The organism is Jiangella aurantiaca (assembly GCF_004349105.1).
Lineage (GTDB): Bacteria > Actinomycetota > Actinomycetes > Jiangellales > Jiangellaceae > Jiangella > Jiangella aurantiaca.
This window is the reverse complement of the sequence record NZ_SMLB01000013.1, coordinates 57,672-114,074: the sequence shown is the minus strand read 5'-3', so window position 1 is coordinate 114,074 and position 56,403 is coordinate 57,672. Positions and strand designations below refer to the sequence as shown.

At 72.0% G+C, this 56,403-nt stretch carries 53 protein-coding genes and 2 pseudogenes (1 of these 55 cut by a window edge); 16 read left to right on the top strand and 39 right to left on the bottom strand.

Annotated features, from left to right (window positions below; translation table 11 throughout):
- The 4 genes from E1262_RS12210 to E1262_RS12195 form a co-directional block, all read left to right on the top strand.
- Positions 1–331, top strand: the 3' portion of a protein-coding gene (locus E1262_RS12210; RefSeq protein ID WP_132103413.1) for a site-2 protease family protein. 125 nt of this gene lie to the left of the window's left edge; the window shows 331 of its 456 coding nt (coding positions 126–456); the start codon falls outside the window, past its left edge; its stop codon occupies positions 329–331.
- Between the two features lie 231 nt (positions 332–562).
- A complete protein-coding gene (locus tag E1262_RS12205; protein ID WP_132103412.1) occupies positions 563–751 on the top strand; it encodes a hypothetical protein in 189 nt (62 codons plus the stop codon).
- A gap of 723 nt (positions 752–1,474) precedes the next feature.
- On the top strand, positions 1,475–1,687 hold the full coding sequence (locus E1262_RS12200; protein ID WP_132103411.1) for a hypothetical protein: 213 nt from the start codon (positions 1,475–1,477) through the stop codon (positions 1,685–1,687).
- Between the two features lie 245 nt (positions 1,688–1,932).
- Entirely contained in the window at positions 1,933–2,523 is a 591-nt protein-coding gene (locus E1262_RS12195; protein ID WP_132103410.1) for a hypothetical protein, read from the top strand.
- A gap of 406 nt (positions 2,524–2,929) precedes the next feature.
- Here E1262_RS12195 and E1262_RS12190 read toward each other — a convergent pair whose 3' ends face one another.
- Both E1262_RS12190 and E1262_RS12185 read right to left on the bottom strand, forming a co-directional pair.
- The gene (locus tag E1262_RS12190; RefSeq protein ID WP_132103409.1) at positions 2,930–3,379 is read right to left on the bottom strand and encodes a PDZ domain-containing protein; all 450 of its coding nucleotides are present in this window, start codon (positions 3,377–3,379) and stop codon (positions 2,930–2,932) included.
- Positions 3,380–3,424: 45 nt separating this feature from the next.
- Positions 3,425–3,925 (bottom strand): GNAT family N-acetyltransferase, encoded by a 501-nt coding sequence (locus E1262_RS12185; protein WP_132103408.1) that lies wholly within the window; start codon positions 3,923–3,925, stop codon positions 3,425–3,427.
- 460 nt (positions 3,926–4,385) lie between these two features.
- Here E1262_RS12185 and E1262_RS12180 point away from each other — a divergent pair, with 460 nt between their 5' ends.
- The 3 genes from E1262_RS12180 (at position 4,386) to E1262_RS12170 (ending at position 8,277) form a co-directional block, all read left to right on the top strand.
- On the top strand, positions 4,386–5,786 hold the full coding sequence (locus E1262_RS12180) for a tetratricopeptide repeat protein (protein ID WP_132103407.1): 1,401 nt from the start codon (positions 4,386–4,388) through the stop codon (positions 5,784–5,786).
- 425 nt (positions 5,787–6,211) lie between these two features.
- Positions 6,212–7,654 carry an MFS transporter gene (locus E1262_RS12175; RefSeq protein WP_132103406.1) on the top strand — a complete coding sequence of 481 codons (1,443 nt, stop codon included), beginning with the start codon at positions 6,212–6,214 and terminating at the stop codon, positions 7,652–7,654.
- Between the two features lie 149 nt (positions 7,655–7,803).
- Complete coding sequence (locus tag E1262_RS12170; protein WP_132103405.1) at positions 7,804–8,277, top strand: GNAT family N-acetyltransferase; 474 nt, start codon at positions 7,804–7,806, stop codon at positions 8,275–8,277.
- A 25-nt stretch (positions 8,278–8,302) separates the two neighbouring features.
- Here the strand turns inward: E1262_RS12170 and E1262_RS12165 are convergent, their stop codons facing one another.
- The 6 genes from E1262_RS12165 to E1262_RS12140 all read right to left on the bottom strand — a co-directional run bounded on the left by E1262_RS12165 (position 8,303) and on the right by E1262_RS12140 (position 11,660).
- Positions 8,303–8,911 carry a DUF1707 SHOCT-like domain-containing protein gene (locus E1262_RS12165; protein WP_132103404.1) on the bottom strand — a complete coding sequence of 203 codons (609 nt, stop codon included), beginning with the start codon at positions 8,909–8,911 and terminating at the stop codon, positions 8,303–8,305.
- A 38-nt stretch (positions 8,912–8,949) separates the two neighbouring features.
- Complete coding sequence (rpmG, locus tag E1262_RS12160; protein ID WP_132103403.1) at positions 8,950–9,114, bottom strand: 50S ribosomal protein L33; 165 nt, start codon at positions 9,112–9,114, stop codon at positions 8,950–8,952.
- A 33-nt stretch (positions 9,115–9,147) separates the two neighbouring features.
- A complete protein-coding gene (gene ykgO / locus E1262_RS12155; RefSeq protein WP_132103402.1) occupies positions 9,148–9,270 on the bottom strand; it encodes a type B 50S ribosomal protein L36 in 123 nt (40 codons plus the stop codon).
- A 127-nt stretch (positions 9,271–9,397) separates the two neighbouring features.
- A complete protein-coding gene (locus E1262_RS12150; protein WP_132103401.1) occupies positions 9,398–10,000 on the bottom strand; it encodes a TetR/AcrR family transcriptional regulator in 603 nt (200 codons plus the stop codon).
- 78 nt (positions 10,001–10,078) lie between these two features.
- Positions 10,079–10,885, bottom strand: coding sequence for a strictosidine synthase (locus tag E1262_RS12145; RefSeq protein WP_132103400.1), 807 nt, complete (start codon positions 10,883–10,885; stop codon positions 10,079–10,081).
- A 25-nt stretch (positions 10,886–10,910) separates the two neighbouring features.
- Positions 10,911–11,660, bottom strand: a complete 750-nt coding sequence (locus tag E1262_RS12140) for an alpha/beta fold hydrolase (protein ID WP_203453793.1) — start codon at positions 11,658–11,660, stop codon at positions 10,911–10,913.
- Between the two features lie 243 nt (positions 11,661–11,903).
- On the opposite strand from E1262_RS12140, the gene E1262_RS12135 reads away from it, so the two are divergent.
- Positions 11,904–13,148, top strand: coding sequence for an MFS transporter (locus E1262_RS12135; protein WP_203453792.1), 1,245 nt, complete (start codon positions 11,904–11,906; stop codon positions 13,146–13,148).
- Positions 13,149–13,640: 492 nt separating this feature from the next.
- Complete coding sequence (gene thrS / locus E1262_RS12130) at positions 13,641–14,888, top strand: threonine--tRNA ligase (protein ID WP_275261706.1); 1,248 nt, start codon at positions 13,641–13,643, stop codon at positions 14,886–14,888.
- 7 nt (positions 14,889–14,895) lie between these two features.
- On the opposite strand, the gene E1262_RS12125 is transcribed toward thrS, so the two are convergent.
- The gene (locus E1262_RS12125) at positions 14,896–15,501 is read right to left on the bottom strand and encodes a TetR/AcrR family transcriptional regulator (RefSeq protein ID WP_132103397.1); all 606 of its coding nucleotides are present in this window, start codon (positions 15,499–15,501) and stop codon (positions 14,896–14,898) included.
- Between the two features lie 87 nt (positions 15,502–15,588).
- Between E1262_RS12125 and E1262_RS12120 the strand changes: the two genes are divergently transcribed.
- The 3 genes from E1262_RS12120 to E1262_RS12110 all read left to right on the top strand — a co-directional run bounded on the left by E1262_RS12120 (position 15,589) and on the right by E1262_RS12110 (position 18,964).
- On the top strand, positions 15,589–17,019 hold the full coding sequence (locus tag E1262_RS12120; RefSeq protein ID WP_132103396.1) for an MFS transporter: 1,431 nt from the start codon (positions 15,589–15,591) through the stop codon (positions 17,017–17,019).
- A gap of 83 nt (positions 17,020–17,102) precedes the next feature.
- Positions 17,103–18,038 (top strand): NAD-dependent epimerase/dehydratase family protein, encoded by a 936-nt coding sequence (locus E1262_RS12115; protein ID WP_132103395.1) that lies wholly within the window; start codon positions 17,103–17,105, stop codon positions 18,036–18,038.
- Positions 18,035–18,964 carry an RNA polymerase sigma-70 factor gene (locus E1262_RS12110; RefSeq protein WP_132103394.1) on the top strand — a complete coding sequence of 310 codons (930 nt, stop codon included), beginning with the start codon at positions 18,035–18,037 and terminating at the stop codon, positions 18,962–18,964. The genes E1262_RS12115 and E1262_RS12110 overlap by 4 nt, the downstream gene beginning before the upstream one ends.
- A 231-nt stretch (positions 18,965–19,195) precedes the next feature.
- On the opposite strand, the pseudogene E1262_RS32065 reads toward E1262_RS12110, so the two are convergent.
- The 4 genes and pseudogenes from E1262_RS32065 to E1262_RS12095 all read right to left on the bottom strand — a co-directional run.
- Positions 19,196–19,381: pseudogene (locus E1262_RS32065) on the bottom strand (DUF6398 domain-containing protein); the annotation flags it as partial.
- Between the two features lie 139 nt (positions 19,382–19,520).
- A complete protein-coding gene (locus tag E1262_RS12105; protein ID WP_132103393.1) occupies positions 19,521–21,437 on the bottom strand; it encodes an HNH endonuclease signature motif containing protein in 1,917 nt (638 codons plus the stop codon).
- Between the two features lie 143 nt (positions 21,438–21,580).
- Positions 21,581–22,447, bottom strand: a complete 867-nt coding sequence (locus E1262_RS12100) for an exodeoxyribonuclease III (RefSeq protein ID WP_132103392.1) — start codon at positions 22,445–22,447, stop codon at positions 21,581–21,583.
- A 47-nt stretch (positions 22,448–22,494) separates the two neighbouring features.
- The gene (locus E1262_RS12095) at positions 22,495–23,136 is read right to left on the bottom strand and encodes a LysE family translocator (protein ID WP_132103391.1); all 642 of its coding nucleotides are present in this window, start codon (positions 23,134–23,136) and stop codon (positions 22,495–22,497) included.
- 161 nt (positions 23,137–23,297) lie between these two features.
- Between E1262_RS12095 and E1262_RS12090 the strand changes: the two genes are divergently transcribed.
- Positions 23,298–23,513, top strand: coding sequence for a hypothetical protein (locus E1262_RS12090; protein WP_132103390.1), 216 nt, complete (start codon positions 23,298–23,300; stop codon positions 23,511–23,513).
- Positions 23,514–23,541: 28 nt separating this feature from the next.
- Here the strand turns inward: E1262_RS12090 and pyk are convergent, their stop codons facing one another.
- The 14 genes and pseudogenes from pyk to hisI form a co-directional block, all read right to left on the bottom strand.
- The gene (gene pyk / locus E1262_RS12085) at positions 23,542–24,981 is read right to left on the bottom strand and encodes a pyruvate kinase (protein WP_132103389.1); all 1,440 of its coding nucleotides are present in this window, start codon (positions 24,979–24,981) and stop codon (positions 23,542–23,544) included.
- 27 nt (positions 24,982–25,008) lie between these two features.
- Positions 25,009–26,478: a glutamate synthase subunit beta gene (locus tag E1262_RS12080; protein ID WP_132103388.1), complete on the bottom strand. Its 1,470-nt coding sequence runs from the start codon at positions 26,476–26,478 to the stop codon at positions 25,009–25,011.
- Positions 26,471–31,030, bottom strand: coding sequence for a glutamate synthase large subunit (gene gltB / locus E1262_RS12075; RefSeq protein WP_132103387.1), 4,560 nt, complete (start codon positions 31,028–31,030; stop codon positions 26,471–26,473). The genes E1262_RS12080 and gltB overlap by 8 nt, the downstream gene beginning before the upstream one ends.
- A gap of 784 nt (positions 31,031–31,814) precedes the next feature.
- A pseudogene (lgt, locus tag E1262_RS12070) lies at positions 31,815–32,918 on the bottom strand (prolipoprotein diacylglyceryl transferase); the annotation flags it as partial.
- Positions 32,919–32,990: 72 nt separating this feature from the next.
- The gene (locus tag E1262_RS12065; protein WP_132103386.1) at positions 32,991–33,815 is read right to left on the bottom strand and encodes a DsbA family protein; all 825 of its coding nucleotides are present in this window, start codon (positions 33,813–33,815) and stop codon (positions 32,991–32,993) included.
- Positions 33,816–33,903: 88 nt separating this feature from the next.
- The gene (locus E1262_RS12060; RefSeq protein ID WP_162605879.1) at positions 33,904–34,605 is read right to left on the bottom strand and encodes a DsbA family protein; all 702 of its coding nucleotides are present in this window, start codon (positions 34,603–34,605) and stop codon (positions 33,904–33,906) included.
- 80 nt (positions 34,606–34,685) lie between these two features.
- Positions 34,686–35,480 (bottom strand): tryptophan synthase subunit alpha, encoded by a 795-nt coding sequence (trpA, locus tag E1262_RS12055; protein WP_132103384.1) that lies wholly within the window; start codon positions 35,478–35,480, stop codon positions 34,686–34,688.
- Positions 35,477–36,718 (bottom strand): tryptophan synthase subunit beta, encoded by a 1,242-nt coding sequence (gene trpB, locus E1262_RS12050; RefSeq protein WP_132103428.1) that lies wholly within the window; start codon positions 36,716–36,718, stop codon positions 35,477–35,479. Before trpB ends, trpA begins: the two co-directional genes overlap by 4 nt.
- 137 nt (positions 36,719–36,855) lie before the next feature.
- Positions 36,856–37,671, bottom strand: a complete 816-nt coding sequence (gene trpC / locus E1262_RS12045) for an indole-3-glycerol phosphate synthase TrpC (RefSeq protein ID WP_132103383.1) — start codon at positions 37,669–37,671, stop codon at positions 36,856–36,858.
- Positions 37,672–37,788: 117 nt separating this feature from the next.
- Complete coding sequence (locus tag E1262_RS12040) at positions 37,789–38,139, bottom strand: winged helix-turn-helix domain-containing protein (protein ID WP_132103382.1); 351 nt, start codon at positions 38,137–38,139, stop codon at positions 37,789–37,791.
- Positions 38,140–38,142: 3 nt separating this feature from the next.
- Positions 38,143–38,391 carry an HGxxPAAW family protein gene (locus E1262_RS12035; protein ID WP_132103381.1) on the bottom strand — a complete coding sequence of 83 codons (249 nt, stop codon included), beginning with the start codon at positions 38,389–38,391 and terminating at the stop codon, positions 38,143–38,145.
- A gap of 120 nt (positions 38,392–38,511) precedes the next feature.
- Positions 38,512–39,102, bottom strand: coding sequence for a Trp biosynthesis-associated membrane protein (locus tag E1262_RS12030; RefSeq protein ID WP_132103380.1), 591 nt, complete (start codon positions 39,100–39,102; stop codon positions 38,512–38,514).
- A complete protein-coding gene (locus E1262_RS12025; RefSeq protein ID WP_132103379.1) occupies positions 39,099–40,634 on the bottom strand; it encodes an anthranilate synthase component I in 1,536 nt (511 codons plus the stop codon). Before E1262_RS12025 ends, E1262_RS12030 begins: the two co-directional genes overlap by 4 nt.
- On the bottom strand, positions 40,631–40,990 hold the full coding sequence (hisI, locus tag E1262_RS12020) for a phosphoribosyl-AMP cyclohydrolase (protein WP_132103378.1): 360 nt from the start codon (positions 40,988–40,990) through the stop codon (positions 40,631–40,633). Before hisI ends, E1262_RS12025 begins: the two co-directional genes overlap by 4 nt.
- Before the next feature lie 142 nt (positions 40,991–41,132).
- On the opposite strand from hisI, the gene E1262_RS12015 reads away from it, so the two are divergent.
- Both E1262_RS12015 and E1262_RS12010 read left to right on the top strand, forming a co-directional pair.
- Entirely contained in the window at positions 41,133–41,621 is a 489-nt protein-coding gene (locus E1262_RS12015; protein ID WP_162605878.1) for a septum formation family protein, read from the top strand.
- Positions 41,622–41,721: 100 nt separating this feature from the next.
- A complete protein-coding gene (locus E1262_RS12010; protein ID WP_132103376.1) occupies positions 41,722–42,306 on the top strand; it encodes a septum formation family protein in 585 nt (194 codons plus the stop codon).
- 17 nt (positions 42,307–42,323) lie between these two features.
- On the opposite strand, the gene E1262_RS12005 is transcribed toward E1262_RS12010, so the two are convergent.
- From E1262_RS12005 to hisH, 7 genes are all read right to left on the bottom strand, one after another.
- Entirely contained in the window at positions 42,324–44,120 is a 1,797-nt protein-coding gene (locus E1262_RS12005) for an ABC transporter ATP-binding protein (protein WP_132103375.1), read from the bottom strand.
- On the bottom strand, positions 44,117–45,868 hold the full coding sequence (locus E1262_RS12000) for an ABC transporter ATP-binding protein (protein WP_132103374.1): 1,752 nt from the start codon (positions 45,866–45,868) through the stop codon (positions 44,117–44,119). Before E1262_RS12000 ends, E1262_RS12005 begins: the two co-directional genes overlap by 4 nt.
- A gap of 549 nt (positions 45,869–46,417) precedes the next feature.
- Complete coding sequence (locus E1262_RS11995) at positions 46,418–47,737, bottom strand: choice-of-anchor L domain-containing protein (RefSeq protein WP_132103373.1); 1,320 nt, start codon at positions 47,735–47,737, stop codon at positions 46,418–46,420.
- 151 nt (positions 47,738–47,888) lie between these two features.
- Positions 47,889–48,650: an imidazole glycerol phosphate synthase subunit HisF gene (gene hisF, locus E1262_RS11990; protein WP_132103372.1), complete on the bottom strand. Its 762-nt coding sequence runs from the start codon at positions 48,648–48,650 to the stop codon at positions 47,889–47,891.
- Positions 48,647–49,411: a bifunctional 1-(5-phosphoribosyl)-5-((5-phosphoribosylamino)methylideneamino)imidazole-4-carboxamide isomerase/phosphoribosylanthranilate isomerase PriA gene (gene priA, locus E1262_RS11985; RefSeq protein WP_132103371.1), complete on the bottom strand. Its 765-nt coding sequence runs from the start codon at positions 49,409–49,411 to the stop codon at positions 48,647–48,649. The genes hisF and priA overlap by 4 nt, the downstream gene beginning before the upstream one ends.
- Complete coding sequence (locus E1262_RS11980) at positions 49,411–50,151, bottom strand: class I SAM-dependent methyltransferase (protein WP_132103370.1); 741 nt, start codon at positions 50,149–50,151, stop codon at positions 49,411–49,413. The genes priA and E1262_RS11980 overlap by 1 nt, the downstream gene beginning before the upstream one ends.
- Before the next feature lie 2 nt (positions 50,152–50,153).
- Positions 50,154–50,861 (bottom strand): imidazole glycerol phosphate synthase subunit HisH, encoded by a 708-nt coding sequence (hisH, locus tag E1262_RS11975; RefSeq protein ID WP_132103369.1) that lies wholly within the window; start codon positions 50,859–50,861, stop codon positions 50,154–50,156.
- Between the two features lie 29 nt (positions 50,862–50,890).
- Here hisH and E1262_RS11970 point away from each other — a divergent pair, with 29 nt between their 5' ends.
- Positions 50,891–52,075 (top strand): alpha/beta hydrolase, encoded by a 1,185-nt coding sequence (locus E1262_RS11970; protein WP_132103368.1) that lies wholly within the window; start codon positions 50,891–50,893, stop codon positions 52,073–52,075.
- Between the two features lie 65 nt (positions 52,076–52,140).
- Here the strand turns inward: E1262_RS11970 and hisB are convergent, their stop codons facing one another.
- The 5 genes from hisB to E1262_RS11945 form a co-directional block, all read right to left on the bottom strand.
- Positions 52,141–52,740, bottom strand: coding sequence for an imidazoleglycerol-phosphate dehydratase HisB (hisB, locus tag E1262_RS11965; protein ID WP_132103367.1), 600 nt, complete (start codon positions 52,738–52,740; stop codon positions 52,141–52,143).
- A complete protein-coding gene (locus E1262_RS11960; RefSeq protein WP_132103366.1) occupies positions 52,737–53,828 on the bottom strand; it encodes a histidinol-phosphate transaminase in 1,092 nt (363 codons plus the stop codon). Before E1262_RS11960 ends, hisB begins: the two co-directional genes overlap by 4 nt.
- Positions 53,825–55,147, bottom strand: a complete 1,323-nt coding sequence (gene hisD, locus E1262_RS11955) for a histidinol dehydrogenase (RefSeq protein WP_132103365.1) — start codon at positions 55,145–55,147, stop codon at positions 53,825–53,827. Before hisD ends, E1262_RS11960 begins: the two co-directional genes overlap by 4 nt.
- 83 nt (positions 55,148–55,230) lie before the next feature.
- A complete protein-coding gene (locus tag E1262_RS11950; RefSeq protein ID WP_132103364.1) occupies positions 55,231–55,824 on the bottom strand; it encodes a SanA/YdcF family protein in 594 nt (197 codons plus the stop codon).
- A complete protein-coding gene (locus E1262_RS11945; protein WP_132103363.1) occupies positions 55,821–56,384 on the bottom strand; it encodes a TetR/AcrR family transcriptional regulator in 564 nt (187 codons plus the stop codon). Before E1262_RS11945 ends, E1262_RS11950 begins: the two co-directional genes overlap by 4 nt.
- Positions 56,385–56,403: the final 19 nt, after the last annotated feature.

Here is a 56,403-nt window from a genome sequence, read left to right as displayed (position 1 = left end):
CGCCTCGCTGCCGGCGCACGAGGTCTCCCACGCCGTGGTCGCACGGCGCAACGGCATCGAAGTCGAGGGCATCACGCTGTGGCTGTTCGGCGGGGTCGCCGAGCTCGAGGGTGAGCCGCGGACGCCCGGTGCGGACTTCCGGATCTCCGTCGTCGGGCCCTTGGCCAGTGTGGCGACGGCTGTCGTCGCCGCCATCGTCGCGGTCGGACTCGATGCTGTGCGCGCGGCACGCGCGTTTCTCGGCGGTGATCGTCGTGGTGATTGCGGTCGTTGCCGTCTGCTGGGGCGGTACGGTTGCGGACAGCTGGTCGGACTACTGGTGCGCCCTTGATCGCGACAGCCGTCACCGGCGGCAATGTTTTCGACTGGCAGCGTCCAGCCTCCATGATCGGGCACCCGGGCAGCGCCGCGAGGCACGGATCGGATCAACCGTGGCACAGTCGATCGACCCGTGCCGCCGTGGACGGTCGGCGGACGTCGGGGGATGGAAACAGAACTCCGGGATAGTGTGGAGGTGTCACAGCTCCACACGAATGCTCTCTGCAGGCTGGGTGGAGGAGCCATGTCCGCCCACAAACCTCTCGGGCCGTTGCGACGCTGGCTGGTCGACGAAGCGACGCCCCAACGGCTCATCTTGGCATTCATCCTGGCTGTACTCGCCCTCTCGTCGGCATTGGCCATGCTCGCCGACACGCAGGACACCGGCAGGTCGGAGATGATCGAGATCGAAGGCCCGGCAAGAACCGGGTGACCAACCTGCGCCGCGACGAGCGCGCAGATCAGAACCGAGTCGTTTCTCATCACCAGGTCGAAATGCCGCGTCGGGGAACGCGTGCGTCTGCCCTTCGGCGACCGCGAACGTGACGTTGCGCAGGCCCTCCACACTGCTGAGCTCCGCGCGCCTCGTCGATCCACAGCGACCAGACTCCGACGCTCGGCGCGTGACCCTGGGCCGCGATCTTGGCGCCGCTCGATCCCCGGTGTCGATATCGAGTGCGGCGCGCGGAAGGGGGGTCCGATGCCGCGGCTCGGCGTCGTGGTCCAACGCTGCCTCGCCGAGGCTGCCGGCGCCGACCCGCAGCCCCAACTGCCTCCCTCCCGTCACGTGCGCGGAGCACCTCGGGTGCATGGCCGACGATCGGAGCTGATCCACGAGATCGGACGACCGAGCACGGACGACTCAGCCGCCCCGACTCAGCTCCATACCGGCGGGTTGGATGTTGGAGTGCGTCCCTTCGGTTCTGACCGTCGTGGCCACGAATCCGCATGTATCGGCGCATCAGGCGAGCCGGGTCGACGAGATCGGGCAAATCACCGGGCGTAGACGAGCGGCTCGCACCCGGTGGCGGCCGGGGACTCTTCACAATCGGCGAACGCCGGCCCATGCGGGCCGAACATCCCGTTTCCTACGGGCGGGACGGGGCACGGGTCTGAAGTACGCAGGTAGGTAAGCCTCCGCACCACGGGAACCACCATGATCGAACCACATGCATCCGACATCCGCCGGATCGACCAAACGCTGCGTGAGCTCGCCAAGGACCTCCGTCGTCACGACGATCCCGTCGATGCGCTGCAGATCAGCGAGTCGATGGACGCGTTGCTCGACGAACGCCTTGAGCTGATGCACGAAGCTCGAAGCCCGGGACTGTTCTCTTTCGAGCGATCGTGGAATCCGAGCGGTCGCTGACGCGGGCTCCCGGAGCCGTTTCCGAAACACACCAGAACCAGCGACGCCAGCCCGAGCTCGGCCAGCGCCGGCAGGGTCCCGATGAGCATCAGCTCGACGACGCGGTGCTTCATGAGCGCGACGTAGGAGCCCGGCGCATCGCGGCGAGGCTCGCCGACGGCGAACGGAGACGGACACCGTTAGGGCACCGGGCGACCGGGTAGGGGCCACCAAATCCACGCTCCGCGATCAAGGGGGACCGCGCCATGGCCGACGAGCTTCGCGTACCCGACCACCTCCCCGTGCTCGGTGCGGCACGACACTTCGACCCTCAGGACGGCGTGTGCCTGATGGAATACGCGTCCGTGCTCGCCGGTGAGCCGTTCAGCGATCATCCACAGTGCACTCATCCGCACCTCGCCCACGTGGCGCGCCTGGTCAATGACCTGATCTCTGACGCGGCCCGGCCGCAGCTGGCGATCCTTGCTCCTGACCTGATCGGCACCGCCACGACCTCCCCGCTCGTGCTTCCGCGACTCGTCGTCACTTGCACACGAATCGCGCTCGAGGTGGACCCGCTGTCACGCCGCCTCTGGCGGCAACTCAGGCGGGCGGAACGACATCTCGACCGCCTGAACGGAGGACGATCCACGCACCTGTGGGCTGGCACGACGGCGTTGTGGCTCGCGGTCCACACGGTGGCATCGTCGAAGCTGACCGAACGGAATCAGCTTCTCGCCCGCTTGCTCGTGGAGTCCGTTCGCGTCTGCCGCAGTGAGATGCTCACCGACACGCAACCGCGTGCCGGGGTCGTGGCGCGTCTGTCGCTCCACAGGATGCGCCATCCCGGCATGTGAAGTTCGCGGGTCTGGACGATCTCAGAATCGTAGGCTGAGCACCGGCCACCTCGGCGGGATCGCGGTCGAGGTGGATCGTGTTGTCGCCGCGCCACAGCGTTGCCCAGGATGAGCTGCGTCTTTCACCCAGGCCGGCGAATCCTCCGCCGCCGACCTCGGGAACCGGACGCGACACTCGTTCGATCAGGGGAAGGCGCCGCGACTCACCGGCACGTGTCGGTCTGGCCCACGACTATGGGCGCGCCACTATCTCTGGTGCTAAATAGAGCGCTGCCCCAGCATCGTTGAGTCCAGTCGGTGGACGCTGAGCCACGCTTCGCCTTTGTGCCGCACCGCGACCGGCCTTCTTGCGAGCATCCGGGATCGTCAACGCGCATGAGCTTCTCGTCGGGTGCCCTCGCCGCTCTTACGCCCAGCCGTCGTCGTTGTCGCGCTCGTGTCTCGAGCCAGGACCGGTGGCCACCACGCGATGCGCCTCGTAGAACCCCGGCTCATGCCGAGCATGCCCGAGGAAGTCCTCGATCGTCGGAACCGGCTCGCCGGCGATGGCGGTGATGATGTCGCCGCGTTCGAGTCCGGCTCGCGCGGCCGGTCCGTCGTCCACGACATCGGTAACGAGCACACCCTGATCGATGTCGAGACCGAGCGCCGCCGCGATCTGCGGAGTGATGCGCCCCGGGACGATCCCGACGAATGCGTGGGTCGCGGTGCCGTCGTCGAGCGTTCTTTCACCCGCAGTCGTGCGGCCCCGCCCTTTCGTTGATCTTGGAGTTGTTCGGCCATCTATCGGACATATCGCCCGCATTGCCCGAACAACTCCAAGATCAACGGGGGGAAGACTGTCGGTGGTCGGCACTGGCGGCAACCTGCGCCGGCCCGTCCCCACCAGCAAGATCGCGGCCTAGGGCTGGAGCACCAGATCGCACTGATACCAGGTGCCTGGCTTACCGCCGAGGTGGGCCGGGTCGGCTGGGCCGACCGGGACGAACCCGGCTTTGGCCAGCACCTTCTGCGACGCGACGTTCTGGTGGGCGGCCGCCGCCCGCAGGGTGCGCAGACCGTGCCGCGACGCCGCCAGCAAGCACAGCTCCCGAACAGTCGCGGTCGCCACGCCACGGCCAGCAACGTGCTGCGCGACCCGGTAGCCGAGTTCCGCAATACGGTCCTCGATGTCGACCAGATTGAACCTGCCTAGCACCGATCCGTCCTCGGCGACGAGCACGTAGAAGGCGCAGATGCCGGCCTCCTGCTCAGCCAGCAAGGCGTTGTACCGGTCGGTGAACTGGTCGAAGTAGTCGTCACCGCGGTCGGAGACCGAGGCAGCGAAGTAGGCGCGGTTCGCCAGCTCGAAGGCCAGCACCGCCGAGGCATGACCAGCATGCAGCTGCTTCAGCTCGGGCATTTGCCCGACCCTACCCAGACGGCACAGCCGGGCACTGGACCACCCGCACTCGTTGATCACCACCGTATCGATCTTGCTTTCCGCATGAGCCGTAGATCGACATGCGCTGCTACCAGGAAGGAGCCCACGACGCCGATCGAGTTGACGCGAGCCGTAACTGGTAGAAATTGATCAAAAAGGGGCACAATAGATCACGGGATGCAGGGAGTGAGTCGTGACACGCGACCGCGGGGTCCGCTGGCGGTCCTCGCAGCAGCAATCGGCACGACTGTTGGTGTTGACAGTCGCGGTGATGCTGAGCGCCGTCGCGGCGCAGTTCTGGACCGATGCTCCATGGTGGCTCGTCCTCACGCTCACCAGTCTTGTCGCGGTGGGCTTGCCCTCTGTGTCATGGCTGAGGCAGCGCGCCGCCCATGCCGACTGGCGGGACCAGGCCGTCGAATCCACGGTTCGCACATCCGTGCAGGCCAGCGACCTGCAACGAGTCGCCGATGTCACGCTCAGTGAGTTCGGCGTCCACCGCTCGCACATCTACATTCCCTACATCGAACGTGACGCGCAGGCCGCGGTGGTGGAGCTGCTCCGGCTGCGCGAGCCGGTGCTGGTGCTGGGGCATTCCATGGTCGGCAAGTCCAGGCTCGGCGCCGAGCTGCTCCGCCGCCATTTCGGCGACCGTCCGCTCGTCATCCCCACACCACCGCGTGGCCTCTCTCAGCTGTTCGGCGTCGGCGCCACCCCTGTCGACGCGGCCATCTGGCTCGACGACCTCGAACGCTACCTTGGTCCGGACCACTTCCGGATCGAGTGGCTCGACCGCGCAGTGCGCGCCGGGAACGTCGTCGTCGCCACCATGCGCGCCTCGGCGTACGAGCAGTTCTTGCCGACGCGCGACCTCCACCCGCCGCAGTGGGAGCTGCTCGAGAGGTTCCGCACGGTCTGGATCCACCAGGACGAGAACGAGCGCAGGCGGTTGGCGTCACGGGTCAGCGACCCGAAGATGCGAGCCGGGATCGCCCGGTACGGTCTTGCCGAGTACATCGGCGGAGGGGTCCTCGCCGTCGAACGGTTCAACACCGGTGAGTCACAGCATCCACTGGCGACGGCCATGGTCCGGGCGGCTGCCGACTGGCGGCGCGCCGGCCTCGAGATCGTGCCCGAGCCGGTGCTCCGTGGGCTCGCGCCCGCCTACCTGCCACCGTCGGTCCAGCGCGATCCGGACGGCGACGCGGGAGGCGCGCTGGCATGGGCGGGCGAGATGATCGACCAGACAGTAGCGCTCCTCGAGCCGACGCCCACGGGCTGGCGCGCCTTCGACTTCATCGTCGACCACCTGGCCGACGCGGGCCGGCCGGTCCCGGATGCCACGTGGGCGGCTGTGGTCGCAGGCGCCGGCGACCAGCTCGTCACGGTCGGGTACGCCGCCGCGGTCGTGCACAGCCGGTTCGACGTGGCCGAGCTGGCCTGGCAGCGCGCCGCCGAACGCCGAGGCGACGTCGTCGCCATGATCAACCTCGGCCTGCTCCTCGAGCAACAGGGCCGCCACGACGAGGCCGAACGGTGGTACGACCAGGCGGCCGACGACCGGGGCGTGGCAGCCGTGATGCCCGATCTCCGCCTGCTCCTCGAGCAAGGCGACCACGAGCGGGCCCGGCGGGGGTGGCAGCGGGTCACCCGGCCATCGGATCTTGCGGGCGTCCTGGCCGTGCTGCGGCATCTGCTTGCTGACGTCTTTGCCGGCAGGGCGCAGGTCCAGCGGACCCGACCCGACGCGCGAACGTCGACCGCAGCCGCATCTGCCCGACGACGAGCCATCCGCCGGTTGCACTCGCGGCATCCTGACCAGCACCGCGCTGCCCGCTGACACGCCGCCGCGGTCAAGGAGCCGCGGTCGCGACGACGGCGCCTGGCGTGATCCGCACGGCCGCGACGTCACGCAGATCGCACAGCGGCAGAACCGGCTGTCGCCGGCGGCCGGGGTCGCCCTCCCGCCAGGCATCCGCGGCCGCGGCGAGGTCGACGTACCACCGCAGGTGCCGATCAGGAACGACGGTGTCCTGCTGCGCTTCGCTGGGCGGGCAGCGGCGAACGCCCGGATCGTCTCGAGCAGCCGGTTGCTCCCGCACAGGTCGGTCACCGCACGCACCTCATCGGCCCGGCCGACGAACGACGTCGCCGGCTGCGATGGCCGGGCGCCGCACCTCACCCACGCCTCTTGCATCCGGTGCCATACCCCCCTAGGGTACGTCTTGTTCCGAGATATACCCCCTACGGGTAGGGAGTACTACGATGTCTTCCGCACCATCGCCGGCGGCGTCGCGCCGCTGGCTCGCCCTGGCGTTGATCGCCACCGCCCAGTTCATGGTGATCATGGACACGTCGATCATCGGCGTCGCACTGCCTGAGATCCAGGCGGATCTGGGCTTCGCCCAGGGCGACCTCTCCTGGGTGTTCAACGCCTACGTCGTCGCCTTCGGGGGCCTGCTCCTGCTCGGCGGCAGGCTGTCGGACCTGTTCGGCGCCCGCCGGCTGTTCGGCATCGGCTGGTTCGTGCTGCTGGCCGGCTCGGTCGCGGCCGGCGCGGCGAACAGCGTCGCCGTCGAGCTGACCGGACGCGCCGTGCAGGGCGTGGGCGCCGCGCTGATCGCGCCGGCGGCGCTCACCCTGCTGATGATGCTGTTCGGCGCCGAACCACGGGAGCTGACCAAGGCCCTGGCCGTCTACGGCGCGGCCGCGCCGGCCGGCGGCACCGCCGGGGTGTTCCTCGGCGGCGTCATCACCGAGTACGTCAGCTGGCCGTGGGTCTTCTACATCAACGTGCCGATCGCGCTGATCGCACTCGTGGCCACGCCCGCCCTCATGCCCTCGGGCGGTGCCGGCGCCCGCGGCGGCGTCGACGTGCTGGGAGCACTGACCGTGACGGCCGGTCTCGGCACGGCCGTCTACGCGATCGTCCGCGCGCCGGAGGCCGGCTGGGGCTCCGCCTCCACCTGGCTGGTCCTCGCCGGGGCCGTCGTCCTGCTGGGCGTGTTCGTGGCGCTCCAGGCCGCACGGCGTGCGCCACTGATGCGGCTGTCGATCTTCCGGACGCCGGACCTCGGCGCCGCGAACCTCGCGCAGCTGCTGCTCGGCGGCGCGTGGATCCCGATGTGGTTCTTCCTGAACCTCTACCTGCAGCAGGTGCTGGGGTACAGTGCGTTCCCCAGCGGTGCCGCGCTGGTGCCGATGACCGCGCTGATCATGATCGGGATGATCGCGCTCGCGCCTCGGGCGATCGGCCGGTACGGACCCAAGGCGATGATCGTGACCGGCCTGGCGATGCTCGCCGCGGGCCTGGCCTGGCTGTCACTGATCCGGCCCGGCGGCTCGTTCTGGGTGGACGTGCTGCCCGCGTCGCTGGTCGCGGCACTCGGCATGTCACTGGCCTTCATCCCTTCCCTGGGCACGGCCATCTCGTCGGCCCGGCCCGAGGAGGGCGGGCTGGCATCGGGCATCGTCAACACCAGCTACCAGATCGGCTCCGCCCTCGGCCTGGCCGCGATGACCGCCGTCGCGTCGGCCTACGGCGCAGACCGGCTCGGCGACCTGCCCGCGCTGTCGGACGGGTTCTCGGCCGCGTTCCTCGGCGCCGCCGGCATCGCCGTCGTCGGCGCGCTGCTGGCCGCCGTCACGCTGCGCTCCCCGCAGCCGGCGGACGCGGCACCGGTGGACGTGTCCGCCGGCCGCGGCTGAGCCGCCCCGCCGCACGGCGTCGCCACGGCGCCGTGCGGGGGCCTTGCTCGGCGTGCCCAGGCACGTTCCCATCGCCCATCTCTTGCGCATACCCCTCCCGGGTATCTAGTGTTACCCCCACGGGGTATTTGTCGCAGGAGGAGACGACGATGACGAACACGCTGCAGGTGGAGATCGCGCCGGCGACGATCGCGGAGACCCAGGCGCTGACCGCCATGGTGCGCACGTCGAGCGCGTACTCCGGCGACTACCGGGTGATGGTCGCGAACCAGACCATCGACGCCGCGTACATCGGGCGGCACCTGACCCGCGTCGCGCACGGGTCCTACGGTGAGCTGCTCGGGTTCGCCACCCTCCAGGTCCCCGGGCGCGGCGGGCCGGGCGAGGGTGAGGTCGACTTCATGTTCGTCGCCGACGACGCACAGGGACGCGGCATCGGGCGGCTCATGATGGACGACCTCCGGGCCGAGGCCGCGAAGCTGGGCCTGCACCGGCTGCACGTCGTCTCACACCCGCCGTCGGCCGGGTTCTACCGCAGCTGCGGCTTCCGCGACGCCGGCATCATCGAGCCGTACGGGCGGATCGGCTGGAGCCGGCCGCACCTGATCCTGGACCTCGGCTGACCCCTCGACGGCGCCGGCGCCGGCGTCAGGCCTCGAGACGCTTCCGCTGCGCCTTGCGCAGCTGCCGGCGGCGGCGCCAGCGAGGGCGTCGCACACTGACGCTGCCCATGTTCACCGAGCCCGTCACGAAGACGACGGCGCGCGGGTCGGCCGGCCGCTCCCGGAGCTTGACGTCGACGCTGGAGAACCGCGTCTCGACGTCGACCTCGGCGGCGATGTCCTCGGGCACCACGAGCTGCAGCGAGGACGTCGACAGCTCCACCTCGACGCGGCACCCGGCCGCGGCGAACGTCGCCTCGGTGAAGTCGAGCACCACCGAGGACATCGACGCCCTGACGGTGAGCCGCGGCGGGACCACCCAGCGGCCGGTCCGCTGCACGGCAGAGCCGTCGGCCCGGATCACCACCGGCTCGGCGGCCGGACGCGCGGCGACGCCGTCGTCACCGAGGTCGGCGACGACGGCGTCGAGATCGCCGCGCGTGCGCGCGGCCAACGCCGAGCCCAGCCGGTCGTCCAGTTCGTCGAGGCCGAGCCGGCCGTCGGCGGCGGCCGCGCGGATGCGCTCGGCCACTTTCTCACGCTCGGCGTCGGAGACGCGCTGCAGCGCGGCGCGCTCGGCGTGGTCGTCGGCCATGACGGCGATCTTACGACCGCCGCTTGGCCGGTGGACCGTCAGCGATCCTCGCGGAACTCCACGTGCCGCCGGGCGAGCGGGTCGTACTTGCGCAGCACCAGCCGGTCGGGGTCGTTGCGGCGGTTCTTCCGGGTCACGTAGGTGTACCCGGTGCCGGCCGTCGAGCGGAGCTTGACGACGGGGCGCAGTTCGGTGCGTGCCATGGGGTCCTTTCCGGAAGCGGGAGTGGGACGGCGTCAGCCCTGGCGGGCATTCAGCCGCGGGTTCTGCTTGTTGACGACGAACAGCCGGCCGCGGCGGCGTACGACCTGCGAGCCCGGCTGGTTCTTCAGCGACCTGAGCGAGTTGCGGACCTTCATCGTGACACCTTCTTTTCCGAGAACGCTTCTCATAACGTTCCCCACGGCGCCGATGTTCCCGCGTCGCCGTTCGCCGCGGCGGCGGCAGCTCGGCGACCGGAAGGACGCGCGGCTACTGCCGTTGGCGTCAGCGCGGCAGCAGGACGCCGACCTGCCTCCGGATGTCCTGCATGATCTCCTCGACGCTCGAGGCGATGTTCACGCTCGCCGCCATTCCGAGGAACATCACAGCGGACACGATGCGTGCCAGCGTGGCGGCATCACCCTCTCCGACCCGCTCGTCTCGGCGCAGCACGGCGGCGACGGCCTCCTCGGTCTGCGCGACGATCGCCAGCGCTTCGCGGTGACGGGGCTCCTCGGGGTCGCCGAACACCATCTCTCGCAGGTAGGTGCGCCCGTTGTCGATCTGGACGCGGTTGCATTCCACGATCGGCCGGACGATCGCCAGCACGGCATCGAGCACACCGGGGATGCTCGCGGCGTCCGCACGGCCCTGCTCGAGCGCTTCGGCGTAATGGGCGTTCTGCACAAGCAGAAGGAGCTCGCCCTTGGTCTTGGCGTAGAGGAACAGTGTTCCGGTGCCGATGTCGGCCTTCTCGGCTATCTGCTGGGTCGTGACCTCGTCGACACCGAGTCGGGCGAACAGCTCGCCAGCGGCAGCGGTGATGCGGTCGAGCTTGTCCTGCTTGTTCCGCTCGCGCCGTCCGACCGGCTGGGAAGCGAGAGACATGACGGTGCCCTCCAGGGCGATAGACTCTGACTGCGCTCAGTAATGATTTTAGTCACGTCCTGCCCTCGCCCTCGCCGCTCACTCCTCGCACCGCGGCAGGATGTCGCCGTTCCTGACGTAGGTGAGGGCGGCAGCGACGTCGTACGCGTGGATCGAGGAGGCGAGCGGTGCCAGCTGGTTGGACAGTTCCTCGATCACGCTGCTGGCGAAGAAGGCGTCCCGTGACGCGGTGCCGGTGAACCCGAGGATGAGGGAGGCGTGGAAGTGCTGGTCGCCGGGATTGTCGTGTGCGACGTTCGGGGTGTTCCACAGCTGTTCGATCCAGGGCAGGAACGTCTGCGTGCGCAGCTCCCGGAGCATTCCGGTGCTGGCGAGCGCGGGACCGAGCTGCTTCTTGACGAACTTCCGGAACTCGCCGGCGCCGACCCCGTCTCTGCGGCGGAGGTAGACGAGGGCGCGGGCACCGACCTCTTCTCCCGGGGCAGCGACGTCGTACCAGCGGGACGATTTCGGCGGGCCGGCATAGAGCAGGGTGCGGCGGAACACGTTGATCTCGTCCTGGTAGGCCAGCTGCGTCTGCTTGCGCCCTTGCAGGGGCGAGAGCGCGGATCGGAAGGCGACCTCCGCGACGCCGTCGATCTTCCGGTCGACGGGGATCGAGGTCTCCACGCCGTCGGTCACCGGCCACCGGCCCGGGTTGTGCTTGCGGAGGTAGATCTGCCGGTACTCCTCCAAGCCCGGAGTGGCGGAGATGATCCCTGAGTGCGGGCCCTTCCAGTGGTCCATGCCGGTCTGGCGGGGCTGGTCGGTGCGCATCCACAGCAGGATCGAGGAGGTGAAGTGCCTCTTCACGTCCAGTTGCGCGGCGGGCGGTGAGGTGCTCATGGCGTTGCCCTTCTCTTCCGGGCGGTCATCGGGCGAGGAACTCGACGGCGACGGGGGCGAACTTCTCGTGGAACTGGAAGATGCCGCCGTGACCGGAGTCGGGGTAGATGATCAGCTCGGACCCCTTGATGCGGCGGTGGAGGTCTTCGGAGAGGACCGAGGGCACCATGCGGTCGTTGTCGCCGTTGGCGATCAGGGTGGGCTGGGTGATCGTCGACAGGTCGTCGGGGGTGGAGCGCCCCCACTTCTTGATCGCCTTCAGCTGCGTTTGGAGCGCCGGGAGCTTGAACGGTGCGTCGCGGTCGACCGTGCGCTCCTTGAGCCGGTTGACGAACGCGCGCGCGGCGGGCTTGCCAGTGGCGTTGCGGTTGAAGAACAGGAACTCCTTGGGGTCTGACCGGGTCAGGGCGGCACGCAGTATGTCCCGATACTTAGTGCCGGCGACCTTGTCGATGTCCTTGCCGCCCTTCGGCCCGGTGCCGGTGAGGACGAGCTTGCGGACGAGCTCCGGGTGCTTCACCACGAGGGCCTGGGCGACGAAGCCGCCGAGCGAGAAGGTGAAGAGGTCGATCTTGTCGAAGCCGAGGGCCTTGATGAACGTGTAGGCGTCGTCGGCCATCGCCTCGACACTGTCCGGCACCCGGCCCGTGGACGCCCCGACACCTCGATTGTCGAAGGCGATGACGTGACGACCCTTGGCGATGGGGTCGATGATCCGGGGGTCCCAGTTGTCGAGGGTGGCAGCGAGGTGGACGAAGAAGACGACGGTTGTCAACGAACGTCTCCGTGGATGGAGTCGCTCCTGTTCCACCTGCGCCCACCGGCGTCAGCCCGGGTGCGGTGCACGAACGCCCACCGTGCAGCCAGCGGGCCTCGAAAGCGCTACGAGCCGCTAAGCGGTACAACGCGCCGACGCCGGATTGGCCCTCCGCCGAGCGACGGGTAACGTACCCCACCCCTAGCGACGCCTCCGTCGCCGGCGGGTGGGGCACTACCCGCCCGATCGATGGAGGCCTTGGTGTCCACCCCTTCCCCACTGCGGCAGCGCGACTTCCGCCTGCTCCTGCTCGGCCAGACGACCAGTCAGTTCGGCGCTCAGGTCAGCGGCATCGCGATCCCGCTGCTCGCCGTCGTCACGCTCGGCGCGTCCGCGCTCGAGGCCGGGCTGCTGGCGGCGGCGTCGACGGTCGCGTTCGCCGTCATCGGACTGCCCGCCGGCGCCTGGATCGACCGCCTCCGCCGCCGGCCGGTGCTGATCGCCGCCGACGTTGCTCGTGCCCTCCTGCTGGCCACCATCCCGCTCGCGGCGGTCGCCGGCGTGGTGACGGTGACCCAGCTGATCGTGGTCGCTCTGTTGACCGGCGTCGCCCGGGTGTTCTTCGACATCGGGTACCAGAGCTACCTGCCGGTCGTCATCGGCCGCGACCGGGTGCTGGCCGGCAACTCCGCCATGGAGACGGTGCGCGCGTCGGGCCAGTTCGCCGGCCCGGGCCTGGGCGGCTGGCTGACCGGGCTCCTCGGTGGGGCGATCGTCGTACTGATTCAAGTCGTGACGTTCGCGGTGTCGGCGGCCGCGCTGGCCGCGATCCGCACCCCCGAGCCCGCGCCGTCACGGGCCGAGCGCACGCACCTGCGTGCCGAGATCCGCGCCGGCCTCGCCTTCGTCCGGCACACCCCCGCACTCCGTGCCACCGCTCTGACCAGTGCCGTCGCCAACTTCTGCTTCGCCGTCGCCGCCGCGGTCTCGATGATCTTCATGGCCCGGACGCTCGAGCTGCCGCCGTCGGCGATCGGCCTGATCGTCGCGGCCGGGTCGGCGACGGTGCTGGCCGCCGCCGCGGTGACGCCCTGGCTGTCGCGGCGAGTGGGGTCGGCCCGGCTCGCCTGGCTGTGCCTCACCGTCACCGGCCCGGCCGGCCTGCTGATCCCGCTGGCCGAACCCGGCTGGACGGCGATCGCATTCCTGATCGTGGGCATCGGCGCCGGCGAGGTCGGCCAGATCATCTATGCGATCGCGAGCGTGAGCCTGCGCCAGCGGATCACCCCGGACGAGCTGCTCGGCCGGGTCAACGCGACCATGCGGGTGCTGATCATGGGCGCGTTCCCGCTCGGCGGTCTGGCCGGCGGCGTGCTCGGCGAGTTGGCTGGGCCGCGGGCGACGCTCTGGGTGGTCGGCGTCCTGACGCTGCTGACGCCGCTGCCGGTCTGGTGGGCGCTGCGCGGCGTCCGCGATGTCGACGACCTCGGCCCGGCCGGCCGTTGATCATCACGGGCAGTGGCGGCACGCAGCGGCGCCAGCGTGTCCGCCCAGGCGACGAGCTCGTCGAGCATCGTCCCAGCGGCCGCCACCTGGCGCTCGCACGGCGCCGGCCGTCGAGGTCGAAGTCGGCGAGGTCGACGACTTCGTAGTCGGCGTCGCCGCGCCGTCCGGCGAGGTCGAGGACCCACTGGGCGACGGCGGGGCCGACGCGGTCCGGGCGGGAGTTCGCCTTCGCCGCCGCGTTCGAGCACGAGTACGCCCGGCCGCCGGGCCGGTATCGCAGCGAGCGGACGGCCGCCTGAGCCGGCGCGGCCCGGCGACAGCCGTCGCACTAGGCGTCTTCCCGCGCTCAACGTAATCCGCGGGCGTTCACCGTCGGCCGGATGCTACGGTCGGCGCCATGCAGCGCGCCCAGCTGACGACGACGCCGGAGACGGTCCCGGCGCGCTGATTCCTACCCACCGACGCCCGGGGCGAGTGCCCCGGAGCGCCGCCGTGTGGTCACTCGCCCTCTGTTTCGAGGAGACCACGATGTTCGACCACCGCCGGCTCGGCCGCGAGCTGGACCTGTTCGGCTCCGATCCGCTCATCGGCGCCGGCCTGCCGTACTGGCTGCCGGCCGGCGCCGCCGTCCGCCACGCGCTCGAGGAGTACGTCCACACCGCCGAACGGCGGGCCGGCTACCAACACGTCCACTCCCCCGTGCTGGCCAAACGCGAGCTGTACGAGCTGTCGGGCCACTGGGCGCATTACCGCGACGACATGTTCCCGCCGATGGACGTCGGCGGCGAGGAGCTCGTGCTGCGGCCGAGCCTGTGCCCGCACCACGCGCTGATCTACCGCTCGCGCGGCCGCTCGTATCGCGAGCTGCCGCTGCGGCTGGCCGAGCTCGGCGGCATGTACCGCTCCGAGGCGTCCGGCGTGCTCGGCGGGCTGACCCGGGTGCGGTCGATCCAGCTCAACGACGCGCACGTCTTCTGCGCCGCGTCGGACGCGGCCGAGGAGGCCGCCGCCGCGCTGGAGCTGATCCGCGCCGCACACGCCGCGATGGGCATCGCACCCGCGCGGCTTCGGCTGTCGCTGCCGGGTCCCGGCGGCAAGTATGCCGGAGCGCCGGCCGCGTGGGAGCGGTCGACCGCGTTGCTGGTCGAGGCGCTGGAGGCATCCGGATCGGACTACGAGTCCCAGGAGGGTGAGGCCGCGTTCTACGGCCCCAAGATCGACGTGCAGATCGCCGACGCCGCCGGCCGCGAGTCGACCCTGTCCACCGTCCAGATCGACTTCCACCAGCCGGAGCGGTTCGGCCTGGAGTACGTCGGCGCCGACGGCGAGCGGCACCGGCCGGTGATGGTGCATCGCAGCGTCATCGGCAGCCTGGAGCGGGCGGTCGCGCAGCTCATCGAGGTGCACGGTGGCGCGTTCCCGCCGTGGCTGGCGCCGGTGCAGGTGGTGCTGGTGCCGGTGGGACCGGAGCAGGACGAGGCCGCGCGGGCGGTGGCCGGGCGGTGCATGGACGCCGGACTGCGGGTCGAGGTCGCAGGCGCAGAGCAGGGCAGCGTCGGCGCCCGCGTCCACGCCGCCCGGCTGGTCCCGTACGTCGCGGTCGTGGGTGCCCGTGAGGCCGGCGCGGACGAGGTCGCGGTGCGGCTGCGCGACGGCCGCCGGCTGGACGCGCTGCCCGCCGCCGATGCGGTCGCCCGCATCGCCGCCCTGGTCGCCGCTCACACCGTCGACATCTGGTGACCGCCGGTCATCCCGTGGCCGTCACCTGGGGAACGGGGTCGCCGGGCGGCGTGAAGGCGGCCAGCAGCGTGGCTGTGATCGCGTCGGCCGCGGCCTCGGCGGCCAGCCGCCCGGCGCCGATCTCGTCTGCCGCGCCGTGCACGACGGTGTAGAAGACGGCGACCAGCCAGTCAGCGGGCAGGTCGAACCGGAACACGCCGGCCGCGCGGCCGCGCTCGAGCAGTGAGCGGACCCGCCGCATCGGGTTCTCGTGCAGCTTGCGGATCCGCTCCGGTGGGAGCGTGTGCTGCGCGGCGACCAGCAACATCCGCGACTCGTCGATCACCTGCCAGCTGGACGCGACCAGCCGCGCCAGCGCCTGCCGGGCGTCGCCGGTGAGGTCGACGGCGTCCAGCGCCTCGTGCGCCCGGGTCACGGCGCGGACGAACACCGCGTCGACCAGCTCGGTGCGCGACGCGAAGTGGCCGTAGAGCGTCACCCGGCCCACACCGGCCGCCGCGGCGATGTCGGAGACGCTGGCGTCCGGGTCGCGGACGAGGCAGGCCGCGGCGGCGTCCAGGATCGCCGCGACGTTGCGCTGGGCGTCGGCGCGCTTGCCTGTCGTGACCGGCATCTCGGTCTCCCACCTTGTCGAACAGCATTGTTCGAGTTACTGTACCGTGCATAAGTCGAACATAGTTGTTCAGGTTAGGAGCTTGAGATGTCCATGCATCCGCCCGCCGCCGACCGTTGGCGGCTTCTCACGCTGCTCGGCCTGGCCCAGTTCATGCTGGTGCTCGACGTCACGGTGGTGGCGGTGGCGCTGCCGGACATCGGCGCCGACTTGTCGCTGTCGCGCACCGCGCTGACGTGGGTGGTCTCGGCGTACACGCTGATGTTCGGCGGTCTGCTCCTGCTGGGCGGCCGGCTGGCCGACCTCGTCGGCGCCCGCCGTATCGTGCTCGCCGGACTGACCTTGTTCACGACGGCGTCGCTGGTCAGCGGGCTGGCATGGAACGCCGAGTCGCTGATCGGCGGCCGCGTCGCCCAGGGCGCCGGGGCCGCGCTGCTCTCCCCCGCCGCGCTGTCGATCGTCGCGACCACGTTCCACGGGACGGAGCGCAACCGCGCGCTGGGCGTGTGGGCGGCGCTGGGCGGCGCCGGGTCGGCGGCCGGCGTGCTGGTCGGCGGGCTGCTCACCGCCGGTCCGGGCTGGTCCTGGATCTTCTACGTCAACGTGCCGGTCGGGCTCGTGCTGGTCGCCCTGCTGAGGCGGCTGCTGCCCACCCGGCGCGCCGCCTCGTCGCACGCCGGCAGCCCCGGTCCACGGCGACTGGACGTGCCCGGCGCCGTGCTCGTCACCGTCGGCACCGCTGCCCTCATCTATGGCCTGGTCAATGCCGGCGACGACGGCTGGACGGGCTCCTCGACCGTCGTGCCGGTCGCCGCCGCGCTGGTCCTCTACACCGTCTTCGCCGTGCTGCAGCGACGCCTGCGAGCGCCCCTCATCGATCCGTGGCTCATCACCCGGCGGCCCGTACTGACCGGCGTGCTGCTCATGCTGGTCGCGACCGGGCTGCTGATCTCGGCGTTCTTCCTCGGCTCGTTCTTCCTGCAGCACGTCCGCGGCCACGGCGCCCTCATCACCGGCGTGCTGTTCCTGCCGGTGGCGGTCGCGGTAGCGGCCGGTGCGCACGTGGGCGGCCGAGCCGTCGGCCGGGCCGGCCCCCGCCTCGTAGCGGCCGTCGCGTTCGCCGTCGCCGCGGCCGGGCTCGCTCTCGCCGCCGTCGCCACCATCCGGGGCGACGGCGCCTCGGACACGGCCCTGCTGGTGACGGGCATGAGCGTGGGCACCGCCGGGCTCGGGGCGACATTCGTCACCGCCACCACCAGTGCCCTCGCGCACGTCGACCACCACGACGCCGGCCTGGCCTCGGGCATCGTGAACACGTTCCACGAGTTCGGCGCGGCGCTCGGGGTCGCCCTCGCGTCGAGCATCGCGGCCGCCGACCTCGCCCCCGGCGCCACCGGCACCGGCGGCTTCACCAGCGCCTACGCGGCCGGTGCGGCGGCCGCGGTCGTCGCCGGGCTGGTCGCATCGGTGCTGGTCCCGGCGGGCCGCCCGGCGACGACGGTGGTGCCGGTCCACTGACGCCGCGGCTCGATGTCACAGCCCGCCGGGGCCGTCTCGTCTCGGTCAGAGACAGGCCCACGGAATCGGGACGGTGAACGATCATGCGAGTGTTCGTGGCGGGCGGGAGCGGAGCCATCGGCCGGCGGCTGGTGCCGCAACTCGTCGCCCGCGGTCACCAGGTGACGGCGACCACGACGAACCCGCGCCGGCTGGGCCTGCTGACGCGGCTGGGCGCCGAGGCGGTGGTGATGGACGGGCTGGACGCGGCGTCGGTGGGTGAGGCGGTAGCGCATGCCCGGCCGGACGCGATCGTGCACGAGATGACCGCCCTCTCGTTCGCGCACGCCGGTAAGCCGGACTTCCGGCACCCGGAGCGGTTCGGCGCTCTCACCAACCGGCTGCGCACCGAGGGGACCGATCACCTGCTGGCCGCCGCCGAGGCGACCGGCGTCTCCCACCTCGTCGCGCAGAGCCTCGCGATCTGGCCGGCGAACCGCGAGGCCGGACCGGTGGCCGACGACGACCGGCCACCGCTCGAGCAGCTGCCGGCGAAGCTGCGCATCATGGCCGAGCCGCTGCGCCACGTGGAGGGTGTCGTGGTCAAGGCCGGCGGTGCGGCGCTGCGCTACGGCGGGTTCTACGGCCCCGGCGGCGGCATCGAGGAGCAGATCGACCTGGTCCGCAAGCGACGGATGCCGGTCATCGGCGGCGGCACCGGCTACTTCTGCTGGGTCCACATCGACGACGCCGCAGCCGCTACCGTGCTGGCCGTGGAGCAACAGGCGAACGGCGTGTTCAACATCGTCGACGACGACCCGGCCCCGGTCCGTGAGTGGCTGCCGTACCTGGCCGCGTGTGTCGGCGCGAAACGCCCGCGCCGGATCCCCGCCTGGCTGGTCCGGCCGCTGGCCGGTGAGATGGGGGTGGCGATCATGACCCAAGGCCGCCCGTTCTCCAACACCAAGGCCAAGCGGGAGCTCGGCTGGCAGCCGCGCTACCCGACCTGGCGCGAGGGCTTCAAGGACGAAGCGGCATGACCAGGACCGAGGAGTTCGAGGAGTTGCGGCCGCTGTTGTTCTCCATCGCGTACCGGCTGCTGGGCAGCGTCAGTGAGGCCGAGGACGCGGTGCAGGAGACCTGGCTGCGCTATGAGACCACCCCGACCCAGCCGAGGTCGGTCAAGGCGTATCTCTCGGCGGTGGTGACCCGGATCTCCATCGACGTGCTGCGCTCGGCCCGGGTCCGGCGTGAGGAGTACGTCGGGCCGTGGCTGCCCGAACCACTGCTCACCGATCCGTATGAGGATCCGGCCCGGTCGGCGGAGCTGGCCGATTCGGTGTCGATGGCGGCGTTGCTGCTGCTGGAACGGCTCAGCCCGTTGGAGCGGGCGGTGTTCGTGCTGCGTGAGGTGTTCGGGTTCGGCTTCCCCGAGATCGCCGCGGCGGTGGGCCGGTCGGAGGCAGCCTGCCGGCAGCTCGCCGTCCGGGCCCGGCGGCACATGGACGACGGGCGGCCCCGGTTCGCCGCCGACCGCCACGAACGCGAAGAGCTCGCGGCCCGCTTCTTCGACGCGCTGCGCGACGGTGACGTCGACGGGCTGCGGAAGCTGCTCGCCGCCGACGTGCAGATGGTCGGCGACGGCGGCGGCAAGGCGCCACAGCTGCCCAGGTCCGTCGTCGGCGCGGACAAGGTGGCCAGGGTGTTCGGCTCCGGCTTCGCCTGGCTGTTCCGGGTCGACGTCACCCTCGAGCCGCATGACGTGAACGGCCAGCCCGGTGCGATCTTCCGCGACCGCGACGGCAAGGTCGTCGCCATCCTGGCGCTGGACATCCTCGGCGGCCGGATCCAGATGGTCCGCTCGGTGATCAACCCCGAGAAGCTCGCGCACACGGGTCCGGTGGCCGATCCCTGGGCGCTGGCCCGCGAGGTGAACCGGATGCGCCGTCCCCACGATCATCGCTGATCCGAGGTGCGAGCGCGCAGCTCGGCGTTGCGCCGCACCTGGTCGCGCAGGCTCCACACCGAGCTGCGCGACCATGGCGTCGATGGGCGTCCGCGGGTCGTTCGACCAGAACAGCCCAGTGTCCTCGCGAGCGGAGCAGTGGTAGCCGGCGCGGTCGCCGAACGTCTCCCCGAAGACCAGCCCGTCCCGCAGCGGGGCGCGGCGATCGTGCCGGTGTCGAGCGCCGAGCAGCCTGGCCAGCTCGTCGGTACGCAGGTGCGGGCGCTGGGCCGGGTCGGAGAGGAAGTTCACTCGGCCGATCGCGTAGACGACGCCCGCCGCCCAGATCCGCCGGTCGCCGCGCAGTAGCGGCGACGGACGCTTCCGCGCCAGCGCTTCCACGAGCCGCCGGCTCAGCGGCGCATACTCCTCATCGAGATGGTCTGCGCATCACGCGTCCGTGATCGCCACGATCTCGCTCACCACTGGTCGCAGAGCGACCGGTGCAGCCGTCGTGTCGTCACCGGAACGGACCTACGTGACGCAGGCAGCGGTGACCGTCGCTGGTGCGGAAAGCTCAGAACGGCGGGGTGTCTATGAGGCCGACGTGCCTGGGATGTTGTTGCGGCGTCGTTTCCGCCGTGTCGATCGGTTCGGCGGTCGGCCAGGGCTCGGGTAGGGCGGACATGACTGGTGGTGGTCGGCTCACGTAGGTGTGGCCTAGCGGGCTCGTCCACACCGTGCTATCGGGCGTGAGCTTTCTGAACCGCCAGCCGCCGTCGTGTTTGAGCCGGTGGTCGTGACGGCAACAGGAGCCCAGGTTCGCCTCGTCCGTCGGTCCGCCGTCGGCATGGTCGACGGCGTGGTCCTGATCGGTGCGGCTGGCCGGCGCCCGGCAGGCGGGGTGGGTGCAGCAGCGGTCGCGGATCTGCACCACCCGCCGCAGCCAGGCGTGGGCGGACCTGCGGTGCTGGTCGGCCGCCTCGATGTCGGCGCGGTCGGAGCCGGCCGGAAGGCTGGCGGCGCGTTGACCGGCGATGTCGGCGAGCACCGCGCTCCAGGCGGGGTGGCGCTCCGCGGCTAGCGCGGTGAGCCACGTCAGTTCGTCGGCTTTGACCTGCAGCTCGACGATCGCCGGGCGACCGCGACCGGTAGTGCGTGCCGGCATCGGCGGTGCGGTACCGGTCGGCGCGGTGGGCCGGTGGTGGGTGGTCCCGCTGTCGATGGGGCGGCCGTGGTGGTCACAGACGACCCAGCGCCATTGCGCATTGGTCATGGACGCCACCATCGGCCGGGCCAGTGTCGCAGGGATGACATCCCACCCGGCGATCTCGGCCGGGTGCTCGTGCACCCCGAGCATGGCGGCCACCTCGACCCGCAGCTCTCGCACGCTCCATCCGCTCGGAGGAGGGCCGTCAGCGGCCGGGCGCGGCGCGGCCGGGCCGACCGGCTGGCCCGTCTCGGTGTGGCCATCGGCATCACCGTCACCGTCGTGGCCGCCGGTGGCGGTGCCTGGCTCGGCAAGGTCCGCGAAGGGGTGGGCGAGGACATGGTCGACGATCTGGTCCTCGCTCAGGTGCTCGAAGGTGCCGTCGAGCATGCCGAGATAGAGGTCGGCGCGGATGTGGTCGGTCGGCCGGGCGTCGCCGGCGTGCTTGCAGGCCCGGGCGAGGGTGTCGATGCGGTCGCACGCCGCCGCGGCACGGTCGACGGGCAGGTCCAGCCCGTGCAGGTTGGCGGTGCCGTCGTCGTTGCGCGACCCCTCGACCCGGCGGCCCTTGACCGCTGCCCGGTAGCGGCGTTCGGCCCAGCCGGGGTCGATGGCGATCGCGGCCCGTTTGATCCGGTCGATCAGCTCGCCCACCAGCAGTGTGCCCGCCCGGGGCAGCAGGCCGGTGATCACCTGCGCGGCCTGGTCGTTGTTCAGCCCGATGGTCCACTGGACGAACGCCCGCGCCCGCGGCTCGTCCAGTTCCCCGGCCTCCATCGCCTCGCCCAGCATCGGCAGCCGCTCGTGTACCTGCCAGGCGAACTCGAACGTGCTGTCGGCGCGGCGGCGCGACCACACCAGCGCGGCCCGCGCCTCCTCGGCGGCGAACTCGCCCGGCCACTCCACCCGGGACACGCCGTCACCGCTGTGCGCCCGGCGCATCCCGGTCTCCAGCAGCGCCCGCAGGAACACCGCCTGCGCATGACAGGCCTGCCGATAGGCTGCGGTCATCACGTCGACCGTGTCGTGCCCCCTCACCCGGCGCACCGGGACCCGTGCCAGCGCGGCAGCCAGCTCGGGGCCGGGCTCCATCGACTCGAACCCGCCCGGCAGCGGCACGGGGTCCGCGGACAGTTCCCGAGTGCTGCAACGGTAGCCGCTGCCTCCGGCTAGGAATCCGGCTACCGCGTCATCGAGCCGGCGCACGGCGGGTTCGTCGTCGGGCACCAGCCTGATCTGCACCACGGACCGAAGGCCGGCGCCGCTGCCGAGCGAAGCGACCACGCCGACCTCCTTCCGTCACGAATGCACGATATCACTGCATGTAGACATCATATTTCGAACGCTAGATCGACGCAACTCGACGAACCCGCGCCGTCGCGGAGCGGCCACCGGCGTCGCGGCCGACGCGGACGGCGGCATGCTGCTCAGGTCTTCGACTGGGGCAGCTTGACCGAGCCGCGGCGCGGGGCGGCGGCCGACGGTGGGGGAACGACCGGGCCGATGTCGCCGTCAGGAGCCTCGTCGAGGTCGACGATGACCGGGGCGTGGTCGCTGGGGCCGGTGCCCTTGCGCGCGTGCCGGTCGACCCAGGCGGCGGCGACCCGCTCGGCCACCGGGTCGCTGGCCAGCATGAGGTCGATGCGCATGCCGAGGTCCTTGTGGAACATGCCGGCGCGGTAGTCCCAGTAGGTGAAGACCCGTTCGGCAGGCCAGCGGTCGCGGACGACGTCGTGCAGGCCGGCGGACTGGAGGTCGGCCAGGGCAGCGCGCTCGGGCTGCGTGACGTGGGTCTGCCCGACGTAGGCGCCGGGGTCGAACACGTCGGCGTCGGTGGGTGCGATGTTCATGTCGCCGCACACCATGACGGCGTCGGGGCCGGCTGCGACCTGCGCGCGCAGCGCCGCCAGCCACTCCAGTTTGTAGGCGTAGTGCTCGGAGTCGGGCTCGCGACCGTTGGGGACGTAGACCGAGTGCACCCGCACTCCCCCGCAGGTGGCCGAGACGGCGCGCGCCTCCTGGTGCGGGAAGCCCGGCCCGCCGGGCAGCCCGGTGACGACGTCGTCGAGGCCGACCCTCGAGAACAGCGCGACGCCGTTCCAGCGCGCCTCACCGTGGTAGGCCGCCTGGTAGCCGCGCTGCTCGAGCTCGGCGCCGAGCAGCTCCTCGATGAGGTCGTCGGCGAGCTTGGTCTCCTGCAGGCAGACGACGTCGGGGCGGCGCTGGTCGAGCCAGGGCAGCAGCCGCGGCAACCGCTGCTTGACGGAGTTGACGTTCCAAGTGGCGACTCTCACCGCACCTACCGTAGCCGCGTCCACCGACACGATCGACGGCGACAGCGTCAGCGGTGCTGCAGCGCCAGCCGCAGCCCGAAGCCGACCAGCACGATGCCCGTCACGCGGTCGGCCACGCGGGCGAACCGGGACCGGCCCAGCGTGCGCACCATGAATCCGGCGCCGGCGATGACGAACGCGAACCAGAGCATTCCGATGACGTTGTGCACGACCGCGAGCAGAATTCCCATCAGCAGCGGCGACATGCCGTCGGGAATGAACTGCGGAATGGTGGCCACATAGAACACCCCGATCTTCGGATTGAGGATGTTCGTGCCCAGACCCGTGAGCCACGAGACCCACAGCGACCCGCGGTCCGGCGAATCCACCGCCGGCAGCCTATCGTCGTCGCCCTGCCGCCGGAAGCTCGTCCACAGCAGCTGCGCCCCGAGCGCCACCAGGTACGCCGCACCGGCCAGCGTAAGCACGCGGTATGCCGTCTCCGACGCGACCAGCAGTGCCGACGCACCCACGGCCGCCGCGACGCCCCAGGCCAAGCAGCCGGCGCCGATGCCCAGCGCCGCGGCGATGGCGTGCCCGCGGCCGCGGCTGACGGCGGCGCGCAGCACCAGCGCGGTGTCGAGACCGGGAATGACGGTGAGCAGGGCGGCCACGACGGAGAACGACAGCAAAGCCTGTGCGATGGTCACGGACCACCTTAACCCGGGCAACTCGGACGGATACCGCCGCCGCCCCGCGGGATTTTACTCGTCGTCAGAATGACGAACAAGACTGTTCATGATCGACCGCTTCGGTTACGGTCCGGAATGGAGCTGCTGCACTTTCCCGAACGTGAGAAACGAGGCCGCCCATGGACCGTCTCCAGCACATCGTGACTTTCTGCGGCAACTGCGACTGCGGCTGTCCGGAATTGTTCCTCGACCACAACGCTCCCCCGGAGCGCCGGGTCGTCATCACCGACGACTTCGGCCAGCGGGTGCAGATGAGCCTGGCGCAGTTCCGCGTCATCGTCGAGTCGGCCAAGGAGGGCCAGCTCGACGACGTCCTGCAGCCGGCCAACGCCTGAGCGCCGGCCGGCCGCCGCACGGCGCCCGTCAGTGGTAGGCCGGCGCCACCTTGCCGACGGCGTCGCCGATGCGGTGCACCCGCATGGCGTTGGTCGAGCCCGGGATGCCGGGCGGGGACCCGGCGACGATGATCACGAGGTCGCCGCGGCGGCAGCGCTCCTGCTCGAGCAGCATGCGGTCGACCTGCTTGACCATCTCGTCGGTGTGGTCGACGTGCTCGGCGGTGAACGCCTCGATGCCCCACGACAGCGCCAGCTGGTGCCGGGTGGCGCTCAGCGGGCTGAAGGCCAGCAGCGAGATGGCGGGCCGCAGCCGGGCCATCCGGCGCGCGGAGTCGCCGCTCTGGGTGAACGCGACCAGGTACTTCGCGCCCAGCAGGGCACCGGTCTCGACCGCGGCCTTGGTGATGGCGCCGCCCTTGGTGCGCGGCTGGGTGCCCAGGGGCGGGATGCGCTCGAGGCCGTGCTCCTCGACCGTCTCGACGATCTTCGCCATGGTGGCGACGGTCTCGATGGGATAGGCACCGACGCTGGTCTCGCCGGACAGCATGACGGCGTCGGCGCCGTCGAGGACGGCGTTGGCGACGTCGGAGGTCTCGGCGCGGGTCGGCCGCGGGTTGGTGATCATGGAGTCGAGCATCTGGGTGGCGACGATGACCGGCTTGGCCCGGCGCCGGCACAGCTCGACGGCGCGCTTCTGCACCAGCGGGACGTCCCACAGCGGCAGTTCGACGCCGAGGTCGCCACGGGCCACCATGACGCCGTCGAACGCGTCGACGATCTCGGCGAGGTTCTCGACCGCCTGCGGCTTCTCGACCTTCGCGATGACCGGCAGCCGCACGCCCTCTTCGGCCATGATGCGGTGCACGTCGTCGACGTCGGAGGCGGAGCGGACGAACGACAGGGCGATCATGTCGGCGCCGATGCGCAGCCCCCAGCGCAGGTCCTCGATGTCCTTCTCGGACAGCGCCGGCACGCTGACGGCGGTGCCCGGCAGGTTGAGGCCCTTGTGGTTGGAGACCTTGCCGCCGATGACGACGGTGGTGACGACGTCGGTGTCGGTGACGTCGGTGACCTCGAGCGAGAGCCGGCCGTCGTCGATCAGCACGGTGTCGCCGGCCGTGACGTCGCCAGGCAGTCCCTTGTAGGTGGTGGACGCACGCTCGGCCGTGCCCTCGACGTCCTCGACGGTGATCACGAAGGTCTGGCCGACCTCGAGCTCCGCCGAGCCGTCCACGAACTCGCCCAGCCGGATCTTCGGGCCCTGCAGGTCGACGAGGACGCCCACGTTGCGCTCGGCCTCGGTGGCCGCCTTACGCACTCGCAGGTACCGTTCCTCGTGCTCCGCGTGGCTGCCGTGGCTGAGGTTGAACCGTGCGACGTCCATGCCGACGTCGATCAGTTCCCGCAGCCGCTCCGGCGAGTCGGTCGCTGGACCAAGAGTGCAAACAATCTTCGCTCTACGCACGTCCGCCAACACTAGTCTTCTCAGGGCTCAAACCGCGAGCGGACGGTCGGTGGGCGAGACCGGCGAGGGCAGCCGGTCGACCCCGGTCAGCTTGCGGTCGACGGCCGCCGCGACCGATCGGCCCTCGGCGATCGCCCACACGATGAGCGACTGGCCGCGTCCGGCGTCGCCGGCCACGAACACGCCGGGAATGGTCGTCTCGAACGAGTCGTCGCGGACGATGTTGCCCCGCGCGTCGAGTTCGACGCCGAGCTGCTCGATCAGCGGCGACTTCTCCGGGCCGACGAACCCCATGGCCAGCAGGACGAGGTCGGCCGGCAGCTCGCGCTCGGTGCCGGGCACCGGCTCGAACCCGCCGGTCTCGGTGCGCCGGACCTCGACCAGCCGCAGCGCCGTCACCCTGCCGCCGTCGCCGACGAACGCCTGGGTGGAGACCGCGTAGACGCGCTCGCCGCCCTCCTCGTGGGCGCTGGACGTGCGCAGCATCAGCGGCCAGGTCGGCCACGGCGTCGATGGGTGCCGGGTGCCGGGCGGCTCGGGCATGATCTCCAGCTGGGTGATCGACGCCGCGCCCTGCCGGTGGGCGGTGCCCAGGCAGTCGGCGCCGGTGTCGCCGCCACCGATGATGATGACGTGCTTGCCCTCGGCGGTGATCTGGCCGGGGACGGCCTCGCCGAGCGCCGTGCGGTTGGCCTGCGGCAGGTACTCCATGGCCTGGTGGACGCCGTCGAGCTCGCGGCCCGGGATCGGGAGGTCGCGCCAGTCGGTGGCGCCCACGGCCAGCACGACGGCGTCGTAGCGGGCCCGCAGCTCCTTGCCGGTGACGGCGACGCCGACCTCGACGCCGGTGCGGAAGATGGTGCCCTCGGCACGCATCTGGTCCAGCCGGCGGTCGAGGTGCCGCTTCTCCATCTTGAACTCGGGGATGCCATAGCGCAGCAGCCCGCCGGCGCGGTCGGCCCGCTCGTAGACGGCGACGGTGTGCCCGGCGCGGGTCAGCTGCTGGGCGACGGCCAGGCCGGCCGGGCCGGATCCGATGACGGCCACCGTCCGGTCGGTCAGCCGCTCCGGCGGCAGCGGCGCCACCCAGCCCTCGTCGAACGCCTTGTCGATGATGGAGACCTCGACGTTCTTGATGGTGACGGCGTCGTCGGCGATGGCGACCACACAGGCCGCCTCGCACGGCGCGGGGCACAGCCGCCCGGTGAACTCCGGGAAGTTGTTGGTGGCGTGCAGCCGCTCGGCCGCCACCTTCCAGTCGTCGCGCCAGACGAGGTCGTTCCACTCCGGGATGAGGTTGCCCAGCGGGCAGCCGTGGTGGCAGAACGGGATGCCGCAGTCCATACAGCGCCCGGCCTGCTCGACGATGATCGGCAGCAGCGTGCGGCCGATGCCCGGTTCGGGATAGACCTCGTTCCAGTCGCGCAGCCGCTCCTCGACCGGGCGCGGCGTCGCACCCCGGCGCGGGGTCTTCAGGAAGCCTCGTGGGTCAGCCATGCGCCGCCTCCATGATCGCGACGTCCACATCGCGTCCATCGCGCTCGGCGGCGGCCTTGGCGGCGAGCACTCGCTTGTAGTCCGTGGGCATGATGAGCGAGAACCGGACCATCGCCGCCGTCCAGTCGGCCAGCAGCGCCTCGGCCACGGCCGAGCCGGTCTCGTCACGGTACTTCTCGATGATGCCGTGCAGCCGGGCCAGCTCGCCGGCGTCGGGCGTCTCGATCTCGACCATCTCGGAGTTCACCAGGCTGGGGTCGAGATCGAGCACGAACGCCGTCCCGCCGGACATTCCGGCGGCGATGTTGCGGCCGGTGCGGCCGAGCACGACGACGGTCCCGCCAGTCATGTACTCGCAGGCGTGGTCGCCGACGCCCTCGACGACGGCCGTGACGCCGGAGTTGCGCACGCAGAATCGCTCGCCCACGAGGCCGCGGACGAACAGTTCGCCGCCGGTGGCGCCATAGGCGGCGACGTTGCCGGCGATGATGTTCTCTTCGGCGGCGAATGGCGCACTGCGGTCGGGCCGGACGATCACCCGGCCCCCCGAGAGCCCCTTGGCGAGGTAGTCGTTGACGTCGCCCTCGAGCCGCAGCGTGACGCCGGCCGGCAAGAACGCACCGAACGACTGCCCGGCCGAGCCGGTGAACGTGACGTCGATGGTGTCGTCGGGCAGGCCGGCGCCGCCCGTGCGCTTGGTGACCTCGTGGCCGAGCATGGTGCCGACGGTGCGGTTGACGTTGCGCACCTCGAGCTTGATCTGCACCCGCTCGCCCTGCTCCAGCGCGTCGGTGGCCAGCGCGAGGAGCTGGTTGTCCAGTGCCTTCTCCAGCCCGTGGTCCTGGCCGACCACCTGGTGCCGGGCGGCGCCGTCGGGCAGCTCCGGCACGTGCAGGATGGGCGAGAGGTCCAGCCCGGCGGCCTTCCAGTGGTCGACGGCGGCCTCGGTGTCGAGCAGGTCGGCCCGCCCGATGGCTTCGTCGAGGCTGCGGAAGCCCAGCTGGGCGAGGTACTCGCGCACCTCTTCGGCGATGTACTGGAAGAAGTTGACGACGAACTCCGGCCGGCCGGTGAACTTCTTGCGCAGCTCAGGGTTCTGCGTCGCGACGCCGACCGGGCAGGTGTCGAGGTGGCAGACCCGCATCATGATGCAGCCGGACACCACCAGCGGCGCCGTCGCGAAGCCGTACTCCTCGGCACCCAGCAGCGCGGCGACGATGACGTCGCGGCCGGTCTTGAGCTGGCCGTCGGTCTGCACGACGATGCGGTCGCGCAGGCCGTTGAGCAGCAGCGTCTGCTGCGTCTCGGCCAGGCCCAGCTCCCACGGGCCGCCGGCGTGCTTGAGGCTGGTCAGCGGCGCGGCGCCGGTGCCGCCGTCGTGACCGGAGATCAGCACGACGTCGGCGTGCGCCTTCGAGACGCCCGCGGCCACCGTCCCGACGCCGACCTCGGCGACCAGCTTCACGTGGATGCGGGCGGCCGGGTTGGCGTTCTTGAGGTCGTGGATGAGCTGCTTGAGGTCCTCGATCGAGTAGATGTCGTGGTGCGGCGGCGGCGAGATGAGGCCGACGCCCGGCGTCGAGTGCCGGGTGCGCGCCACCCACGGGTACACCTTGTGGCCGGGCAGCTGGCCGCCCTCGCCGGGCTTCGCGCCCTGCGCCATCTTGATCTGGATGTCGTCGGCGTTGCTCAGGTAGTCGGACGTCACGCCGAACCGGCCGCTGGCCACCTGCTTGATGGCGCTGCGCCGCTCGGGGTCGTACAGGCGGTCGGTGTCTTCGCCGCCCTCGCCGGTGTTGGACTTGCCGCCGAGGCGGTTCATCGCGATGGCGAGGGTCTCGTGCGCCTCCTTGCTGATGGAGCCGTACGACATGGCGCCGGTGGAGAACCTCCTGACAATGCTGTCGATGCTCTCCACGTCCTCGATCGGCACCGGCGGGCGCTCGCCCGTCTTCAGCGTGAACAGGCCGCGCAGCGTCATCAGCCGCTTCGACTGCTCGTCGACCTGCCGGGTGTACTGCTTGAACACGTCGTAGCGGCCGGCCCGGGTGGAGTGCTGCAGCCGGAACACCGTCTCGGGGTCGAACAGGTGCGGCTCGCCCTCGCGCCGCCACTGGTACTCGCCGCCGACCTCCAGCTTGCGGTGCCGGGTGGCGCTGCCGCCGCGCGGGTACGCCCGGGCGTGCCGGCGGCGGACCTCCTCGGCGATGCCGTCGAGGCCGATGCCGCCGAGGCGGGACGTCGTGCCGGTGAAGTACCGGTCGACGACCTCGGCCGACAGCCCCAGCGCCTCGAAGATCTGAGCGCCGGTGTACGACGCGACCGTCGAGACACCCATCTTGCTCATGACCTTGAGCACGCCCTTGCCGAGCGCCTTGATGAGGTTGGCGACCGCCTTCTCCGGGCTGACCCCGGGCAGCAGGGTGCCCTGACGGACGAGGTCCTCGACGCTCTCCATCGCGAGGTACGGGTTCACCGCGCCGGCGCCGTAGCCGATGAGCAGCGCGACGTGGTGCACCTCGCGCACGTCGCCGGCCTCGACCACGAGGCCGACCTTGGTGCGGCTCTTCTCGCGGATGAGGTGGTGGTGCACCGCGGACGTGAGCAGCAGCGACGGGATGGGGGCCAGCGTGGTGTCGGAGTGCCGGTCGGACAGCACGACGATGCGCGCGCCGGACTCGATCGCCTTCGACGCCTCGGCACAGATCTCGGCGAGGCGTCGGCCCAACTCCGCTCCCCCGCCGGCGACGTCATACAGGCCGCGGATGACGTGGGTGGCGTAGCCGGGCAGGTTGCCGTCGCGGTTGATGTGGATGATCTTGGCGAGCTGATCGTTGTCGATGACCGGGAACGGCAGCACGAGCTGGCGGCACGACGCGGGGCCCGGGTCGAGCAGGTTGCCCTCGGGACCAATGGTGCCGGCCAGCGACGTGACCAGCTCTTCCCGGATGGCGTCCAGCGGCGGGTTCGTGACCTGCGCGAACAGCTGCGAGAAGTAGTCGAACAGCAGCCGCGGCCGGTCGGACAGCGTGGCGATGGGCGTATCGGTGCCCATCGATCCGATCGGCTCCGCGCCGGACTTGGCCATCGGCGCGAGCAGCAGCCGCAGCTCCTCCTCGGTGTAGCCGAAGGTCTGCTGGCGGCGGGAGACGCTGGCGTGGGTGTGCACGACGTGCTCGCGCTCGGGGAGGTCGCCGAGGCGGATCAGGCCGGCGTGCAGCCACTCGCCGTACGGCTCCTGCGCGGCGAGGGCGTCCATGACCTCGTCGTCGTCCATGACCTTGTGGCCGGCGACGTCGACGAGGAACATGCGGCCCGGCTCGAGGCGGCCCTTGCGCACCACCCTCGCCGGGTCGAGGTCGAGGACGCCCGCCTCCGACGCCAGCACGACCAGGCCGTCGTCGGTGATCCAGTACCGGCCCGGGCGCAGGCCGTTGCGGTCGAGCACGGCGCCGACCAGGCTGCCGTCGGTGAAGACGACCGCGGCCGGGCCGTCCCACGGCTCCATGATCGTGCTGTGGAACTCGAAGAAGTCGCGCCGCGACTTCGAGATGCCCTGGTGGTTCTCCCACGCCTCCGGGATCATCATGCGCACCGCGTGCGGCAGGCTGCGGCCGCCCAGGTGCAGCAGCTCGAGCACCTCGTCGAAGCTGGCGGAGTCGCTGCCGTCGGGCGCGACGACCGGGTACAGCCGGGACAGCTCGCCGCCGAAGACGTCGCCGGCCAGCTGCGACTCGCGGGCCCGCATCCAGTTGCGATTGCCCTGGACGGTGTTGATCTCGCCGTTGTGTGCGACGAAGCGGTACGGGTGCGCCAGCGGCCAGCTCGGGAACGTGTTCGTCGAGAACCGCGAGTGCACGACGGCGATGGCGCTGGCCAGCCGCTCGTCGGAGAGGTCGGGGAAGAACGGCTCCAGCTGGCCGGTCGTCAGCATGCCCTTGTAGACGAGGGTGCGAGACGACAGGCTCGGGAAGTACGCGCCGGTGGTGCGCTCGAGGCGCTTGCGCAGCGCGAACGCCTTGCGGTCGAGGTCGATACCGCTGATTCCACGGACGTCGCCGACTGTCACATTTTCGCCCTCGGCGGAGAAGCGTGCCTCGGCCGTGACGAAGAGCTGACGGATGCGCGGCAGCGTCGAGCGGGCCGTCTTGCCCAGCAGCTCGGGCGTCGTCGGCACGTCGCGCCAGGCGAGTACCGTCAGGCCCTCGTCGGCGGCGATGTGCGCGGTGGCCTCGACGATCTCCGCGTCCTGCGCGTCGTCGTCGGGGATGAAGGCCAGCCCCGTGGCGTAGTGCCCGGCCGCGGGCAGCTCGACGCCGGCGACCGCGCGGCAGAACGCGTCGGGGACCTGTATGAGGATGCCGGCACCGTCGCCGGAGTCGGGCTCGGCGCCCGAGGCGCCCCGGTGGTCGAGATTGCTCAGGGCGGTCAGCCCGCGATCGATGATCGCGCGACTGGCCACGCCGTCGAGCGTGGCCACGAAGGCCACGCCGCAGGCGTCGTGCTCGAACCGCGGGTCGTAGAGACCCTGGGGGTGAGGCGTGAGGCGCATGGCACTCCCGTCGTCGTGAGACTGGCGGCGGGTGCAGGGACGGCGATGGCCCGTGCGTGAAGTTTCGTGGAGATTACAACACTTCGGCCGTCATGTGTTGTCGCGTCTCTCCATGATATCGGCGACGGTGGTGACTAGCACGGCGGCGAACCCGCTGTTGATCATCGGATTCTCCACCGAGGACCGGCCGTCGCCGCAGATCGTCAGGTCAGCGGACTGTCGGACCGTACAAGTACGTTGACGTCCTCGCAGTTGTGAAGGGCACCACCTCGGCGTGGCGGAAGCGGTTCGTGGCCGTTTCGTGACGTAACACGGCACCCCCACCGGCACGAGCTGACGTGGGTTCCTCCATGATCATCAAGGATTCCACCCCCTATGGCGTGGAGGATCCTGGATGATCACGGGATGTCCGCACGCGTCAGCTGCCGGTGGCGGGCGGGCTCGTCGACTCGGCGGCCGGAGCTGCCGTAGGTGCTTCGGGTGCGGCCTTCGTCGCGGGCGTCTTCTTCGCCGGCGCCTTCTTCGCGGCGGCGCTCCTCGTCGCGGCGGCCGCGGTCTTCGCCACCGGTGCCTTCTTCGCCGTGGTCGCGGCCTTCTTGGCGGCCGGCGCCTTCTTGGCTGCAGCCGACTTCGCCGGGGCGGCGTCGTCGGCCTCGGCGGCCTTCGCCATAGTTGCCGCCTTCTTGGCCGCCGGCGCCTTCTTCGCCGTGGTCGCCGTCTTCTTGGCGGCCGGCGCCTTCTTCGCGGCAGCCGACTTCGCCGTGGTCTTCTTCGCGGCCGCCGTGCTCGCGGTCGTCGCGCCCGCGGCCGTCGCCGCAGCCGCAGTGGTCTTGGCCGGAACCTTCTCCGTGTCCCGCGGCTTCGCCGTGTCCCCCGGCTCGTCCGCGTCGGCCGGCTTGTCGCCGTCGGCCGGCTTCGGCTCGTCGGCGGGCCTCTCCCCGGCCGCGGGCTTGGCGTCGGCCGGCTGCTTCTCCCCGTCCTCCGGCTCGTCGTCGGGGAGGGTGATGGGCGTGTCGTCCTCGGCCTTGGCGTTGTCGTCGAACGGGTCGGGCTGGTCGTAGAAGCCGCGCAGCGTCTCGGGCTCCTCGCGCCCGGGGTTGCGCTTGAGCGACCAGAAGAAGTAGCCGAGCGCCGCCACGAAGATCAGGCCGGTCACCCAGAGGTTGACCCGGACGCCGAAGACCTCGTTGGCGGGGTCGATGCGCAGGTACTCCCAGAAGCCGCGGCCCAGCGTGTAGCCCGCCACGTACAGCGCGAACAGCCGGCCGTGGCCGATGGTGTACCGCTTGTCGGCCCACAGCAGCAGCAACGCCAGCCCGATCGCCCACAGCGACTCGTACAGGAACGTCGGGTGGAAGGTCGCCACGTCGGCGTAGCCCTCCGGCCGGTGGGCTGGGTCGATCTCCAGGGCCCACGGCAGGTCGGTCGGACGGCCGAACAGCTCCTGGTTGAACCAGTTGCCCCACCGGCCGACGGCCTGGGCGAGCAGGATGCCGGGAGCCAGGGCGTCGGCCATGGCCGCGAACGGGACGCCGCGGCGGCGGCAGGCGATCCAGACGCCGAGGGCGCCCATGGCGATGGCGCCCCAGATGCCCAGGCCGCCCTCCCAGATGCGCAGCGCCTGCCACGGGTCGCGGCCCTCGCGGAAGTAGAGCTGGTTGTCGGTGATGACGTGGTAGAGCCGGCCGCCGATGATGCCGAACGGCACCGCCCACACGGCGACGTCGGCGACGACGCCGGGCTCGCCGCCACGGGCGAGCCAGCGCCGGTTGCCGAGCCAGATCGCCAGCACGATGCCGGCCATGATGCACAGCGCGTACGCCCTCAGCTCGAACCCGAAGACGTCCCACGAGCCGCTGCTCGGGCTGGGAATTGAGGTGGGCACCACGGCCGGCGTCGCGATCACAGCCGAACCGTACCGGACGGGTCGATCCGGGGCATCATCGCGGTGTGCTTCACGTCACTGGGTGGCGGACGGGTTCGGCGTCTCGCCCGCGGGCGGCGTCGCCGGAGCCGTGCCGGTGGCATCGGGCGCCGGGGTGGCGAGGCTGCCGCCCGCGGCGACGGTCGCGACGGCGGCGTTGATGCCCTCGGGCGTCCACTGGGTGGAGTCGAGCAGCTCGCCGTTGACGAACACCGTCGGCGTGCCGGTGATCTCGTGGTCGCGCGCCGACTCGGGCACCGCGGCCGCCCAGTCCTCGAACTCGTCGTCGCGGACGCAGCCCTCGTAGTCGCCGCCGATGCCGACCTGCTCACCGAGGTCGACCAGCGAGCTGGTGGACCACTGGGTGCTGGCCGCGAACGCGGCGCTCTTGAACTCCACCGCCTGGCCCTCCTGCGCGGCGCAGGCGAACGCGTTGTTCGCGCGGCGGGAGTAGACGGCGCCGGTGAAGTCGAGGGGGTGGTAGACGATGTTCGCCTGGCCGGAGTCGACCAGCTCCTGGATGGCCGTGCTGTTGGCCGCCTCGAATTCCGCGCAGTGCGGGCAGAGGAAGTCCATCCAGTAGTCGATGGTGACCGGTGCGTCGGCCTCGCCGACGAGGATGCCCCCGCCGTCACCCTCGATGACCTGGCCGTTGCCGGACCCGACGGCGTCGGGCACCGCGACCGGGCCATCGCTGCCACCGCGGCTGGCCGCGACGGCGACCGCGATGATCGCGACCGCGGCCACGACGGCCACCGCCACGCCGTAGCGCATCATCCGCTCGCGCCGCTTCTCCTGGCGCGCCTGCTCCTCGCGCATCGCCTTGATGCGCTCGCGGGCCTCGGCCTTCTTGCTGCTCATCGATGGGCTTCCTTCGACACGAGAGAGTTCATGGGAATTGACGAGGGTACAACTTCATCGACCATGACGTGAGTTCCGGCTCATACGATCACGATGTCGTCACGGCGGCGTCGACCGCGGCACGGAACTCGTCCGAGCTCATCGCCGCCGGGTTGTCGAGCGGCTCGCCGTTCAGCAGCACCGACGGTGTCGCCTCGAGGCCTTCGTCGCGGAAAACGTCGAGGACGTGCCGGCCCCAGTCAGCGTAGGTGCCGTCGCGGACGCACGACTCGAAGACGGCGTCGTCGAGGCCGGCCGCCTCGCCCGCCGCCAGCAGGTCGTCCGTCGTGTAGCCGCCGGTGCGCTCCTCTGGCTGGTTCGCGAACAGCTCCGTGAGGTACTCGACCGGACGGCCGGCGTCGATGGCGCAGCCGAACGCGTTGCTGGCGCGGTCGGACTCCTCGCCGAGGAACGCCGCCGGGTGGTAGACGACCCGGGCCGTGCCGGCGGCGGTCAGCTCCTCGAGGACCGGCCCGTTCTCGGCCTCGAACTCGCCGCAGAACGGGCACTGGAAGTCGAACCAGTAGTCGATCGTCACCGGCGCCTCCGCCTCGCCGACCGCGACGCCGGTGCCGCCGTCGACGGTGCCCGACGGGATGGCGCCGGTGCCCTCGGGACCGTCCGACGACCGGTTGACCAGCACGATCGCGATGACCGCGACGACGACCAGGATGCCGGCGGAGATGCCGGCCCGCAGGAACCGCTCGCGGCGACGCTCGGCCAGCGCCCGGGCCTCCGCCTCCTTGCGCATCGCCTCGGCCCTCAGCCGAGCTGCTTGTCTCTTAGAGCCTCGGGCCGGCGGCCGATTGTCGTGGTCCCGCTTGCTGGCCATCAGCGCTCGCGCACTCCCCCGGCGAGGTCGGCGGCCAGCGCGGCGACGGAGGCGACCCCGGCGGCGGGGTCGGCGGCGTCGAGCAGCCGGCGGACGAACGCGGACCCGACGACGACGCCGTCGGCGAACGCGGCGATCTCGGTGGCCTGGACGGCGTTGGAGACGCCCAGCCCGACGGCGACCGGCAGCTCCGTCGTCGCGCGGGTCCGCTCGACCAGCCCGGCCGCGGCGTCGCCGACCTGCTCGCGGGTGCCCGTGACGCCCATGACGGAGGTCGCGTAGACGAAGCCGCGGCAGGCGGCCGTCGTCATGGCGATGCGTTCGTCGGTGGACGACGGCGCGACCAGGAAGACGGTGTCGAGGCCGTGCTCGCGGGCCGCCGGGACCCAGGAGTCGTCGGCGTCGGGCGTGAGGTCGGGCGTGATGACGCCGGACCCGCCGGCCGCGGCGAGGTCGCGGGCGAACGCCCGTGCCCCGTAGCGGTCCAGCGGGTTCCAGTACGACATGACGACGGCGGGCGCGCCGGTGGCGGCCACCGCCTCGACGACGCGCAGCACGTCGGTCGTCGTGGTGCCGGCCCGCAGCGCGGCGTCGACCGCGGTCTGGATGACCGGCCCGTCGATGAGCGGGTCGCTGTAGGGCAGCCCGACCTCGACGATGTCGACGCCGGCGTCGATCATGGCCCGCAGCGCCGCGATGGATTCGTCGACGCTGGGGTAACCGGCGGGCAGGTAGCCGACCAGCGCGGCGCGGCCCTCGGCCCGCGCCTTCTCGAACGCGACCGACGTCGTCATGCTCCGACCTCCCCCGACTCGTTCATCAGGCCGAACCACTTCGCCGCGGTGTCGACGTCCTTGTCGCCGCGCCCGGACAGGTTCACCAGGATCGTCGCGTCGGGACCGAGCCGCTCGCCCAGCCGCCGGGCGCCGGCCAGCGCGTGCGAGCTCTCGATGGCCGGGATGATCCCCTCGGTACGGCACAGCAGCCGGAACGCCTCCATGGCGTCGGCGTCGTCGACCGGCTCGTACGTCGCCCGGCCGGAGTCCTTCAGCCAGGCGTGCTCCGGTCCGACGCCCGGGTAGTCGAGGCCGGCGGAGATGGAGTGTGACTCGATGGTCTGCCCCATCTCGTCCTGCAGCAGGTACGACCGCGCGCCGTGCAGCACGCCGGGCGAGCCGGCGGTGATCGTCGCCGCGTGCCGCCCGGTCGCGACGCCGTCGCCGCCGGCTTCGAAGCCGTACAGGGCGACGTCGGCGTCGTCGATGAACGCGTGGAAGATGCCGATGGCGTTGGACCCGCCGCCGACGCAGGCCGCGACGGCGTCGGGCAGCCGGCCGGTGAGGTCGAGCACCTGCTGCCGCGCCTCGACGCCGATGACGCGCTGGAGGTCGCGGACCAGCGTCGGGAACGGGTGCGGCCCGGCGACCGTGCCGAACACGTAGTTCGTGGTGGCGACGTTGGTGACCCAGTCGCGCAGGGCCTCGTTGATGGCGTCCTTGAGCGTACGCGAGCCGGTCGTCACCGGGATGACCGTGGCGCCGAGCAGCCGCATGCGGGCGACGTTGAGCGCCTGCCTGCGGGTGTCCTCCTCGCCCATGTAGATGACGCACTCCAGGCCCATCAGTGCGGCCGCGGTGGCGGTGGCGACGCCGTGCTGGCCGGCGCCGGTCTCGGCGATGACCCGCGGCTTGCCGATGCGCTTGGTGAGCAGCGCCTGGCCCAGCACATTGTTGATCTTGTGCGAGCCGGTGTGGTTGAGGTCCTCGCGCTTGAGCAGGACGCGCGCGCCGCCGGCCGCCTCCGCACCGAACCGGGCCGCCTCGGTGATCGGGGTCGGCCGGCCGGTGTAGGTGGTGAGCAGGTGGTCGAGCTCGGCGGTGAAGGCTGGGTCCTGGCGTGCCGCGGCGTACTCGCGGTCGAGCTCGTCGAGCGCCGCGATCAGCGCCTCCGGGACGTAGCGGCCGCCGTAGGGGCCGAACCGGCCGGGCCGGTCCGTGCTGTCGGCGGAAAGGACGTGCCCGTTGTCGGGCATGGTGTCCACCCGAGTAGCTCCTCGATGCGTGGCAGAGATGGCTGACAGGTGACGGGAGCGCAGCATGCGCCGTCATCCGTGACGGTATCGCAGCGGGCCGAGGGCACCGCAATCGCGTTCGGTTTTCCCGCCCGGGTTCAGGCCTGGCGGCTGCCGCGGTTGAGCGCGGGATGGGCGCCGGCGGCGACGAGGTCGGCGACGGCGGCCCTGGGGTCCTTGCCGGTCACCAGGGTCTCGCCGACCAGGACGGCGTCGGCTCCGGCCCGGGCGAGGTCGATGACGTCGCGCGGGGACTTCACCCCGGACTCGGCGATCTTCACGATGCCGTCCGGGACCTTCGGCGCCAGCCGCTCGAACGTCGTGGTGTCGACGTCGAGCGTCTTGAGGTTGCGCGCGTTGATGCCGATGAGCTTCGCCCCGGCGTCGGCCGCCCGCGCCACCTCGTCGGCGGTGTGCGCCTCGACCAGCGGCGTCAGCCCGATGGACTCGGCCCGCTCGATCAGGCTCACCAGCGCGATCTGCTCGAGCGCGGCGACGATGAGCAGCGCGAGGTCGGCGCCGTAGGCGCGCGCCTCCCACAGCTGGTAGCTGGTGACGATGAAGTCCTTGCGCAGCACCGGCGCGTCGACCGCGGCCCGGACGGTCTTGAGGTCGTCGAGGGTGCCGCCGAACCGGCGCTGCTCGGTGAGCACGCTGATGGCCGCGGCGCCGCCAGACTCGTAGTCGACGGCGAGGGCGGCGGGGTCGGCGATCTCGGCCAGGGAACCGCGCGACGGGCTCGACCGTTTCACCTCTGCGATGACCGAGACACCCGGCGAACGGAGCAACGGCAGCGGATCACGGGCCGGCGGCTGCTTGGCCGCCATCTCTTTCAGCTGGTCGAGAGGGCACCGGCTCTCTCGTTCGGCCAGGTCGGCGCGCACCCCGTCGATGATCTCTTCGAGAACGCTCATCTCCGCCCCTCGCCGGTGCCACCCCGCCGAATCGGTCGACCCGGCTGGTCCAGAGTAACGGCGAGTGAAGGGTGCTCTCGACATACCCCCGGTGAAGGGGACTCGACGGCCATGTGCTCATCCCTTCGGGACGGGGTCGAGGGCGTAGCCGACGCCGCGCACCGAGCGGATCGTCAGGGCGCCGTCGAGCTTGCCGCGCAGCGTCGCCACGTGCACGTCCACGGTGCGGCTGCCGACCGGGACCGGGTAGCCCAGCGCCTGGCACATGAGCTCCTCGCGCGTGCAGACCCGGCCGGGCCGGTACATGAGATGGGCCAGCAGCGCGGCTTGTAACGGCGTCAGCGCGACCTCGCGCCCGCCCGGCGTCGCCACCCGGCGATGGTCGACGTCCAGCGTCACACCGGCGACGGAGACGACCGGCGGGCCCGCGCGGGTCCGGTCCGACGTCGTCCTGCCGGCGCGTCGCATGGCCTACCCGATGCGGTCCTCGCCCGTCGCGGCGGGCTGCCGAGGGCCGGCCTGCGTGTCGCGCTGCCCGAGGCCCATCATCTGCATGATCTTGCCGACGATGCCGCCGACCACGACCAGGCCGACGCCGCCGATCCAGAACAGCGGCCAGTTGAGCAGGATGACGGCGACGGCGCCGACCATGAAGCCGGCCAGGATCAGGATGACCGTGGTCCAGGCGGCCGCGGTGTGGCCGTGCTCGTTGTGCGCCATCGTGTGTCACGTCTCCCTGTCGTCATGGCGGCCTTACCGACATTGTGCCCGATGACCGCCGTGGCTCGTCGGCCGACCTCCGTACTCGCCCGGACCGGTGAGCGGCGGGCAGCGACCGGCTCAGGTCGTCGGGTCGTCGCCGCGGTCGAGGGCGTCCCAGGCGGCGCGGTTGCCCTCGGCCGGCTTGCTCGCGGTGCGGCGCGGCGCCCGGCCGCCGGACCGCTCGTACCGCGCGCCCATGGCCGGCCACGACGGCCCGCGCACGGCGACCAGGAGGCCGGCCGCGGCGACCAGCAGGCCCGCGACGACGACGGCAACCGCCCACGCGGGTGAGGTGGACACCGAGTCGACCGGGCCGGTGGCCTCAGGACCCGTGGTCAGCCAGTCCGACACCCGCCCCCTGAGGTCCGCCAGCGCCAGCGCGGCCATCAGCGCCTGCACCAGGCCCAGCACGGCCAGGACGCCCCCGACGACGCGCCGGCCGAGCCGCCGGACCGCCGGGATCGCCACCACCGCCGCCAGCGCCACCAGCGCGACGGCCGGGGCGAGCGGCAGCAGGTCGGACCCGGACACCGTCGTCGACGTCACGGAGAGTGCCGACGACTGCTCGGCGGTCCCCCACGTCCGGGACGCCGCCACCAGCCCGAGCACGCCACCGGCGGCCAGCAGGAGCAGCGCGCCGACGTACTCGCGGCGGACCGGCGGTGTCATTCCACCGGCCGCATCGTCTCGGCGACGGCGATGGCCCGCAGCGCCGCCGCGGCCTTGTTCCGCGATTCCGTCCACTCCGCCTCGGGATCGGAGTCGGCGACGATGCCGGCGCCGGCCTGCACGTAGCCGACGCCGTCGCGGACCAGCGCGGTGCGGATGGCGATGGCGACGTCGAGGTCACCGGCGAAGTCGAGGTAGCCGACGACGCCGCCGTACACGCCGCGGCGGACCGGCTCGAGGTCGTCGATGATCTCCATGGCCCGCACCTTCGGCGCGCCGGACAGCGTGCCGGCCGGGAAGCACGCGGCCAGCACGTCGAGCGCCTCCTGGTCGTCGCGCAGCCGCCCGACCACCGTCGACTCGATGTGCATGACGTGGCTGTAGCGGCGCACCGTCATGAAGTCGACCACGTCGACGGTGCCGGGCGCGCAGACCCTGCCGAGGTCGTTGCGGGAGAGGTCGACCAGCATGAGGTGCTCGGCCCGCTCCTTGGGGTCGGCGAGCAGCTCCTCGGCCAGCGCGGCGTCGGCCTCGGGCGTCTCGCCGCGCCACCGGGTGCCGGCGATCGGGTGCGTCATGACGCGGTCGCCGTTGACCTTGACCAGCGCCTCGGGGCTGGACCCGACGATGGAGTAGGCGCCGTCGCCGTCGCCGGCGGGACCGGGCAGCCGGACAAGGTACATGTACGGGCTCGGGTTGTCGCGGCGCAGCACCCGGTAGACGTCCAGCGCGTCGGCCGTCGTCGGGGTCTGGAAGCGCTGCGAGAGCACGATCTGGAACGCCTCGCCGGCCCGGATCTCCTCCTTGGCCCGCTCGACCGCGGCGAGGAAGTCGCCCTTCTCGGTGCGGCTGTCGTGCCGCGGCGGTGTGCCCGGGTCATAGGAGGCCACCGACGACGGCGTGGGCCGGGCCAGCTCGGCGGTCATGCGGTCCAGCCGCCCGACGGCATCGGCCCACGCCTGGTCGACTCGCTCGTCGCTGTCGTCCCAGTTGACGGCGTTGGCGACCAGCAGGATCGTGCCGTCGTCGTGGTCGAGGACGGCGACGTCGGTGGCAAACAGGAACGCGAGGTCGGGCAGCCGCAGGTCGTCGACCGTCGTAGACGGCAGCCGCTCCAGCCGGCGGACGGCGTCGTAGGAGACGAAGCCGACCAGCCCGCCGGTCAGCGGCGGCAGCCCCGGCAGCCGCTTGCTCTTCAGCGCCCGCAACGTGCCGCGCAGCGCCGCCCACGGGTCGCCGCCGGACGGCAGCCCCACCGGCGGGTTGCCGTGCCAGACGGCCTCGCCGTCGCGCTCGCTGAGCACCGCGGCCGACCGCGCGCCGACGAAGGAGTAGCGCGACCACACGCCGCCGTGCTCGGCCGACTCCAGCAGGAACGTGCCGGGCCGGTCGGCGGCCAGCTTGCGGTACACGCCGACCGGGGTCTCGCCGTCGGCCAGCAGCCGCCGGACGACGGGGATGACGCGGTGCTCCTTGGCGAGCACCCGGAAGGTCTCGAGATCTGGAGTGACGTCCAGGGCCGTGGTGGTCATGCGGCCGTCCCGGTGACGGCGTCGAGCAGGCCGTCGTCGAAGCAGGTGCGGGTGCCGGTGTGACAGGCCGGGCCCTCCTGGTCGACCTTGAGCAGCAGGGTGTCGCCGTCGCAGTCGAGGCGTACCTCGCGCACCCACTGCCGGTTCCCGGACGTCTCGCCCTTCACCCAGTACTCCGACCGGCTGCGGCTCCAGTACGTGGCCCGGCCGGTCGTGAGCGTGCGGTGCAGCGCCTCGGCGTTCATCCACGCGAGCATGAGCACCTCGCCGGTGTCGTGCTGCTGGACGACCGCGGGTAGCAGGCCGTCGGGCGTGAGGGTGAGCCGGGCGGCTACGGTGGGGTCGAGACCGGGCATTCCCCCATTGTCGCCGACGGCGCCCACGGCGGGCGACGCGCATCCCGATCTCGGGTATCGCATCGTGGACGAGACGATGACCGACTAAGGTGCCATGGTTGGGTACGACCGGGCACCCGACCCTTGACGAAGGAGCATTCTCGTGGCACGCACGCCCCGCGTCGCCGCGGCGGCGTCGGCCGCTGTGGCCGCGGTCCTGCTGCTGGCCGGCTGCTCGGACGACGGCGACGAACCGCGCCGCGACGCGTCGGGCAACGTCACCGAGTCCGCCGGCGCCGACGTGTTCGACGTGCGGCTCGGCGACTGCCTGGGTGACTTCGGCGACTCCGAGCAGGTCACCGGCGTCTCGGTCGTCCCGTGCGACCAGGAGCACGCCCAGGAGATCTACGCGACCGCGCAGATCCCTGACGGCGAGCTCCCCAGCGACGACGACCTCCGCGCCCAGGCCGAGGAGGTCTGCACCGCCGAGTTCGAGGCCTACGTCGGGCTCCCCTACGCGGAGTCCGCGCTCGACTTCACCTGGCTGCAGCCCACCGCCGAGTCGTGGGATCAGGGCGACCGCGAACTGGTCTGCCTCGTCAACGACCCCGCCGGCCCGGTGACCGGTTCGCTGCAAGGCGCGAACCGCTGAGCCTCGTGGACACCCCATTGGACCCCGCCGTCCGTCCGAGCGGGCGGCGGACGCAAGACGCCGTGCCATCGGCGTGTTCAACCTGAAGGAGACAATGATCGTGCGGATCACGATTCGTACTGCTGTCGCGGCGCTGGCCGCCGTCGCCGCGCTCAGCCTGAGCGCGTGTGGCGACGACTCGTCGGACGACAACGCCGGCGGCGACTCGACTGCCACCACCGACTCCCAGTCGGGCGAGACCCCCGCCGAGGAGACCCCGGCCGAGGACGAGACCCCCGCCGAGGAGACCCCGGCCGAGGACGAGACCGAGGCTCCAGAGGGCGACACCCAGGACGTCTTCGACGTCGGCCTGGGCGACTGCATCAGCAACTTCAACGCGGAGGAGCAGGTCAGCGAGCTCACCGTCATCCCGTGTGAGGAGGAGCACGACCAGGAGGTGTTCGCGGTCTTCGAGGTCCCGGACGGCGACTTCCCGGGCTCCGAGGCGTTCCAGACGCAGGTCGAGTCCGACTGCGTCAGCGAGTTCGAGACCTTCGTCGGCATGCCCTACAACGAGTCGGTCCTCGAGATCCAGTGGCTGGAGCCGACCGAGGAGTCGTGGGCGCAGGGCGACCGCGAGCTCGTCTGCACCGTGCTCGACCCGTCCGGCCCGGTGAGCGGCACCCTCGAGGGCGCCAACCGCTGAGGTCGGCGCGGCCTGGGTCAGCGCGACTGGCTGATCCAGGCCGCGTGCAGGGCGGCGTAGACGCCGCCCTTCTCGACCAGCTCCGCATGCGGCCCTGACTCCACCAGCCGGCCGCGATCGAACACGAACACCTCGTCGGCGGCCTCGGCGGTGGACAACCGGTGCGCGATGGTCACCGACGTCCGGCCGCGGGAGATGCCCTCGAGCGCCCGCGCCAGCCGCACCTCGGTGGCAGGGTCGACGGCGCTGGTGGCCTCGTCGAGGACCAGCAGGTCGGGGTCGGCGAGATAGGCCCGGGCCAGCGCCACCAGCTGCCGCTCCCCCGCCGACAGCGACTCGCCGCGCTGTCCGACCGGCGTCTCCAGCCCGTACGGCAGCGAGTCCAGCCACTCCCCCAGCCCCAGCTCGGTGACGGCGAGCAGCAGCTCCTCGTCGGTCGCCTCGGGCTTGCCGTAGCGCAGGTTGGCCGCGAGGGTGTCGTCGAACAGGAACCCCTCCTGCGGCACCATGACCACCCGCTCGCGCAGCGACGCGAACCGCACATCGCGCAGGTCCGCGCCGTCGACCAGGACCCGGCCGCGGACCGGGTCCATCAGCCGGGTGAGCAGCTTGGCGAACGTCGTCTTGCCGGAGCCCGTCTCGCCCACCACCGCGACCCGGGTGTGCCGGGCGATCGCGACGTCGACCTCGTGCAGCACCGTCGGCCCGTTCGGGTAGGCGTAGGACACGCACTCGAAGCGCACGTCGATGGGGCCGCGGGGCAGCCGGACGCCGTTCTCGCCCGGGTCGGCGACGTCGGCCGGGGTGTCGAGGATGCCGAGCACCCGTCGCCAGCCGGCGATGGCGTTCTGCGCCTCGCTGAGCACCTCGGTGCCCACCTGGACCGGCGCCACGAACAGCGTGACGAGGAACAGGAACGCCAGCATCCGGCCGAGCGTGATGTCGCCGGCCACGCCGAGCAGCACGCCGACCACGACGATGGCGGCGTTGGCCAGCCCGGCCACCACCTCGCCGGTGGAGAACGCCGTGGCCGCGAGCCGCTGCGCCCGGCTGGCCGAGACGCGGTGCGCCTCGACGGCGTCGTCGATGCGCTGCTGGGTGCGGCCCTCGACGGCGTACGCCCGGACCGCCTGGGCGCCGACGACGGACTCGGAGATGGCGCCGAGCATGCCGCCGACCCGCTCGCGCACCACCATGTAGGCGGCGGAGAGCATGCGCTGGAACGTCCGCAGCGCCAGGAACAGCGGCAGGAAGCAGACCCAGACCAGCAGCGTCAGCTGCCACGAGTACACCGCCATGACGACGGTCGCGATGATCAGCTGGCCGATGCTGACCAGCATGATCAGCCCGCCCCACTGGACGAACTGGGAGATGGTGTCGACGTCGCTGGTGACCCGGGAGACCAGCGAGCCGCGCCGCTCGGTGTCCTGGGTCAGCACGGAGAGGTCGTGCACGTGCCGGAACGCCTTGGTACGCAGAGTGGCGAGGCCGGCCTCGCTGGCCCGGAAGATGCGCCGGTTCATCAGGTACGCGGCGACGACGGTGACGACGACGCCGGCGGCGGCCAGCCCGACCATCCAGCGGATGTAGCCGAGGTCGGCGCCGCCGGTGGCGTTCAGGCCGCCGTCGATCGTCTGCTGGACGGTGATCGGCACGACGACGCGCCCGGCGGTGGCGACGAGCGCGAGCAGCAGCGTCGCCGTCAGCCCCTGGGTGATCTCCGGCGACAGCGCCAGGCCACGCCGGAATGTCGCCCAGGCGGAGCCGGAGCGTACGTCGCCCAGGCGCGATCCTGGGCTTGCTGCTGGGCTCATGACCGGTTCTCCTGGTCGGTGCGGGCCATGGCCCGCTCGGCGGCGTCGCGTTCGTAGGCGGTGATGAGGTCGCGGTAGCCGGGCGAGGTGGTCAACAGCTCCGTGTGGGTGCCGCGCGCGGACACCCTGCCGTCCTCGACGTAGACGACCTCGTCGGCCAGCGCGATGGTGGCCCGCCGGTACGCGACCACGACGACGGTGGACGGCAGCGCGGCGTCGCGCAGCCCGGCCAGGATGCGCCGCTCGACCTCGGGGTCTACCGCGCTGGTGGCGTCGTCGAGGACGAGCAGCCGCGGCTTGCGGACCAGCGCGCGGGCCAGCGCCAGCCGCTGCCGCTGCCCGCCGGAAAGGGTGGCGCCGCGCTCGCCGATGCGGGCGTCCAGCTCGCCGTCGAGCTCGTGCACGAAGCGGTCGCCCTGGGCCAGCCGCAGCGCAGCCCAGACGTCGTCGTCAGGCGCCGGAAGGCCGAGGGTGACGTTGTCGCGGACGCTGTCCTCGAAGATGAACGGCTGCTGGAACACCAGCGACACCGCGCCGGCGACCTGGCCCGGCTCCAGCTGCCGCAGGTCGGTGCCGTCGAGCAGCACCGCCCCGCTGACCGGGTCGACCAGCCGGACCAGCAGGCTGGCCAGCGTCGACTTGCCCGACCCGGTGGAGCCGACGACGGCGACCGTGCGACCCGGCTCGACGTCGAGGTGGACGCCGTCGAGCACCGGCGTGCCCTCGACGTAGGAGTAGCCGACGTCGTCGAGGCCGAGGTGCGCCGCGCCGTCGCCGGACGCCGTCAGCCGGGCCGTGCCGTGCGGTAGTGCGCCGGTGGCGTCGAGCACCGCCTGCACCCGCCGCCAGCCGACGGTGGCCCGCGGCAGTTCGCCCAGCACGAAGCCGATGGCGCGGATCGGGAACGCGGTGATGGTGAGCAGGTAGGCGACCTGGACGAGCGTACCGGCCGGCAGCGAGCCGTCGGCCACCCGGACCGAGCCGATGATCAGCACCGCCAGCACGCCGAGGTTCGGCAGCGCGTCGAGCATGGGGTCGAAGGCGCCGCGGACCCGGCCGACCGCGGCGTTGGCGTCGCGCAACTGGCCGGCGACCTTGCCGAACCGGAGGGTCTCGGCGGCCTCACGGCCCAGCGCCTTGACCACCGTGGCGCCGTCGAACGACTCGTGCGCCACACCCGACAGCTCCGCGCGCAGCGCCTGCGCGCGGGTGGCCAGCGGCGACAGCCGGCGCTGGTAGACGAAGTTGAGCAGCAGGATGGCCGGGAACAGCAGCGCGCCGACGAGCGCCAGCCAGGGGTCGGCCAGGAACATCGACACCAGCGCGAACACCAGCATGACGACGACGCCGAGCGCGAACGGCAGCGGCGCGATGGGCCAGAACGACGCCTCGACGTCGGCGTTCGCGTTGGACAGCAGCTTGCCGGTGGAGTGCTGGTGGTGCCACGACAGCGGCAGCCGCAGGTATTGGCGGCTGACGGCGCGCCGGTACCGCGCGTTCAGGCGGTACTGGCCGAGCCCGGCGAAGTATCGGCGCACCACGATGCCGGCGGCCTTGACCAGCGACGTCACCATGATCGCCAGCGCCGCCAGGGCCAGCGCGCCGGTCGTGGTCTCGCCGTCGCGGAACGCCGGCACCACGACGCGGTCGGTGACCCGCCCGATGACCTCGGCCGCCGCGACCGTCGCGAACCCGTACACCGCGCTGCCGGCGACGGCGATGCCGAGGATGACCGGTTCGTCGCGCATGGCCCGGACGAGGATCCGGAGCCCTTCGCGCAAGGTCGCCTGCCGCTCGTCCCTCACATCACTCGCTCTCTGCGCTCATGCTCCGTCCCCGGACAGAGCGCAGGCGTGCTCGACCGCTCGCGCGAAATCCGTGGGGTGCCCGGCTTTGTACGGTACCAACTGCCGCCGACACACCTGTAATCGGTTTCCCGCCGGCCCACGCCCCTCGCTGGAAGTGAGGCTCTCCTGCAGCTTCCGTCGGTGCGTTGCCTGGCGAGGAGTCGGCGTGACCTCAGCCACGCGCCCGGATGACACCTCACCCGCGTGAGGGCCGCGACGGGGACCCGTAGGCACGCCACGTGGCGTTTCAGGCGGGTGAGGTGTTTGCGCGGCAGGTGACGACCCGGCCGATGCCGGGAAACCGGCGGTTACCCACCCCACCGGCGGACGCCGGTCCGATCCCGGTGGTTGTCGGGCGGTCTCGCGGGCATCCGCCGGTTCCGCGGGTACCACCGGCGCTGCCCGCCTCACCACGTGGGCGGGGCGGGCAGCGACAGTGAGACGGCGGCGTCAGGCCGTGGTACGGCGGGCGCGCAGCAGGAACGCGAGCCCGGCGATGCCCAGCAGGGCGGCCGCGGCCAGCGGCAGGCTCGGGCCGGAGCCGGTGTCGGGCAGCGGCTCGCCGGTCTCGCTCGGCGACGGCGACGGCGACGGCGTGGCCGTCTCCGTCGAGGTCGGGGTCGGCGTCGGCGTCGGCGTGGGTTCCTCGACGACGCTGACGGTCACCGTGGCCGGCTCGGAGGCCGCGGTGCCGTCGGAGACGGTGAACGTGAACGCATCGTCGCCGGTGTAGTCCTCGGCCGGGGTGTAGGTGAGGTCGGGCGCCTCGCCGCTCAGTGTGCCGTGCTCCGGCGGGGAGGCCAGCTCGTACGTCAGCTCGTCGCCGTCCTCGTCGGTGCCGGTCAGCGTGATGTCGACGGGCGCGTCGACGTAGGTCTCGACGGCCTGGTCGTCGGCGACCGGCGGGTGGTTGGCCTCGAACGTCCCGGCCGCGATGACGACGGTGGAGTCCAGCTGCTCGTCGGACGCATCGGCGATGGCCAGCTTGATGTGGTTGGTCTTCCCCGCCACGACGTCGGCGGCGCAGGTGAGCACCGCCGTGAAGCCGTCCAGTTCGGTGGCGTGGGCCGCCTCGCCCTCGCTGTCGAGCTCGTTGTTCACGAACAGCTCCGCGTAGCTGGCGGCGTTGATCGTGTTGATCGAGATCGGCTGGGCGTCCTCGCCCACGACCGCGCAGTTCTCGCCGTTGACGAAGAACGCGAACACGTCGTTGAACACGTCGTCGACGTACTCGTTGTATTCCTCGGAGCCGAAGACGAACTCGAACCGGATCTGCTCGGTCTCCGGGACGAAGTCGAACTCCAGCACGGCGGCGTCGTAGGTCGGGAACGCCGCCAGGTCGCCGAGGTCGTCGTCGCCGGGCAAGTGGTGCTCCGTCGTCATGTCGTGGGCGACGTTCGGGCCGAGGATCGAGCTGCGGTCGCCGCCGACCGCGCCGGACGACAGCGCGACGCCGCCGGGGACGCCGAACACGTCGTCGAAGCCACCGGCCAGGCCGGCCGCGAGCGGGCTGCCGGTGTACTGGACGCTGTCGACGGTGACGCCGTCACCGACCAGCGTCTGGACGATCTCTTCGGCGGTCAGGCCGCCCGTGCCGAGGTCGGCGACGGTCTGGTCGCCGACGCCCTCCCCCTTGGCCGACAGCGGCGCCGACCCGCCGCGCGGCGCCGGTTCCTCCGCCGCCAGGGCGGCCGGCACACCGGCGGCGACGATCAGTACGGCGCCCGCGGCCAGCGCGGACGACCTGCGGGCAGATGACAGAGACCTCATTGGTGCCCCCCTCAAGGCATGGCGGCGCCTGGGACGCCGCCAACGAAGAACAGAAAATGTCGTGTCAGAGTCCGCCTCGCGGCGGACCGCGCCAGCCTAGCGGCATCGGCGCCGCTTCTGGCGATTCGACCCGCTCGATGTCGATTGCGCCCTAGCGGACGGTATGACCGGATTCCGCGAGCGCCGTCTTGACCTCGCCGATGTGCAGCTCGCCGAAGTGGAAGACGCTGGCCGCGAGGACGGCGTCGGCTCCGGCGCCGACGGCGGGCGCGAAGTCGGCCAGGGCGCCCGCGCCGCCGCTGGCGATCACCGGCACGTCGACGGCGGCGCGCACCGCGCGCAGCAGCTCCAGGTCGTAGCCGTCCTTGGTGCCGTCGGCGTCCACCGAGTTCAGCAGGATCTCGCCGGCCCCCAGATCGGCCGCCGTCGCCGCCCAGCCGACGGCGTCGATGCCGGTGCCGCGGCGGCCGCCGTGGGTGGTGACCTCGAACCCGGACGCGGTGCCGCCGCCGCGACGCGCGTCGACCGACAGCACCAGCACCTGGTTGCCGAACCGCTGCGCGATCTCAGCGACCAGCTCCGGCCGGGCCACGGCGGCGGTGTTGACGCCGACCTTGTCCGCGCCGGCGCGCAGCAGGCGGTCGACGTCGTCGACGGAGCGGACGCCGCCGCCGACGGTCAGCGGGATGAACACCTGCTCGGCCGTGCGCGAGACGACGTCGTACGTGGTGGACCGGTCGTCCGAGGACGCGGTGATGTCGAGGAACACCAGCTCGTCGGCGCCCTCGGCGCCGTAGGCGGCGGCCAGCTCGACCGGGTCGCCGGCGTCGCGCAGGTCGGTGAAGCGCACGCCCTTCACCACGCGGCCGGCGTCGACGTCCAGGCAGGGGATGACGCGGACGGCCACGCTCACCGGTCACTCCCGGCCTCAGCTGAGAAGCGTGCTTCGGCCGACGTCGCCACCTTCAGCGCCTCCTCCAGCGTGAACTGGCCCGCGTACAGCGCCTTGCCGATGATCGCGCCCTCGACGCCCACCGGGACGAGCGAGCGCAGCGCCGCCACGTCGTCCAGGCTGGACACGCCGCCCGAGGCCACCACTGGCTTGGACGTCCGCGCGCAGACCTCGCGGAGCAGGTCGAGGTTGGGGCCGCGCAGCGTGCCGTCCTTGGTGACGTCGGTGACGACGTACCGGGCGCAGCCGTCGCGGTCCAGCCGCTCCAGCACCTCCCACAGGTCGCCACCCTCGCGGGTCCAGCCGCGAGCGGCCAGCGTGGTGCCGCGCACATCCAGCCCGACGGCCACGCGGTCGCCGTGGCGGGCGATGGCCGACGCCGTCCACTCAGGGTCCTCCAGTGCGGCGGTGCCCAGGTTGACCCGCCGGCAGCCGGTCGCGAGCGCGGCGGCGAGCGACTCGTCGTCGCGGATGCCGCCGGAGAGCTCGACGTCGACGTCCAGCCGGCCGACGACCTCGGCCAGCAGCTCGCGGTTCGACCCGCGCCCGAAGGCGGCGTCGAGGTCGACCAGGTGCACCCACGGGGCGCCGGCACTCTGCCAGGCCAGCGCCGCCTCCAGCGGGTCGCCGTAGGACGTCTCGGACCCGGCCTCGCCCTGGACCAGGCGCACGGCCTGGCCGTCGGCGACGTCGACGGCCGGCAGCAGCTCGAGGACCGGCATCAGAGCTTCACCGCCCGGAACCGGAGCCGGCGGTAGTCGGCCCACCAGGCGTCGTCGTGCCACAGCGACGGCCGCGCGATCTCCTCGGCGCGCGCCAGCACCTCGGCGGGCAGCGCCTCGACCTGCGCCGACGCGAACATCTCCAGCCACCTCGTCATGCCGTCCGGGCCGGTCAGCTTGGTCGGCCGGTCGTAGAAGTCGAGCTGGCGGATCTCCAGCCCGGCGTCCTCGAGCATGGCGGCGTACTCGGCCGGGGAGTTGAAGAACCACGGCCACGTGCGGTCGGGCAGCCCGGCCTCGCGGCAGGCGCGGTCGACGGCGGCGGTGATGGAGGCGACGTTGCCGGTGGCGCCCATCTCGGCGACGAACCGGCCGCCCTCGCGCAGCGCGTCGGACACGCACCCCAGCACCTCGACCTGCGCCGGCATCCAGTGCAGCGCGGCGTTGGAGATGACCGCGTCGACCGGCTGCTCGACGGTGAAGTCGTGCGCGTCGGCGACCCGCAGCTCGGCGCCGTCGCCCAGCCGCTCGCGGGCGGCCTCGATCATCGCCGGGTCGGCGTCCAGGCCGATGACCCGCGCGCCGGCGTCGATCAGCCGCTGCGTCAGCTCACCGGTGCCGCAGCCGAGGTCGAGGATGGACTCGCCGGGCTGCGGTTTGAGCCAGTCGAGCAGCTCCGCACCGTAGGCGGCCACGAACGCGAAGTCCCGGTCGTAGGCCCGTGCGTCCCAGTTGGTCACGGTCACAGACTCCTCACCCAGTTCTCGAGTAGCTGCAGCCCACCCTCACCCGACTTCTCCGGGTGGAACTGCGTCGCCGACAGCGGCCCGTTCTCGACGGCGGCCACGAACGTGTCGCCGCCGTGCCCCGACGTCGTCACCAGCGGAGCCTTCAGCCGCTGTGGCGGCGGCATCACCCACTGACGGAGACCGTACGAGTGCACGAAGTAGAACCGTTCCTTCTCCACGCCATCGAACAGCACCGACCCGGCCGGCACGTCGACGGTGTTCCAGCCCATGTGCGGCAGCGGCGACGCGTGCAGCCGCTCGACGGTGCCGGGCCACTCCCCCATGCCCTCGGTCTCGACGCCGTGCTCGACGCCGCGCTCGAACAGGATCTGCATGCCGACGCAGATGCCCAGCACCGGCCGGCCGCCGGCCAGCCGGCGCCCGACGACCTCGTGCCCGCGGACGGCGCGCAGGCCGGCCATGCAGGCGGCGAACGCGCCGACGCCGGGCACGACCAGGCCGTCCGCCTCGGCGGCCGCCTGACGGTCGGCGGTCAGCGTGACCGTCGCGCCGACCTTCTCCAGCGCGCGGGTCGCCGACCGGACGTTGCCGGAGCCGTAGTCGAGCACGACGACAGACCGATGAGCGGCAGCCCGATTGGAGGCACCGCGCTCGGGGGCGCCAGGCTTGGAGGCACCGTGGTTGGGTTGCACGTCACTCATCGTCCACCTCGGCGTGTCACACTGCCAGCGTGACCCTCGACGATCGTGCCGGCGCCACGCTCGGACGGCGCTGGCCGCTGCGCGTGGCCGTGGGTTCCGCGGCGGTCGCGGTGGCCGGCCTGGCGACGACCGGCGCGGGCGGCTGGTACTACGCCGACGAGCTGCTGCAGGTGCGCCCCGAACCGCCCGACTATCCCGTCGAGATCGTGGCGGTGGTCGGCAGCACGGTCACGTTGTCCGGGCCGGGCGCCGACGAACCCGGCGTCGTCGGCCTGGAATGGCCCGGCGGGTTCGCGCGGGTCGGCCGCGACATCGACGTGGCCGGCGAGTACGTCCTGCGCAGCATCGAGCCCTACCCGCAGCTGCCCGCCGTCGGGACGCAGGTCCGGGTCGCCTACTACGCCGCGCCGAACGCCCTGCGCGACCTGTCCCGCGTCGCCGGCGTCTCCGCGCGGCGCGTCGAGTTCGACGGCCCGCTCGGCCGCTACCCGGCCACGTACGTCCCGGCCGACGGCGACCGCTGGCTCATCCACGTGCACGGCCGCGGCGCCACCCGGGCTCAGGCGTATCGGCTGGTTCCCACGGTGCACCGGCTCGGGCTGCCGCAGCTGTCCATCGCCTACCGCAACGACGACGGCGCGCCCGAGGGGCCGCACCGCGAGTACGGCCTGGGCTGGACGGAGTCCGAGGACCTCGCCGCGGCCCTCGACTGGGCCCGCGAGAACGGCGCCCGCGAGTTCGTCCTGACCGGTTACTCGATGGGCGGCGCGATCGTCGGCAACCACCTGCGCGTCGCCGGGTCCGACGGCGTCGCCGGCGTCATCTACGACTCCCCGGCTCTGTCGTGGCCGGACATCCTCGCCTACCAGGCGCGGCTGCGCGGGATCCCGGCGTTCGGCGCCACCGTCGCAGGGTCGGTCGTGCGGGCGCGCACCGGCATCAACGTCTGGGCCATGGACCAGGTCGCGCATGCCGACCGGCTGGACGTCCCGGTGCTGCTGGTCCACGGATCGGGCGACACCACCGTCCCGGTGACGTCGTCGGACCGGTTCGCCGAGGCCCGGCCCGACCTCGTCACGTACCTGCGCACCGAGGCCGAGCACGTCCGCAACTGGAACCTCGACCCGGCCGGTTACGAGGCCGCGGTGACGGCGTTCCTGACCGGCCTGGCCACGCGGACGGACGAGGGCGCCGCCGTCGCGCACGAGGTCTAGCCCCCGGCCGACCGCGAGGTCCCAGACGGCGGCGAGCCCCACGAGGGAAAAGGGGAACAGCGCCGTCACAGCGCGCCCTTCGTCGACGGCACGCCGCGCTCGCGCGGGTCGATGGCGACGGCGGTGCGCAGCGCTCGGGCGACGGCCTTGAACTGGGCCTCGGCGATGTGGTGCGGGTCGCGGCCGCCGAGCACCCGCACATGCATCGTCAGGCCGCCGTGGTGGGCCAGGCTCTCCAGGACGTGCGCCGTCAGCGACCCGGTGAAGTGGCCGCCGATCAGCACGTACTCCTGACCGGCCGGCTCGCCGGTGTGCACGAAGTACGGCCGCCCGGACACGTCGACGACGGCGTGCGCCAGCGCCTCGTCGAGCGGGACGGTGGCCTCGCCGTAGCGGACGATGCCGACCTTGTCGCCGAGCGCCTCACGCAGCGCCTGGCCGATGACGATCGCGGTGTCCTCGACGGTGTGGTGGACGTCGATGTGGGTGTCGCCCTCGGAGCGGACGGTGAGGTCGATGAGCGAGTGCCGGGCCAGCGCCGTCAGCATGTGGTCGTAGAACGGCACAGTGGTGGCGATGTCGTGCCGGCCCTCGCCGTCGAGGTTCAGCTCGACGCTGACCTTGCTCTCGCTGGTCGCGCGCTCGACCTTGGCGGTGCGGCTCATCCCGTTCCCTCCCGCAGTACGTCGCTCAGGGCGACCTTGAACGCCGTCGTCTCCTCCGGGGTCCCGACGGAGACCCGCAGCCAGCCGTCGGGGCCGGTCTCGCGGATCAGCACCCCGTGGTCGAGCAGGCCCTGCCAGACGGCGTGCCGGTCGGCGAACCGGCCGAAGAGCACGAAGTTCGCGTCGGACTCGGCGGCCTCGAGACCCTGGTCGCGCAGCCAGGCGGCCAGGGCGTCGCGCTCGTCGCGCAGCTGGGCGACCCGGGCCTGGAGCTCGGCTGCGTGCTCGAGCGCGACGACGGCGACGGCCTGCGTGACGGCGGACAGGTGGTACGGCAGCCGGACGACCCGCAGCACGTCGATGATCGCCGTGCTGGCCACGGTGTAGCCGAGGCGGGCGCCGGCGAACGCGAACGCCTTGCTCATCGTCCGCGTGACGATCAGCCGCGGGTGGGTGCCGAGCAGGCTGAGCGCGCTCGGGACGCCGTCGCGGCGGAACTCCGCGTACGCCTCGTCGACCACGACGACGCCGTCGGTGGCCTCGTGCAGCGTGCTGACCAGATCGAGCCGGACGGCGGTGCCGGTGGGGTTGTTCGGCGACGCGATGAAGACGACAGTCGGCTGGTGCTCGGCGACGGCTTTCAGCGCGGTGTCCGGGTCGATGCCGAAGTCGGCTTCTCGCTGTGCCGTCACCCAATGCGTCGAGGTGTCGCGGGCGTACTCGGGGTACATCGAATAGGTCGGTGCGAAGCTGAGCGCCGTCCGTCCCGGGCCGCCGAAGGCCTGCAGGATCTGCAGCATGACCTCGTTGGAGCCGTTGGCCGCCCACACCTGGCTCGTCTCCAGCGTGACGCCGGCCTCGCGCTCCAGGTAGGCCGCGAGCCGCTCGCGCAGCGTCGTCGCCTCGCGGTCGGGGTAGCGGTTGAGGTTGCGGACGGCGTGCGCGACGGCGCGGGCGGCGTCGGCGACCAGCTGCTCCGACGGCGGGAACGGGTTCTCGTTGACGTTCAGGCAGACCGGCACGTCGAGCTGCGGCGCGCCGTACGGCTCGACGCCGCGCAGCTCGTCGCGGATCGGGAGGTCGGTCATGGCGCGTCGCCGTTCTCGAACCGCGCCGTGATCGCCTCGCCGTGCGCCGGCAGATCCTCCGCGGTGGCGAGGGCGCGGACGTCGTCGGCGATGTCGCGCAGGGCCTGTTCGTCGTAGTGCACGACGTGGACGCCGCGCAGGAACGTCTGCACCGACAGGCCGGACGAGTGCCGCGCGCTGCCGCCGGTGGGCAGTACGTGGTTGGAGCCGGCGGCGTAGTCGCCCAGGCTGACCGGTGACCAGGGGCCGACGAAGACGGCGCCGGCGTGCTTGACCCTGGCGGCTGTTGCCGCCGCGTCGCGAGTCTGGATCTCCAGGTGTTCCGCCGCGTAGGCGTCGACTATGGCCAGGCCCTGGTCGAGGTCGTCGACGAGGACGATGCCGGACTGCTCGCCGCTGAGCGCCGTCCGCACCCGCTCGTCGTGCTTGGTGGCCTTGGTGCGCAGGTCCAGCTCCGCCGTGACGGCGTCGGCCAGCTGCTCGCTGTCGGTGACCAGCACCGACGCGGCGAGCGGGTCGTGCTCGGCCTGGCTGATGAGGTCGGCGGCGACGTGCCGGGGGTCGGCGGTGTCGTCGGCGAGCACCGCGATCTCCGTCGGCCCCGCCTCCGCGTCGATGCCGACGACGCCGCGCAGCAGCCGCTTCGCCGCCGCGACGTAGACGTTGCCCGGGCCGGTGACGAGGTCGACCGGAGCGCAGACGCCGGCGATGCCGTACGCGAACATCGCCAGCGCTTGGGCGCCGCCGACCGCGTACACCTCCGTCACGCCCAGCAGCGCGCAGGCGGCCAGGATGGTCGGGTGCGGCAGGCCGCCGGTGTTCTTCTGCGGCGGGCTCGCGACGGCGAGGCTGCCGACACCGGCCACCTGCGCTGGGACGACGTTCATGACCACGCTGCTCGGGTAGACCGCCAGGCCGCCGGGGACATAGAGGCCGACGCGCTCGACCGGGATCCAGCGCTCGGTGACGGTGCCGCCGGGGACCACCGTGGTGGATGTGTCGGTGCGGCGTTGGTCGCTGTGGACGAGGCGGGCGCGGCGGATGGACTCCTCGAGCGCTGCCTTGACGCGAGGGTCGAGGCCGGCGAGGGCGTCGTCGAGCGCTTCTTGCGGGACGCGCACGTCCTGCAGCTCGACCCCGTCGAACCGGGCCGTCAGCTCCCTGACGGCCGCCAGCCCACGATGCCGCACGTCCTCGCAGATCGGCCGGACGGCGTCGAGCGCTGCCTCGACGTCGATCGGGGCGCGTGGGACGAGCGTGCGGTAGTCGAGGCTCTCGCCGGCGGCGAGCCTCCCCCGCAGGTCGATGCGGCGTATCACTCACCCGAGTCTATGTGCGCCGTTCACCCCTCGGACGGAATGCCCGTATCGCAAGATGCGTGGCGCGGGGACGCGCACCCCGCCTAATCGAAGAGAGCCCGCACCATCGCCGGCACCGACGCCGCCACCTCACGCAGGTACCCCTGCCGCGTCCCGGGCGGGTTCGCGTCCATCGATTCGTGCGCGACGCCGACCACGTCGAGGCCGCGCGATCGGCACAGCGCCACCGTCCGCGGCAGGTGGAACCGCTGGCTGACCACCAGCAACCGCGACAGCCCGAACTCGTCGCGGGCGCGGACACAGGACGACCAGCTGTCCACGCCCAGCGGGTCCTCGACGATGGCCGCGCCCGGCACGCCGGCCTCCTCCAGGTACCGCCGCATCGCCGCCGGCTCGTCGTAGCCACCAGGCGCCGTCCCGCCGCTCACCAGCAGCGTCCGCGTCCGCCCGAGGTGGTACAGCGCGGCTGCGACGTCCAGCCGCCCGGCCAGCAGCCGCGACGGCCGCCCGTCGGCCCGCAGGCCGGCGCCCATCACCATCGTCACGTCCGTCGACGGCGCGTCGGCCGGGTCGGACAGGATCCGCCCCGCACTCGACCCATACGCCCAAAGCGTGGGCGCGGCCATGGCGACGACGGCGGCAGCGGCGGCTAGCGCGAGCCAGCGCCGGCGGCTCATCCGACCACCGGCTCGAGGTACCCATGCAGGACGGCGCGCAGCTCGCCCACCAGGGCGGCTCGCTCGGCGCCGTCGGCGGCGACGATGAGCGGCATCATCGCCCGGACCAGCTGGATCGCCACCGTCGCCGTCCGCTCGACCACCTCCGGAGCAAGACCCGGCGCCCGTGCCGACAGCAGCGCCGTCACCCGCCCGAGCAGCGCCGCGTGCAGCGGCGCGACCGCGTCGGTGAGCGACGGCGGCAGGTCCGGCCGCGCGAACAGCGCCTTGAACCCGCCGTTGGCCAGGTTGAACTCGACCAGCGGGCCGGTGATCGCGTCGATCAGCTGGTCCAGCGGCAGTGTGGGGAGGTCGGCGCCGTCGAATGCCGCCGTCCGCAGCTCGGCCAGCTGCGCGGCGTACCGCTCGGCCAGCGCGTGGGCGATGTCTTCCTTGTTGGCGAAGAACTGGTAGAGCGAGCCGGGCGAGATGCCGGCGCGGGCGGCGATCGTGTTGGTGCTGACCGCCTCATAGCCGGACTCGGCCAACGCCTCTGCCGCGACCGTGAGGATCTGCTCCATCCGCGCCTCCCCGCGCGCC

Bases quoted from the DNA above. Each gene is read 5' to 3' on its own strand.
- E1262_RS12205 (WP_132103412.1), top strand. From the start codon at position 563: ATGTCCGCCCACAAACCTCTCGGGCCGTTGCGACGCTGGCTGGTCGAC.
- E1262_RS12200 (WP_132103411.1), top strand. From the start codon at position 1,475: ATGATCGAACCACATGCATCCGACATCCGCCGGATCGACCAAACGCTG.
- E1262_RS12195 (WP_132103410.1), top strand. From the start codon at position 1,933: ATGGCCGACGAGCTTCGCGTACCCGACCACCTCCCCGTGCTCGGTGCG.
- E1262_RS12185 (WP_132103408.1), bottom strand. From the start codon at position 3,925: ATGCCCGAGCTGAAGCAGCTGCATGCTGGTCATGCCTCGGCGGTGCTG.
- E1262_RS12175 (WP_132103406.1), top strand. From the start codon at position 6,212: ATGTCTTCCGCACCATCGCCGGCGGCGTCGCGCCGCTGGCTCGCCCTG.
- E1262_RS12170 (WP_132103405.1), top strand. From the start codon at position 7,804: ATGACGAACACGCTGCAGGTGGAGATCGCGCCGGCGACGATCGCGGAG.
- E1262_RS12165 (WP_132103404.1), bottom strand. From the start codon at position 8,911: ATGGCCGACGACCACGCCGAGCGCGCCGCGCTGCAGCGCGTCTCCGAC.
- rpmG (WP_132103403.1), bottom strand. From the start codon at position 9,114: ATGGCACGCACCGAACTGCGCCCCGTCGTCAAGCTCCGCTCGACGGCC.
- ykgO (WP_132103402.1), bottom strand. From the start codon at position 9,270: ATGAAGGTCCGCAACTCGCTCAGGTCGCTGAAGAACCAGCCGGGCTCG.
- E1262_RS12150 (WP_132103401.1), bottom strand. From the start codon at position 10,000: ATGTCTCTCGCTTCCCAGCCGGTCGGACGGCGCGAGCGGAACAAGCAG.
- E1262_RS12145 (WP_132103400.1), bottom strand. From the start codon at position 10,885: ATGAGCACCTCACCGCCCGCCGCGCAACTGGACGTGAAGAGGCACTTC.
- E1262_RS12125 (WP_132103397.1), bottom strand. From the start codon at position 15,501: ATGCCGGTCACGACAGGCAAGCGCGCCGACGCCCAGCGCAACGTCGCG.
- E1262_RS12120 (WP_132103396.1), top strand. From the start codon at position 15,589: ATGTCCATGCATCCGCCCGCCGCCGACCGTTGGCGGCTTCTCACGCTG.
- E1262_RS12115 (WP_132103395.1), top strand. From the start codon at position 17,103: ATGCGAGTGTTCGTGGCGGGCGGGAGCGGAGCCATCGGCCGGCGGCTG.
- E1262_RS12110 (WP_132103394.1), top strand. From the start codon at position 18,035: ATGACCAGGACCGAGGAGTTCGAGGAGTTGCGGCCGCTGTTGTTCTCC.
- E1262_RS12090 (WP_132103390.1), top strand. From the start codon at position 23,298: ATGGACCGTCTCCAGCACATCGTGACTTTCTGCGGCAACTGCGACTGC.
- E1262_RS12080 (WP_132103388.1), bottom strand. From the start codon at position 26,478: ATGGCTGACCCACGAGGCTTCCTGAAGACCCCGCGCCGGGGTGCGACG.
- gltB (WP_132103387.1), bottom strand. From the start codon at position 31,030: ATGCGCCTCACGCCTCACCCCCAGGGTCTCTACGACCCGCGGTTCGAG.
- E1262_RS12065 (WP_132103386.1), bottom strand. From the start codon at position 33,815: ATGAGCAGCAAGAAGGCCGAGGCCCGCGAGCGCATCAAGGCGATGCGC.
- E1262_RS12060 (WP_162605879.1), bottom strand. From the start codon at position 34,605: ATGCGCAAGGAGGCGGAGGCCCGGGCGCTGGCCGAGCGTCGCCGCGAG.
- trpA (WP_132103384.1), bottom strand. From the start codon at position 35,480: ATGACGACGTCGGTCGCGTTCGAGAAGGCGCGGGCCGAGGGCCGCGCC.
- trpB (WP_132103428.1), bottom strand. From the start codon at position 36,718: ATGCCCGACAACGGGCACGTCCTTTCCGCCGACAGCACGGACCGGCCC.
- trpC (WP_132103383.1), bottom strand. From the start codon at position 37,671: ATGAGCGTTCTCGAAGAGATCATCGACGGGGTGCGCGCCGACCTGGCC.
- E1262_RS12040 (WP_132103382.1), bottom strand. From the start codon at position 38,139: ATGCGACGCGCCGGCAGGACGACGTCGGACCGGACCCGCGCGGGCCCG.
- E1262_RS12035 (WP_132103381.1), bottom strand. From the start codon at position 38,391: ATGGCGCACAACGAGCACGGCCACACCGCGGCCGCCTGGACCACGGTC.
- E1262_RS12030 (WP_132103380.1), bottom strand. From the start codon at position 39,102: ATGACACCGCCGGTCCGCCGCGAGTACGTCGGCGCGCTGCTCCTGCTG.
- E1262_RS12025 (WP_132103379.1), bottom strand. From the start codon at position 40,634: ATGACCACCACGGCCCTGGACGTCACTCCAGATCTCGAGACCTTCCGG.
- hisI (WP_132103378.1), bottom strand. From the start codon at position 40,990: ATGCCCGGTCTCGACCCCACCGTAGCCGCCCGGCTCACCCTCACGCCC.
- E1262_RS12005 (WP_132103375.1), bottom strand. From the start codon at position 44,120: ATGAGCCCAGCAGCAAGCCCAGGATCGCGCCTGGGCGACGTACGCTCC.
- E1262_RS12000 (WP_132103374.1), bottom strand. From the start codon at position 45,868: ATGCGCGACGAACCGGTCATCCTCGGCATCGCCGTCGCCGGCAGCGCG.
- E1262_RS11995 (WP_132103373.1), bottom strand. From the start codon at position 47,737: ATGAGGTCTCTGTCATCTGCCCGCAGGTCGTCCGCGCTGGCCGCGGGC.
- priA (WP_132103371.1), bottom strand. From the start codon at position 49,411: ATGCCGGTCCTCGAGCTGCTGCCGGCCGTCGACGTCGCCGACGGCCAG.
- hisH (WP_132103369.1), bottom strand. From the start codon at position 50,861: ATGAGTGACGTGCAACCCAACCACGGTGCCTCCAAGCCTGGCGCCCCC.
- hisB (WP_132103367.1), bottom strand. From the start codon at position 52,740: ATGAGCCGCACCGCCAAGGTCGAGCGCGCGACCAGCGAGAGCAAGGTC.
- E1262_RS11960 (WP_132103366.1), bottom strand. From the start codon at position 53,828: ATGACCGACCTCCCGATCCGCGACGAGCTGCGCGGCGTCGAGCCGTAC.
- E1262_RS11950 (WP_132103364.1), bottom strand. From the start codon at position 55,824: ATGAGCCGCCGGCGCTGGCTCGCGCTAGCCGCCGCTGCCGCCGTCGTC.
- E1262_RS11945 (WP_132103363.1), bottom strand. From the start codon at position 56,384: ATGGAGCAGATCCTCACGGTCGCGGCAGAGGCGTTGGCCGAGTCCGGC.